The sequence below is a fragment of the Streptacidiphilus monticola genome, from assembly GCF_042658505.1.
GTDB classification, from domain to species: Bacteria; Actinomycetota; Actinomycetes; order Streptomycetales; family Streptomycetaceae; genus Streptacidiphilus; species Streptacidiphilus monticola.
This window is the reverse complement of sequence record NZ_JBHSQJ010000019.1, coordinates 1-57,671: the sequence shown is the minus strand read 5'-3', so window position 1 is coordinate 57,671 and position 57,671 is coordinate 1. Positions and strand designations below refer to the sequence as shown.

Annotated in this window: 46 protein-coding genes, 1 pseudogene and 1 riboswitch (1 of these 48 running past the window's edge); of the genes and pseudogenes, 12 read left to right on the top strand and 35 right to left on the bottom strand. The window is 71.5% G+C overall.

Features of this window, described 5'->3' with window-relative positions; translation table 11 throughout:
- From ACFP3V_RS06010 to ACFP3V_RS05985, 6 genes are all read left to right on the top strand, one after another.
- Positions 1 to 153, top strand: the final stretch of a protein-coding gene (locus ACFP3V_RS06010; protein ID WP_380580513.1) for a DUF742 domain-containing protein. 213 nt of this gene lie to the left of the window's left edge; 153 of the gene's 366 nt are visible here — the last part of the coding sequence; the start codon falls outside the window, past its left edge; its stop codon occupies positions 151 to 153.
- Positions 134 to 715 (top strand): GTP-binding protein, encoded by a 582-nt coding sequence (locus ACFP3V_RS06005; protein WP_380580511.1) that lies wholly within the window; start codon positions 134 to 136, stop codon positions 713 to 715. Before ACFP3V_RS06010 ends, ACFP3V_RS06005 begins: the two co-directional genes overlap by 20 nt.
- Before the next feature lie 241 nt (positions 716 to 956).
- The gene (locus ACFP3V_RS06000; RefSeq protein WP_380580509.1) at positions 957 to 4,262 is read left to right on the top strand and encodes a nitrate- and nitrite sensing domain-containing protein; all 3,306 of its coding nucleotides are present in this window, start codon (positions 957 to 959) and stop codon (positions 4,260 to 4,262) included.
- A 15-nt stretch (positions 4,263 to 4,277) separates the two neighbouring features.
- Positions 4,278 to 4,691: a roadblock/LC7 domain-containing protein gene (locus ACFP3V_RS05995; RefSeq protein WP_380580507.1), complete on the top strand. Its 414-nt coding sequence runs from the start codon at positions 4,278 to 4,280 to the stop codon at positions 4,689 to 4,691.
- A gap of 106 nt (positions 4,692 to 4,797) precedes the next feature.
- Positions 4,798 to 5,319, top strand: a complete 522-nt coding sequence (locus ACFP3V_RS05990; RefSeq protein ID WP_380580505.1) for a DUF742 domain-containing protein — start codon at positions 4,798 to 4,800, stop codon at positions 5,317 to 5,319.
- Positions 5,300 to 5,896 (top strand): GTP-binding protein, encoded by a 597-nt coding sequence (locus ACFP3V_RS05985; RefSeq protein WP_380580503.1) that lies wholly within the window; start codon positions 5,300 to 5,302, stop codon positions 5,894 to 5,896. Before ACFP3V_RS05990 ends, ACFP3V_RS05985 begins: the two co-directional genes overlap by 20 nt.
- Before the next feature lie 166 nt (positions 5,897 to 6,062).
- Here the strand turns inward: ACFP3V_RS05985 and cimA are convergent, their stop codons facing one another.
- The 20 genes and pseudogenes from cimA to ACFP3V_RS05885 all read right to left on the bottom strand — a co-directional run bounded on the left by cimA (position 6,063) and on the right by ACFP3V_RS05885 (position 34,671).
- Entirely contained in the window at positions 6,063 to 7,661 is a 1,599-nt protein-coding gene (gene cimA / locus ACFP3V_RS05980; RefSeq protein WP_380580501.1) for a citramalate synthase, read from the bottom strand.
- Positions 7,662 to 8,020: 359 nt separating this feature from the next.
- Positions 8,021 to 9,109, bottom strand: coding sequence for a branched-chain amino acid aminotransferase (locus ACFP3V_RS05975; RefSeq protein ID WP_380580499.1), 1,089 nt, complete (start codon positions 9,107 to 9,109; stop codon positions 8,021 to 8,023).
- Between the two features lie 224 nt (positions 9,110 to 9,333).
- Positions 9,334 to 10,377: a 3-isopropylmalate dehydrogenase gene (locus ACFP3V_RS05970; RefSeq protein ID WP_380580497.1), complete on the bottom strand. Its 1,044-nt coding sequence runs from the start codon at positions 10,375 to 10,377 to the stop codon at positions 9,334 to 9,336.
- A gap of 77 nt (positions 10,378 to 10,454) precedes the next feature.
- Entirely contained in the window at positions 10,455 to 10,583 is a 129-nt protein-coding gene (locus ACFP3V_RS05965; RefSeq protein WP_380580495.1) for a hypothetical protein, read from the bottom strand.
- A gap of 261 nt (positions 10,584 to 10,844) precedes the next feature.
- Positions 10,845 to 12,446, bottom strand: a complete 1,602-nt coding sequence (serA, locus tag ACFP3V_RS05960) for a phosphoglycerate dehydrogenase (protein WP_380580493.1) — start codon at positions 12,444 to 12,446, stop codon at positions 10,845 to 10,847.
- Between the two features lie 1,148 nt (positions 12,447 to 13,594).
- Complete coding sequence (gene ilvC / locus ACFP3V_RS05955) at positions 13,595 to 14,593, bottom strand: ketol-acid reductoisomerase (protein ID WP_380580491.1); 999 nt, start codon at positions 14,591 to 14,593, stop codon at positions 13,595 to 13,597.
- A gap of 119 nt (positions 14,594 to 14,712) precedes the next feature.
- Positions 14,713 to 15,240, bottom strand: a complete 528-nt coding sequence (gene ilvN, locus ACFP3V_RS05950) for an acetolactate synthase small subunit (RefSeq protein WP_380580489.1) — start codon at positions 15,238 to 15,240, stop codon at positions 14,713 to 14,715.
- A 35-nt stretch (positions 15,241 to 15,275) separates the two neighbouring features.
- Positions 15,276 to 17,177 (bottom strand): acetolactate synthase large subunit, encoded by a 1,902-nt coding sequence (locus tag ACFP3V_RS05945; protein ID WP_380580487.1) that lies wholly within the window; start codon positions 17,175 to 17,177, stop codon positions 15,276 to 15,278.
- Positions 17,178 to 17,333: 156 nt separating this feature from the next.
- Positions 17,334 to 20,204: a putative bifunctional diguanylate cyclase/phosphodiesterase gene (locus ACFP3V_RS05940; protein ID WP_380580485.1), complete on the bottom strand. Its 2,871-nt coding sequence runs from the start codon at positions 20,202 to 20,204 to the stop codon at positions 17,334 to 17,336.
- A 167-nt stretch (positions 20,205 to 20,371) separates the two neighbouring features.
- Positions 20,372 to 21,319: a 2-hydroxyacid dehydrogenase gene (locus ACFP3V_RS05935; protein ID WP_380580483.1), complete on the bottom strand. Its 948-nt coding sequence runs from the start codon at positions 21,317 to 21,319 to the stop codon at positions 20,372 to 20,374.
- A 194-nt stretch (positions 21,320 to 21,513) separates the two neighbouring features.
- Positions 21,514 to 24,549: a helix-turn-helix transcriptional regulator gene (locus ACFP3V_RS05930; protein ID WP_380580481.1), complete on the bottom strand. Its 3,036-nt coding sequence runs from the start codon at positions 24,547 to 24,549 to the stop codon at positions 21,514 to 21,516.
- Positions 24,550 to 24,580: 31 nt separating this feature from the next.
- The gene (locus ACFP3V_RS05925; protein WP_380580479.1) at positions 24,581 to 24,757 is read right to left on the bottom strand and encodes a hypothetical protein; all 177 of its coding nucleotides are present in this window, start codon (positions 24,755 to 24,757) and stop codon (positions 24,581 to 24,583) included.
- Between the two features lie 336 nt (positions 24,758 to 25,093).
- Positions 25,094 to 26,605 carry an Asp-tRNA(Asn)/Glu-tRNA(Gln) amidotransferase subunit GatB gene (gene gatB, locus ACFP3V_RS05920; RefSeq protein WP_380580477.1) on the bottom strand — a complete coding sequence of 504 codons (1,512 nt, stop codon included), beginning with the start codon at positions 26,603 to 26,605 and terminating at the stop codon, positions 25,094 to 25,096.
- A gap of 32 nt (positions 26,606 to 26,637) precedes the next feature.
- Positions 26,638 to 26,877, bottom strand: a complete 240-nt coding sequence (locus tag ACFP3V_RS05915) for a hypothetical protein (protein ID WP_380580475.1) — start codon at positions 26,875 to 26,877, stop codon at positions 26,638 to 26,640.
- Positions 26,874 to 28,367 (bottom strand): Asp-tRNA(Asn)/Glu-tRNA(Gln) amidotransferase subunit GatA, encoded by a 1,494-nt coding sequence (gene gatA / locus ACFP3V_RS05910; RefSeq protein ID WP_380580473.1) that lies wholly within the window; start codon positions 28,365 to 28,367, stop codon positions 26,874 to 26,876. The genes ACFP3V_RS05915 and gatA overlap by 4 nt, the downstream gene beginning before the upstream one ends.
- Before the next feature lie 5 nt (positions 28,368 to 28,372).
- A complete protein-coding gene (gene gatC / locus ACFP3V_RS05905; protein WP_380580471.1) occupies positions 28,373 to 28,669 on the bottom strand; it encodes an Asp-tRNA(Asn)/Glu-tRNA(Gln) amidotransferase subunit GatC in 297 nt (98 codons plus the stop codon).
- A 139-nt stretch (positions 28,670 to 28,808) separates the two neighbouring features.
- Positions 28,809 to 30,356: pseudogene (locus ACFP3V_RS05900) on the bottom strand (putative bifunctional diguanylate cyclase/phosphodiesterase); the annotation flags it as partial.
- 265 nt (positions 30,357 to 30,621) lie between these two features.
- Positions 30,622 to 32,793: an NAD-dependent DNA ligase LigA gene (gene ligA / locus ACFP3V_RS05895; RefSeq protein ID WP_380580469.1), complete on the bottom strand. Its 2,172-nt coding sequence runs from the start codon at positions 32,791 to 32,793 to the stop codon at positions 30,622 to 30,624.
- Between the two features lie 21 nt (positions 32,794 to 32,814).
- Positions 32,815 to 33,846: a methionine synthase gene (locus ACFP3V_RS05890; protein WP_380580467.1), complete on the bottom strand. Its 1,032-nt coding sequence runs from the start codon at positions 33,844 to 33,846 to the stop codon at positions 32,815 to 32,817.
- Between the two features lie 138 nt (positions 33,847 to 33,984).
- A complete protein-coding gene (locus ACFP3V_RS05885) occupies positions 33,985 to 34,671 on the bottom strand; it encodes an SDR family oxidoreductase (protein ID WP_380580465.1) in 687 nt (228 codons plus the stop codon).
- Between the two features lie 53 nt (positions 34,672 to 34,724).
- On the opposite strand from ACFP3V_RS05885, the gene ACFP3V_RS05880 reads away from it, so the two are divergent.
- On the top strand, positions 34,725 to 36,575 hold the full coding sequence (locus ACFP3V_RS05880) for an NAD-binding protein (RefSeq protein WP_380580463.1): 1,851 nt from the start codon (positions 34,725 to 34,727) through the stop codon (positions 36,573 to 36,575).
- Here ACFP3V_RS05880 and ACFP3V_RS05875 read toward each other — a convergent pair.
- From ACFP3V_RS05875 to ACFP3V_RS05865, 3 genes are all read right to left on the bottom strand, one after another.
- Positions 36,560 to 37,084: an LOG family protein gene (locus ACFP3V_RS05875; RefSeq protein WP_380580461.1), complete on the bottom strand. Its 525-nt coding sequence runs from the start codon at positions 37,082 to 37,084 to the stop codon at positions 36,560 to 36,562. The two genes, ACFP3V_RS05880 and ACFP3V_RS05875, sit on opposite strands and share 16 nt — an antisense overlap.
- A gap of 12 nt (positions 37,085 to 37,096) precedes the next feature.
- Entirely contained in the window at positions 37,097 to 38,185 is a 1,089-nt protein-coding gene (gene mnmA / locus ACFP3V_RS05870) for a tRNA 2-thiouridine(34) synthase MnmA (RefSeq protein WP_380580460.1), read from the bottom strand.
- A 263-nt stretch (positions 38,186 to 38,448) separates the two neighbouring features.
- Positions 38,449 to 39,627, bottom strand: coding sequence for a cysteine desulfurase family protein (locus ACFP3V_RS05865; RefSeq protein ID WP_380580458.1), 1,179 nt, complete (start codon positions 39,625 to 39,627; stop codon positions 38,449 to 38,451).
- Between the two features lie 139 nt (positions 39,628 to 39,766).
- On the opposite strand from ACFP3V_RS05865, the gene ACFP3V_RS05860 reads away from it, so the two are divergent.
- Positions 39,767 to 40,510 carry an IclR family transcriptional regulator gene (locus ACFP3V_RS05860; RefSeq protein WP_380580456.1) on the top strand — a complete coding sequence of 248 codons (744 nt, stop codon included), beginning with the start codon at positions 39,767 to 39,769 and terminating at the stop codon, positions 40,508 to 40,510.
- A gap of 23 nt (positions 40,511 to 40,533) precedes the next feature.
- On the opposite strand, the gene ACFP3V_RS05855 is transcribed toward ACFP3V_RS05860, so the two are convergent.
- From ACFP3V_RS05855 to ACFP3V_RS05820, 8 genes are all read right to left on the bottom strand, one after another.
- Positions 40,534 to 41,190 (bottom strand): trimeric intracellular cation channel family protein, encoded by a 657-nt coding sequence (locus ACFP3V_RS05855; protein WP_380580454.1) that lies wholly within the window; start codon positions 41,188 to 41,190, stop codon positions 40,534 to 40,536.
- Positions 41,191 to 41,253: 63 nt separating this feature from the next.
- Complete coding sequence (locus tag ACFP3V_RS05850) at positions 41,254 to 42,300, bottom strand: ABC transporter ATP-binding protein (protein ID WP_380580452.1); 1,047 nt, start codon at positions 42,298 to 42,300, stop codon at positions 41,254 to 41,256.
- A gap of 27 nt (positions 42,301 to 42,327) precedes the next feature.
- Positions 42,328 to 43,431 carry an ABC transporter ATP-binding protein gene (locus tag ACFP3V_RS05845; protein WP_380580450.1) on the bottom strand — a complete coding sequence of 368 codons (1,104 nt, stop codon included), beginning with the start codon at positions 43,429 to 43,431 and terminating at the stop codon, positions 42,328 to 42,330.
- The gene (locus ACFP3V_RS05840; protein ID WP_380580448.1) at positions 43,428 to 44,429 is read right to left on the bottom strand and encodes an ABC transporter permease; all 1,002 of its coding nucleotides are present in this window, start codon (positions 44,427 to 44,429) and stop codon (positions 43,428 to 43,430) included. Before ACFP3V_RS05840 ends, ACFP3V_RS05845 begins: the two co-directional genes overlap by 4 nt.
- A gap of 115 nt (positions 44,430 to 44,544) precedes the next feature.
- Complete coding sequence (locus ACFP3V_RS05835) at positions 44,545 to 46,275, bottom strand: ABC transporter substrate-binding protein (protein ID WP_380580446.1); 1,731 nt, start codon at positions 46,273 to 46,275, stop codon at positions 44,545 to 44,547.
- Positions 46,276 to 46,388: 113 nt separating this feature from the next.
- On the bottom strand, positions 46,389 to 47,390 hold the full coding sequence (locus ACFP3V_RS05830; RefSeq protein WP_380580444.1) for an ABC transporter permease: 1,002 nt from the start codon (positions 47,388 to 47,390) through the stop codon (positions 46,389 to 46,391).
- Positions 47,391 to 47,851: 461 nt separating this feature from the next.
- Positions 47,852 to 48,607 carry an enhanced serine sensitivity protein SseB C-terminal domain-containing protein gene (locus ACFP3V_RS05825; protein ID WP_380580442.1) on the bottom strand — a complete coding sequence of 252 codons (756 nt, stop codon included), beginning with the start codon at positions 48,605 to 48,607 and terminating at the stop codon, positions 47,852 to 47,854.
- Positions 48,608 to 48,657: 50 nt separating this feature from the next.
- Positions 48,658 to 49,371 (bottom strand): enhanced serine sensitivity protein SseB C-terminal domain-containing protein, encoded by a 714-nt coding sequence (locus ACFP3V_RS05820; RefSeq protein WP_380580440.1) that lies wholly within the window; start codon positions 49,369 to 49,371, stop codon positions 48,658 to 48,660.
- Positions 49,372 to 49,676: 305 nt separating this feature from the next.
- Positions 49,677 to 49,770, top strand: a riboswitch (glycine riboswitch).
- 138 nt (positions 49,771 to 49,908) lie between these two features.
- Here ACFP3V_RS05820 and gcvT point away from each other — a divergent pair.
- The 4 genes from gcvT (at position 49,909) to ACFP3V_RS05800 (ending at position 54,420) form a co-directional block, all read left to right on the top strand.
- Positions 49,909 to 51,027 (top strand): glycine cleavage system aminomethyltransferase GcvT, encoded by a 1,119-nt coding sequence (gcvT, locus tag ACFP3V_RS05815; RefSeq protein WP_380580438.1) that lies wholly within the window; start codon positions 49,909 to 49,911, stop codon positions 51,025 to 51,027.
- A 72-nt stretch (positions 51,028 to 51,099) separates the two neighbouring features.
- Positions 51,100 to 51,477 (top strand): glycine cleavage system protein GcvH, encoded by a 378-nt coding sequence (gene gcvH / locus ACFP3V_RS05810; protein ID WP_380580436.1) that lies wholly within the window; start codon positions 51,100 to 51,102, stop codon positions 51,475 to 51,477.
- Between the two features lie 23 nt (positions 51,478 to 51,500).
- On the top strand, positions 51,501 to 52,769 hold the full coding sequence (locus tag ACFP3V_RS05805) for a serine hydroxymethyltransferase (RefSeq protein WP_380580434.1): 1,269 nt from the start codon (positions 51,501 to 51,503) through the stop codon (positions 52,767 to 52,769).
- A 283-nt stretch (positions 52,770 to 53,052) separates the two neighbouring features.
- The gene (locus tag ACFP3V_RS05800) at positions 53,053 to 54,420 is read left to right on the top strand and encodes an L-serine ammonia-lyase (protein ID WP_380580432.1); all 1,368 of its coding nucleotides are present in this window, start codon (positions 53,053 to 53,055) and stop codon (positions 54,418 to 54,420) included.
- A 43-nt stretch (positions 54,421 to 54,463) separates the two neighbouring features.
- Here ACFP3V_RS05800 and ACFP3V_RS05795 read toward each other — a convergent pair whose 3' ends face one another.
- The 4 genes from ACFP3V_RS05795 to ACFP3V_RS05780 all read right to left on the bottom strand — a co-directional run bounded on the left by ACFP3V_RS05795 (position 54,464) and on the right by ACFP3V_RS05780 (position 57,615).
- Complete coding sequence (locus ACFP3V_RS05795) at positions 54,464 to 55,378, bottom strand: oxygenase MpaB family protein (protein WP_380580430.1); 915 nt, start codon at positions 55,376 to 55,378, stop codon at positions 54,464 to 54,466.
- A gap of 47 nt (positions 55,379 to 55,425) precedes the next feature.
- The gene (locus tag ACFP3V_RS05790; protein ID WP_380580428.1) at positions 55,426 to 55,977 is read right to left on the bottom strand and encodes a GNAT family N-acetyltransferase; all 552 of its coding nucleotides are present in this window, start codon (positions 55,975 to 55,977) and stop codon (positions 55,426 to 55,428) included.
- Between the two features lie 309 nt (positions 55,978 to 56,286).
- On the bottom strand, positions 56,287 to 56,706 hold the full coding sequence (locus tag ACFP3V_RS05785) for an ATP-binding protein (protein ID WP_380580426.1): 420 nt from the start codon (positions 56,704 to 56,706) through the stop codon (positions 56,287 to 56,289).
- A gap of 132 nt (positions 56,707 to 56,838) precedes the next feature.
- Positions 56,839 to 57,615 (bottom strand): enoyl-CoA hydratase/isomerase family protein, encoded by a 777-nt coding sequence (locus ACFP3V_RS05780; RefSeq protein WP_380580424.1) that lies wholly within the window; start codon positions 57,613 to 57,615, stop codon positions 56,839 to 56,841.
- Positions 57,616 to 57,671: the final 56 nt, after the last annotated feature.

Sequence of the window (57,671 nt, the reverse complement as noted above, 5' to 3'; positions counted from 1 at the left end):
CCCATGCCATTGGGCGTGGCCCGCATCCTCGTGGCGGACCTGGCCGAAGCCGGCCTGGTCGCCATCCACCAGCCCGCGGCGGCCTCCGAGACCGGAGGCTCCCCGGACGTGACTCTGCTCGAAAGGGTGCTCAGTGGACTTCGCAGGCTCTAGCACCGCAGGCGCCCGTGCCACCACCTCGGCGAAGATCGTCGTCGCGGGCGGCTTCGGCGTCGGCAAGACCACGCTCGTGGGAGCGGTCTCCGAGATCAACCCGCTGCGCACCGAGGCCGTGATGACCTCGGCCAGCGCGGGCATCGACGACCTCACCCATGTCGGCGGCAAGACGACCACCACGGTCGCCATGGACTTCGGCCGCATCACGCTGGACCAGGACCTGATCCTCTACCTGTTCGGCACGCCCGGCCAGGACCGCTTCTGGTTCATGTGGGACGACCTGGTCCGCGGCGCCATCGGCGCCGTCGTGCTCGTGGACACCCGCCGCCTGGCGGACTGCTTCCCCGCCATCGACTACTTCGAGAACAGCGGCCTGCCCTTCGTCGTCGCCATCAACGACTTCGACGGCCAGCACCTGCACGGGCCCGAAGAGGTGCGCGAGGCACTGCAGTTGGGCGCGGACACGCCGATCATCAGCACCGACGCGCGCCGCCGCGACAGCGCCAAGACCACGTTGATCACGCTGGTCGAGCACGCGCTGCTGGCTCGGCTCCGGTGAACGGAAGAGGTCATCCGTTGAAGTTTCCATAACGGTTCGGCACGTAATTCCCACGTCCGCGTCACGCGAGGTAGGCACCCGCAAGCGGAGCGTCCAAGCGGAGGTGGGAATTCGCCGACTCTGTGACCCCATGTCCGTTTTTTCGTCAGCAAGCGGCCCTTGACCGGGTGTTTGGCCCCCGCAACGGCCCCGTGCTGAAATGCCAGCCATCCGCCGGATGGGAGCCGAGAGGTTGTAGTCAGTGAGCCAGAACGAGGCAGATCCCGGACCTATGGACGCCGGCGGCTCCGCATGGCGTTTCCGCAACTGGCGCGTGCCCACGCGACTGACGGCGATTCTGCTCGTCCCGGTCGTCACCGGCCTCGGCTTCGCCGGACTGAGGGTCAAGGACCAGGTCGACACCTACCAGGCGGCCGGACAGAACGAGAAGGTCGCCAAGGTCGTCGAGCAGGCGCTCACAGTCGTCCACGACCTTGAGACGGAGCGGGACTCCTCCCTGGTTCCCCGGCTGACGGGCAGGCCCAGCACCGAGGTGCAGCAGGCCCAGCAGCGGACCAACCAGGACATCCTGACGCTGCAGGCGGCGGTCTCCGGGGTCACCGACAACGACGCGCTCTCGCAGCAGGTCGGCACCTTCCTCGCGGCCCAGAAGAGCTCCCTCGGCCAGCTGCGCACCCAGAAGCTGGACACTCCGCAGGACATCGTGGACGTGGTCCAGCAGGGCTACTCCAACCTGATCTTCCCGCTCATGGGCACCGCCAACGAGCTGGCCTTCAGCGACAACACCGTCAACAGCCGGGGCCGCGAGATCTACGCGCTCGCACTGGCCAAGGCGTCGGTCTCCACCGAGCGGTACCTGGTGCTGGTCGGACTGGTGAGCAAGGGCTTCCCGAACGACCTGGTCGTCGCGGTCAAGACGGCCAACAAGCTGACCTCCACCGCCCTCGGCCAGTTCCAGCTGTCCAACATCCCGGCGGACTGGGCCCTGTTCAAGAAGACGGTCCAGGGCAACCCGGACCTGCAGCAGCAGGAGACCAACCTCTTCGCGGTCCAGGCGAACCACGAGAAGCTCTCCAAGACCGGTATCACGCCGACCAGTTGGTACGCACACGCGAGCCAGATCGTCGACCAGGAGCGCACCACCGAGCAGGCCCTGATCAAGCAGGTGCTGGACGACACCGCCCAGGCCAAGAGCGACGCGCGGCAGAACGCCATCGTCACCTCGGCCGAGGCGCTGGCCGCGGTCCTGCTGGCCGGCCTGCTCACCTTCTTCATCTCCCGCTCGATGGTGCGCAGCATGCGCCGCCTGCGCGACACCGCGCAGGCCGTCGCCAGCGAGCGGCTGCCCGACATGGTCCGCCGGCTCTCGCGCACCGACCCCGAGCGGGTCGACACTAGCGTCGCGCCCATCCCGATCAACAGCACGGACGAGATCGGCGAGGTCGCCCGGGCCTTCGACGACGTCCACCGCGAGGCCGTGCGACTCGCCTCCGAGCAGGCCCTGCTCCGCGGCAACGTCAACGCGATCTTCACCAACCTGTCCCGCCGCAGCCACGGCCTGATCGAGCGTCAGCTGGCGCTGATCACGGACCTGGAGAACAACGAGGCGGACCCGGACCAGCTGGAGAACCTCTTCAAGCTGGACCACCTGGCCACCCGCATGCGCCGCAACGGCGAGAACCTCCTGGTCCTCGCGGGCGAGGACGCCGGCCGCAGCTGGGGCGAGCCCATCCCGCTGGTCGACGTGCTCCGCGCGGCCGCGTCCGAGGTGGAGCAGTACGAGCGCATCGAGCTGTCCGGCATCCCGGAGACCGACGTGGTCGGTCCCGCGGTCACCGACCTCGTGCACCTGCTGGCCGAGTTGCTGGAGAACGCGACCACCTTCAGCAGCCCGCAGACGCGGGTGCGGGTGAACGCGACCCGGCTGCCGGACCAGCGCGTGCTGGTGGAGATCCACGACAAGGGCATCGGCCTGACCGCCTCGGACTTCACCGAGATCAACGCCAAGCTCGCCGAGCCGCCGACGGTGGACGCCTCCGTCTCCCGGCAGATGGGCCTCTTCGTGGTCGGCCGCCTGGCCGAGCGCCACGGCATCCGGGTCCAGCTGCGCCCGTCCGGCGAGTCCGCGGGCACCACCTCGCTGGTCATGCTCCCCGAGCACCTGACCCAGCTGCCGCGCGTGGGCGAGCCGGAGGAGCAGTTCACGGTCTCCCGGATCTACCCCGAGGCCGAGGCCGCCGCCGCGGCCTTCGACCCGAACGGCGGACCGCTGCGCACCGCCGACGAGTTGGGCTTCGACGACAGCCGCTACGGCCGCCAGGCCGTCGCCGCGTCGGCCGAGCAGGCGCCGACCCTGGACAGCGTGCAGCGCTCGCTGCGGCTCGGCCAGCGCCGCGAGCAGGCGGCCCTGGCGGGCCCGGACGGCGTGGCTCCGGCTGCCGCCGCGCCGGCCGGCCCGGGCGACGCCACCGGCTCCGCGGACCCGCTCGCGGTGCGGGACTACGGACGGGACTTCGACGAGTACCGGCCCGGCTCCACGCAGACGTACCCCTCCTCGCTGGACCCGGCCTACGAGGCCGGCCGCTACACCGCGCAGGACTTCGAGGCCGCGGCGGGGACCGGCGCCGGTACGGGCTTCCCGCAGGACGCGTTCGGCGGCGGGTTCGCCGCCCCGGCCGCCAACGGCATGCCCCAGCAGCCGGCGGCCTACGGCGACGGCGGGTTCGGCGACCACGGCGGGTTCGGCAACGCCGGCGCGTTCCCGATGCCCGGCACCGAGGCCCCCGCGGGCGGCTTCGGCCACCCCGGCGACACCGGGGCCTTCCCGGCCGCCGGCTCCAACGGCCTGCCGCAGCGCCGTCCGGGCGGCTTCGGCGGCCCGGCCGCGCCCCAGGGGGCGGGCGACACGGCCGCGTTCCCCGCTGTGGGCGCCAACGGCCTGCCGCAGCGCCGTCCGGGCGGCTTCGGCGACACCCCCACGCCGCAGGGCCCGGGAGACACCACCGCCCTCCCCGCCGCCGGCTCCAACGGCCTGCCGCAGCGTCAACTGGGCGGCGCCCAGGCCGCGTTCGGTGGCAGCAGTGAGCTGAGCGCCCCGCCGGAGCAGGGGCAGGGCGGCCTGCCGACGCGCCGTCCCGGCGCCGCCCTCGGCGGCCGCGCCATCGGCGAGCGCGACGCGGGCGAGCGCCCCAACTGGTTCACCGGAGCCCGGGACTCCGGGCCCGTCGAGGCCCCCGAGCAGCCGGCCCTGCCCGCCCAGCCGAGCCCGCTGCACCGCGAGCCCGTCTCCGGCGGCACCACCCAGGCCGGCCTGCCTCGCCGGGTGCCCCGGCAGAACCTGCAGCCGGGGCAGGTCCCCGACCCCCACGGCAACGGCCAGGGCTCCACAGCGCCCGCCGCCGCGGCCGCGTCCCAGCTGTCCCGCTCGCCGGAGGAGGTGCGGGGCCGGCTGACGAACCTGCGCCGCGGCATCCAGCAGGGCCACAGCGCGGGCGACACCCCCTCCACGGGCTTCGGCTCGTACGGCACCAACCCCCAGGAGCGTTGATTTCAGATGAGCCAGATGAGCCAAGCGGCACAGAACCTCAACTGGTTGATCACCAACTTCGTGGACAACACCCCCGGGGTGTCTCACACCGTGGTGGTCTCCGCCGACGGTCTGCTGCTCGCCATGTCCGAGGGCTTCCCGCGTGACCGCGCCGACCAACTGGCCGCCGTTGCCTCCGGGTTGACCTCGCTCACGCAGGGCGCCTCGCGGATCTTCGAGGGCGGCAAGGTCACCCAGACCGTGGTCGAGATGGAGCGCGGCTTCCTCTTCATCATGGCCATCTCCGACGGCTCCAGCCTGGCCGTGCTGGCCTCGCCGGACAGCGACATCGGCCTCGTCGGCTACGAGATGGCCCTCCTGGTCGACCGGGCCGGTACCGTGCTGACCCCGGCCCTCCGCGCAGAGCTGCAGGGCAGTCTGCTTCACTGACGGGGTGTCAACTCGGCTTCCTTGCAACACCGCACGACCTCGTACGACCCGCACTACCTTGTAACGCGAGCCGCATCGCCCCGTCGTTCCACTGTGAGGAGGAACCGTGACACCGCCCGAGGACCAGAACGGCCACTACGGCGCTGCCTACCCGGGAACGGGCCATGACGCGTTCGGCGGTCCCGGCGGCGGTTACGCCCCGGGGTACCCCGGATATGACCAGTTCCCGCAGCAGACGTCCTACGCGGACGACTGGAACCAGCCTCCCGGCGTCGAGCCGGAGGACGAGGAACCGCTCATCCGTCCGTACGCCATGACCGGCGGCCGCACCCGTCCCCGGTACCAGCTCGCCATCGAGGCGCTGGTGTCGACGACGGCGGCCCCGGAGCGCATCGCCACGCTGCTGCCTGAGCACCAGCGCATCTGCGGGCTGTGCACGGAGATCAAGTCGGTCGCGGAGGTCTCCGCCCTGCTGTCCATGCCGCTCGGCGTGGCCCGCATCCTGGTCGCCGACCTGGCCGAGACCGGCCTGGTCGCCATCCACCAGCCCGCCGCCGGGGGCGAATCCGGCGGAACGCCAGACGTGACACTGCTCGAAAGGGTGCTCAGTGGACTTCGCAAGCTCTAGGCCGACCGCCACGGCCGCCGCAGGGGCTCGCACGACCACCTCCGCCAAGATCGTCGTCGCCGGTGGTTTCGGCGTCGGCAAGACGACGCTGGTCGGCGCGGTCTCCGAGATCAACCCGCTGCGCACCGAGGCCGTGATGACCTCGGCCTCCGCCGGTGTCGACGACCTCACGCACGTGGGCGGGAAGACGACGACCACGGTCGCCATGGACTTCGGTCGCATCACGCTGGACGAGGACCTGATCCTCTACCTGTTCGGCACCCCCGGCCAGGACCGCTTCTGGTTCATGTGGGACGACCTGGTCCGCGGCGCGATCGGGGCGGTCGTGCTGGTGGACACCCGCCGCCTGGCGGACTGCTTCCCCGCCATCGACTACTTCGAGAACAGCGGCCTGCCGTTCATCGTGGCGATCAACGCGTTCGACGGGAACCAGACGCACACGCCGGAGGAGGTCCGGGAGGCGCTGCAGCTGGGCCCGGACACGCCCATCATCACGACGGACGCGCGCCGGCGCGACAGCGCGAAGAGCACGCTCATCACCCTCGTCGAACACGCCCTCCTCGCCCGGCTCCGGTAGGCGCCTGCCGGGGGCCCGTCAGGGGCGCGTGGGGGCACCTCCCGCCCGAAGAGTGGGGGAGAACGGCGCGAGCAACACGCCACCCTGGGAGGTCCGACCGCTGAGTACGGGTCGGACCTCCCAGGGTGGTGTGTTGCTCGCGCCGTTCCTCGCCCCCTGAATGCGCCTACGGCGTCAGTCCGGCGCGGAGGAGGCCGACGGTGTAGGCGTCGTCGAGGGCCTGCCAGGACGCGCCGATGACGTTCTCGGCGACGCCGACCGTGGACCAGGACGTCACGCCGTCCGTCGTCTCGATGAGGACCCGCGTGAACGAGCCCGTGCCGTGCTCGCCCTCGAGGATCCGCACCTTGTAGTCCGCCAGCTCCAGCTTGGCCAGCTGCGGGTAGAACCGCTCCAGCGCCGTCCGCAGCGCCCGGTCCAGGGCGTTGACGGGGCCGTTGCCCTCGCCCGTGGCGACGATCCGCTGGCCCTTGGCCCAGAGCTTCACCGTGGCCTCGTTGGCCTGCGTGCCGTCGGCCCGCTGCTCGACGATGGCGCGCCACGACTCCAGCCGGAAGAACCGGGACTGACTGCCCGTCACCTCCGCCCGCAGCAGCAGCTCGAAGGAGGCGTCCGCGGCCTCGTAGGTGTAGCCGGCGAGTTCGCGCTCCTTGACCTTGTCGACGATGCGGCCGACCGCCTCGCGGTTGCCGGACAGGTCGTAGCCCAGCTCCTTGCCCTTGAGCTCGACGCTCGCGCGGCCCGCCATGTCCGAGACCAGCATCCGCATCGAGTTGCCCACCAGGCCCGGGTCCATGTGCTGGTACAGGTCCGGGTCCACCTTGATCGCGGAGGCGTGCAGGCCGGCCTTGTGGGCGAAGGCGGAGACGCCCACGTAGGGCTGGTGGGTGGACGGCGTCAGGTTGACGACCTCGGCGATCGCGTGCGAGATGCGGGTCATCTCGGCCAGCCGGCCCTCCGGCAGCACCCGGCGGTCGTGCTTCAGCTCCAACGCCCCGACGACGGGGAACAGGTTGGCGTTGCCGACCCGCTCCCCGTAGCCGTTCGCGGTGCACTGCACGTGGGTGGCCCCGGCCTCCACCGCCGCAAGGGTGTTGGCGACCGCGCAGCCGGTGTCGTCCTGGGCGTGGATGCCCAGCCGCGCCCCCGTCCGCGCCAGCACGTCCGCGACGATCTCGCGGACCCCGGAGGGCAGCATGCCGCCGTTGGTGTCGCAGAGCACGACGANNNNCGCGCCCGCCTCGTGGGCGGCGCGGACGACGTCGACGGCGTACTCCGGGTTCGCCTTGTAGCCGTCGAAGAAGTGCTCGCAGTCGATGAAGACCCGGCGTCCTTGTGAGCGCAGGAACTCCACACTGTCGCGGACCATCGCCAGGTTCTCCTCCAGCGTGGTCCGCAGCGCCAACTCCACATGCCGGTCATGGGACTTGGCGACGAGGGTGACCACCGGGGCGCCGCTGTCGACGAGGGCCCGCAGCTGGGGGTCCTCCTCGGCCTTCGCGCCCGCGCGGCGGGTGGCGCCGAACGCGACGAGCTGCGCGTGCTGCAGCTTCAGCTCGGTCGCGGCCCGCGCGAAGAACTCCGTGTCACGGGGGTTGGCCCCCGGCCAGCCGCCCTCGATGAAGCCCACGCCGAACTCGTCGAGCAGCCGCGCGATGGTGAGCTTGTCGGCCACGGTGAGGTTGATGCCCTCGCGCTGGGCGCCGTCGCGCAGGGTGGTGTCGAAGACGTGGAATTCGTCGCCGGGGCTGCCGGGGGTGGTCATGGCCGGGTCTCCTGTCCGAACACGGAGCAATGAAAAAGACCCCTCGCAGGATGCGAGAGGTCTGCGCGCGGGTCTGAGGACACAGGGTCCGCTCCGCGCTTCAAGTCGATCCTGCGGAACGGTCACTGCGGACCGGCGCGCTCGCTGGTAATCATCGTCACCACGAGAGCCACGAGGGCAGTCTGCCACACCCTCCGTCGCCGTCCGCCTACCGTCCCGCCATCCGAGACGTCGCGCCGGGTCCCGGTCCGTGACGGCCGTCCGGCCGGACAGCACGTCACCCGGGGACCGGTCGCCGGTCCCCGGGTGACGTTCGCGCGTGTGCGGGTGCGACGGACGCCCCCTGACGGGGCGTCCGGTCAGGCGACCGTGTGGCGCCAGCCGTGCGGGTCGACGGCGTTGCCGGTCTGGATGGCGAGCAGCTGCTCGCGCAGGCGCATGGTCACCGGGCCCGGGGCGCCGTCGCCCTGGGTCCAGGCGCCGTCCTTGGTCTTGACGGAGCCGACCGGGGTGATCACGGCGGCCGTGCCGCAGGCGAAGACCTCGGTCAGCGTGCCGTTGGCGGTGTCCTCGCGCCACTGGTCGATGGAGACGCGGGCCTCCTCGGCCTGGTAACCGAGGTCGCGGGCCACGGTCAGCAGCGAGTCACGGGTGACGCCCTCCAGCAGGGAGCCGGTGAGCGAGGGGGTGACGATCCGGTCGCCGTAGACGAAGTAGAGGTTCATGCCGCCCAGTTCCTCGACCCACTTGCGCTCCACCGCGTCGAGGTAGGCGACCTGGGCGCAGCCCTCGCGGGCGGCCTCGGCCTGGGCCAGCAGGGAGGCGGCGTAGTTGCCGCCGGTCTTGGCGTCGCCCATGCCGCCGGGGACGGCGCGCACGCGGTCCTGGGAGATCCAGATGGAGACCGGCTTCACGCCGCCCTCGAAGTAGGCGCCCGCCGGGGAGGCGATGATGACGAAGAGGTACTCGTTGGCGGGGCGGACGCCGAGCCCCACCTCCGCGGCGATCATGAAGGGGCGCAGGTAGAGCGAGGACTCGCCGCCGTGCGGCGGGACCCAGTCGATGTCCTGCGCGACCAGCGCGTCGCAGGCGGCGATGAAGGTCTCGACCGGCAGCTCCGGCATGGCCAGGGTCCGGGCGGAGTGCTGGAAACGCAGCGCGTTGCGCTCCGGACGGAAGAGCGCGACGGTGCCGTCGGGCTGCCGGTAGGCCTTGAGGCCCTCGAAGATCTCCTGCGCGTAGTGCAGGGTCATGTTGGCGGGGTCGAGCTCGAGCGGGCCGTAGGGGACGAGCTGGGCGTCGTGCCAGCCGCGGCCCTCGGTCCAGCGGATGGTCACCATGTTGTCGGTGAAGAAACGACCGAAGCCGGGGTTGGCCAGTCGGGCCTCGCGCTCGGCAGCGGGCAGGGGGTGGCTGTTGGGCTTGAGCTCAATGGCAAGCGTGGTCATCGACGTTTGTCCTTCACCGTGTCGTCTCGTCGGTCCGGGGCCAGAAGCCCGTTCCCAGGGTCGATGGTCGCATTGATCCGGGCGGGAGCGACAGCCGACGTCTGTGAACGACGAGGAGGCGGCCCGGATCGACGCGATCGGAGTGCACTCTCGGCTCGCGTGGTCCGGGCCGCCTCGTCCGCTGTTCGCGGGGTGGGCGCCCTTCGGCTACGTGGGCCGGCGGGTCAGCCGGCTACTCGGGCGGCGAGCGCGTCGCCGATCTCCGAGGTGGAACGGGCGGGGTTGCCCACGCGCTCGGCGAGGTCCGCGGCGACGGCGGACTCGATCTTGGCGGCCTCGGCGGTGAGGCCCAGGTGCTGGAGCATCAGCGCGACCGACAGCACGGTGGCGGTCGGGTCGGCCTTGCCCTGGCCGGCGATGTCCGGGGCCGAGCCGTGGACCGGCTCGAACATGGACGGGAACTCGCCGCTCGGGTTGATGTTGCCGGAGGCGGCCAGGCCGATGCCGCCGGTGACGGCCGCGGCGAGGTCGGTCAGGATGTCGCCGAACAGGTTGTCGGTGACGATCACGTCGAAGCGCTCCGGCTGCGTGACGAAGAAGATCGTCGCCGCGTCGACGTGCAGGTAGTCGGTGCTGACCTCGGGGTACTCGGCGGCGACCTGCTCGAAGATCCGCGTCCACAGCCGGCCGGCGTGCACCAGCACGTTGTTCTTGTGAACCAGCGTCAGCTTCTTGCGCGGGCGGGCCTGTGCGCGGGCGAAGGCGTCCCGGACCACGCGCTCGATGCCGAAGGCCGTGTTGAGGCTGACCTCGGTGGCCACCTCCTGCGGCGTGCCGGTGCGCAGCGTGCCGCCGTTGCCGACGTAGGGGCCCTCGGTGCCCTCGCGGACGACGACGAAGTCGATGTCCGGGCTGCCGGCGAGCGGCGACGCCACGCCCGGGAAGAGCTTGCCGGGGCGGAGGTTGACGTGGTGGTCGAAGGCGAAGCGCAGCTTCAGCAGCAGACCGCGCTCGAGGACGCCGGAGGGGACCGAGGGGTCGCCCACGGCGCCGAGCAGGATCGCGTCGGCGCCCTTCAGCTCCTCCAGCACGCTGTCCGGCAGCGTCTCGCCGGTGGCGTGGTAGCGGCGGGCCCCGAGGTCGTACTCGGTGGTCTCCACCTTGGTGTCGGCGGGGAGCACGGCGGTCAGGACCTTGAGGCCCTCGGCCACGACTTCCTGGCCGATGCCGTCACCGGGGATCACTGCGAGGCGGAGAGTGCGAGACATGCTGGGGAGGCTACTCCTTGGTCCACCGGTCGGGAATCGATGACCGGGATATGAGACGCCGTTCGGCTGACGGGGCGTCACTCGTGGCCGGTGACACCGCCGTTGTCGCGGCGGTCCAGCGCGCGCTGGAGCGCGGCGGCGGCGTTCACCGCTTCGGGGCGGCGGGGGACGCGACGGGTACGGCGGGCAGGCTGCTTCTGGTCCATGGCAAGACTCCTCAGGAATGAGCACACGGGAGTGTTGGGAGAGCTGGGCCAGACGGGGATCACCCGTACGGGGGCCGGGTCGGCACCGGCTGCGGATACAGCGGACCAGCCGACCGGTAACCAAGTTAACGCGGCTTCACGGTCACTGTCTGCAGAAGTAGTCGGACTTCCTACTATCTGAGACGGGGGCTCCTCCGGGCAGCGCGAGGGCCCCCCACCCCGAAGGGTGGAGGGCCCTCGTGACGCCCAGGGGGCGGGGATTCAGCTCAGGTTCACGCCGCGGGCGAACTTGGCGCCGATCTCGGAGGCGATCTCGGCGAGCAGGGCCTGCGGGATCTCGCTGTCGACGGTCAGCGAGACGAGCGCGTCGCCCGCCTCGTCGTCGCGGGAGACCTGCATCCCGGCGATGTTGACGCCGGCCGCGCCGAGCAGGTTGCCCAGCGTGCCGACGACGCCCGGGCGGTCGTCGTAGCGGAAGAAGCCCATGTGGTCGGTGAGCGCCACGTCCACGTCGAAGCCGTTGACGCCGACGATCTTCTGGATCCGCTTCGGGCCGGTCAGCGTGCCGGAGACGGAGACCTCACGGCCGTCCTGGAGCGTGCCGCGGACGGTGATGACGTTGCGGTACTCGGGGCTCTCGCTGGTGGTCGTCAGCCGGACCTCGAGGCCGCGCTCCTGCGCGAACAGGGGGGCGTTGACGTAGGAGACGGTCTCGTCCACCACGTCCTCGAACACGCCCTTCAGCGCCGAGAGTTCGAGCACCTTGACGTCGTGCTGGGTGATCTCGCCGCGCACCTCGACGTCGAGGCGGACGGCCACCTCGCCGGCCAGCGCGGTGAAGATCCGGCCCAGGCGCTCGGCCAGCGGCAGGCCCGGACGCACGTCCTCGGCGATGACGCCGCCCTGGACGTTGACCGCGTCCGGCACCAGCTCCCCGGCGAGGGCGAGACGGACGGAGCGGGCGACGGAGATGCCGGCCTTCTCCTGCGCCTCGTCGGTGGAGGCTCCCAGGTGCGGGGTGGCCACGACGTTGTCGAAGGCGAAGAGCGGGGAGTCGGTGCAGGGCTCCTTGACGAACACGTCCAGGCCCGCGCCGGCGACGCGACCCTCCTTGAGAGCGGCGGCGAGCGCCTCCTCGTCTACGATCCCGCCCCGGGCGGCGTTGACGATGCGGACGGTCGGCTTGACCTTGTGCAGCGCCTCGTCACCGATCAGGCCGACGGTCTCCGGGGTCTTGGGGAGGTGCACCGTGATGAAGTCGGCGACCTCGAGCAGCTCGTCCAGCGAGAGCAGCTTGACGCCCATCTGGGCCGCGCGGGCGGCCTGGATGTACGGGTCGTAGGCGACGACCTTCATGCCGAAGGCGGACATCCGCTGCGCGACCAGCACGCCGATCCGACCGAGGCCGACGACGCCCAGGGTCTTCTCGGCGAGCTCGACGCCGGTGTACTTGCTGCGCTTCCACTCGCCGTTCTTGAGCGCGGCGTTGGCGGCGGGGATGTGCCGGGCCGTGGAGATCAGCAGGCCGCAGGCGAGCTCGGCGGCGGTGACGATGTTGGAGGTGGGGGCGTTGACCACCATCACGCCGGCCTTGGTGGCGGCCGGTACGTCGACGTTGTCGAGACCGACGCCGGCGCGGGCGACGACCTTGAGCTTGTTCGCGGCGGCGATCGCCTCGGCGTCGACCTTGGTGGCGGAGCGGATCAGGATGGCGTCCACGTCCGCGATGGCGGAAAGGAGTTCGTCCCGGTTGGCCCCGTCGCAGTGACGGATCTCGAAGTCGGGACCGAGCGCGTCGACGGTGGCGGGCGAGAGCTCTTCCGCGATGAGGACGACGGGTTTGGCAGAAGTCACGTTGCTCACGACAGTTTCCCTTACTGTCCGGATCTCCCCGAGCCGTCTGGATGGGGTGGGCATCCAGGAAGGGGACGGCATGGTGGGGACGGTGGCATGCCGCGTTGGAGACGCACGACGCTGTGAGCCTGACGCGCAAGTCGGAGTCTAGCGAGGACGGGGTCCATCCCGAGCGCCCCTGCGTCGGAATCACTCGCAGGAGACCGTACAGTCCGTACAACGGTGCGCAGTCGCACCGAATTTGGGCCCCCCGAGCCCGCCCGGCGCCCACGACGAGCCGCTCCACGGCCGCCGGGCCCGCGGAGCGGGCGGAGACGGCACCCAACCCGCGCAAAGCACGGGCCCGGGCGCCAGCGGCGCAGCCCCGTTCCATGAGGGGCAGCCGCTGCTCGGCGCTCCGGAGGACGAGCCCCCACCACCGCTAAGCAGACGGTCCGACCAGGACCTCACCGCAGCGCGGGTGGCCCAACTGCGGGCCGGCCCGACCACCGCGAAGCCTCCGGCCCCCCACGGCCCCACCGCGAAGCGGCCGGTCCCGCTGGGACTGACCGCCGCGAAGCGGCCGGTCCCCCAGGGCCCCACCGCGAAGCGGAACGGCTACGGGATCGGGCTGACCGCCGCGAAGCGGGCAGTCCCCCGGCACCTCACCGCGGAGCGGGTGGCCCAACCACAGGCCAGGCCCGACCGCCGCGAAGCGGCCGGTCCCCCAGGGCCCCACCGCNCCACGGCCCCTCGCGAAGCGGCCGGTCCCGCTGGGACTGACCGCCGCGAAGCGGCCGGTCCCCCAGGGCCCCACCGCGAAGCGGAACGGCTACGGGCTCGGGCTGGCCGCCGCGAAGCCGGCGGCCCCCCGGGACCTCACCGCGGAGCGGGTGGCCCAACCACAGGCCAGGCCCGACCGCCGCGAAGCGGCCGGTCCCCCAGGGCCCCACCGCGAAGCGGAACGGCTACGGGCTCGGGCTGGCCGCCGCGAAGCGGTCCCCCGGGACCTCACCGCGGAGCGGGTAGCCCAACCACAGGCCAGGCCCGACCGCCGCGAAGCGGGGGGCGGTTCCGCTGCGCGGCGTTGCCGCGGAGCGGCCGTAGCGACGGCGGGGGTGGGGGTGACCGCCGCGGAGCGGCCGGTCACCCCCCGGGGGCTGGTGCCGGGCTGAGGCTTACGCCTCCTCGTCGACCCAGCTCATCAGCTTGCGCAGCTTCTTGCCGGTGGTCTCCAGCAGGTGCTCGCTGTCGGCCTTCTTGTACTCGTTGTACTTCGGCAGGCCCGCCTTGTACTCCGCCATCCACGTGTTGGCGAAGGTGCCGTCCTGGATCTCGCCGAGGACCTTCTTCATCTCGGCCTTCGTCGCGTCGGTCACGATGCGCGGGCCGGTGACGTAGTCGCCCCACTCCGCGGTCTCGGAGACGGACCAGCGCATCTTCTCCAGGCCGCCCTCGTACATCAGGTCCACGATGAGCTTCAGCTCGTGCAGGCACTCGAAGTACGCGATCTCCGGCTGGTAACCAGCCTCGACCAGGGTCTCGAAGCCCGCCTTGACCAGCGCCGAGGCGCCGCCGCAGAGCACGGCCTGCTCGCCGAAGAGGTCGGTCTCCGTCTCCTCGGTGAAGGTGGTCTTGATGACGCCGGCGCGGGTGCCGCCGATGCCCTTGGCGTAGGACAGCGCCAGGTCGAAGGCCTTGCCGGTGGCGTCCTGCTCCACGGCCACGATGCACGGGACGCCGCGGCCCTCCTCGTACTGGCGGCGGACCAGGTGGCCCGGGCCCTTCGGGGCGACCAGGGCGACGTCCACGTTCGCCGGGGGCTGGATGAAGTCGAAACGGATGTTGAAGCCGTGGCCGAAGAAGAGCGCGTCGCCGTCCTTCAGGTGCGGCTCCACCGACTCCTTGTAGACGTCCGCCTGGATCGGGTCCGGCACCAGGATCATGATGACGTCGGCCTCTTCGGCGGCCTGGGCCGGGGTCACCACGCGCAGGCCCTGCTCCTCGGCCTTGGCACGGGACTTGGAGGTCTCCGGCAGGCCGACGCGGACGTCCACGCCGGAGTCGCGCAGCGAGAGGGCGTGGGCGTGGCCCTGGCTGCCGTAGCCGAGGACCGCGACCTTGCGGCCCTGGATGATGGACAGATCGGCGTCGTCGTCGTAGAACAGCTCGGCCATCGCTGGCTTCTCCTTGCGGGGTGGAATTCTTGGGTCATACCGTACGCCGGTCTGTCCGGAATACGGATCAGGGGGTCAAGGGGTGAGACACCCGTTCGAGGTTCGGGCACCCGGCCCGCTCACGCGGAGCGCTGCTCCACGGAGCGCAGCGAGCGGTCGGTGATGGAGCGGGCGCCGCGGCCGATGGCGACCATGCCGGACTGCACCAACTCCTTGATGCCGTAAGGCTCCAGCATCTTCAGCATGGCCTCCAGCTTGTCGGAGCTGCCGGTGGCCTCGATGGTCACCGCGTCCGGGGAGACGTCCACGGTCTTGGCGCGGAACAGCTGGACGATCTCGGTGATCTGCGAGCGGGTCTCGGCGTCCGCGCGGACCTTGACCAGGACCAGCTCGCGGCGGACCGCCGCGGACGGGTCGAGCTCGACGATCTTTATCACGTTGACCAGCTTGTTGAGCTGCTTGGTGACCTGCTCCAGCGGGAGGTCCTCGACGTTGACCACGATGGTCATCCGGGAGACGTCCGGGTGCTCGGTGGGTCCGACGGCGAGCGAGTCGATGTTGAACCCGCGCCGCGAGAACAGCGCGGCGATCCGGGCGAGGACACCCGGCTTGTTCTCCACCAGGACGGAGAGGGTGTGCTTGGACATGGTGAGTTGATTTCCCCTCAGTCGTCTCTGTCGTCTCAGTCGTCGCTGTCGCCGAAGTCGGGACGCAGGTCCCGCGCGGCCAGGATCTCGTCGTTGCTGGTGCCGGCGGCGACCATGGGCCAGACCATCGCGTCCTGGTGGACGATGAAGTCGATCACGACCGGCGCGTCGTTGATGGCCATGGCCTGCTCGATCACCGCGTCCAGGTCCTCCGGGCGCTCGCAGCGCAGCGCCACGCAGCCCATCGCCTCGGACAGCTTGACGAAGTCCGGCACCCGCGTGCCGGCCGCCGGCTCGGTGCCCTTGGCCTCCGGGCCGGAGTGCAGCACGGTGTTGGAGTAGCGCTGGTTGTAGAAGAGGGTCTGCCACTGGCGGACCATGCCCAGCGAGCCGTTGTTGATGATGGCGACCTTGATCGGGATGCCGTTCAGCGCACAGGTCGTCAGTTCCTGGTTGGTCATCTGGAAGCAGCCGTCGCCGTCGATGGCCCAGACCGGGACGTCGGGGCGGCCGGCCTTGGCACCCATGGCGGCCGGGACGGCGTAGCCCATCGTGCCCGCGCCACCGGAGTTGAGCCAGGTGCCCGGCTTCTCGAAGCCGATGAACTGCGAGGCCCACATCTGGTGCTGGCCCACGCCAGCCGCGTAGATGGCGTCGGGTCCGACCTTCTGGCCGATCCGCTCGATGACCTGCTGCGGGTTCAGCATGCCGTCGGGGGCCGGGTCGTAGCCCAGCGGGTAGGTCTTGCGCCAGGTGTTCAGCTGCTCCCACCAGGCGGCGTAGTCGAACTTGGCGTCGCCGTCCTCGGTGGCCTTCTCCTGCTGCACGGCCTGGATCAGGTCGGCGATGATCTCGCGGGCGTCGCCGACGATCGGCACGTCCGCCGCGCGGTTCTTGCCGATCTCGGCGGGGTCGATGTCCGCGTGGACGACCTTCGCGTAGGGGGCGAAGGAGTCCAGCTTGCCGGTGACCCGGTCGTCGAAGCGGGTGCCGAGCGCGAACAGCAGGTCGGCCTTCTGCAGCGAGGTGACCGCGGCGACCGAGCCGTGCATGCCGGGCATGCCCAGGTGCTGGTCGTGGCTGTCGGGGAAGGCGCCCAGCGCCATCAGCGTGGTGACCACGGGGGCGCCGGTCAGCTCGGCCAGGATGCGCAGTTCGGCCGTGGCGTTGGCCTTGAGCACGCCTCCGCCGACGTAGAGCACCGGGCGCTTGGCCGCGGCCAGCAGCCGGGCGGCCTCGCGGATCTGCTTGGCGTGCGGCTTGGTCACCGGGCGGTAGCCGGGCAGCTGCATCTCGACCGGCCAGCGGAAGGTGGTCCGGCCCTGCAGCGCGTCCTTGGCGATGTCCACCAGGACCGGGCCGGGCCGGCCGGTGGCCGCGATGTGGAACGCCTCGGCGATCACGCGGGGGATCTCGTCCGGGTCGGTGACCAGGAAGTTGTGCTTGGTGATCGGCATGGTGATGCCGCAGATGTCCGCCTCCTGGAAGGCGTCCGTGCCGATCGCGCTGGAGGCGACCTGCCCGGTGATGGCGACGATCGGCACCGAGTCCATGTAGGCGTCGGCGATCGGGGTCACCAGGTTCGTCGCGCCCGGCCCCGAGGTCGCCATGCAGACGCCGACCCTGCCGGTGGCCTGCGCGTAGCCGGTGGCGGCGTGGCCCGCGCCCTGCTCGTGGCGGACCAGGATGTGGCGGACCTTGGTGGAGTCCATCAGCGGGTCGTAGGCCGGGAGGATCGCGCCACCGGGGATGCCGAAGACCGTCTCGGCGCCGACCGCCTCGAGGGAGCGGATGAGCGACTGGGCGCCGGTCATGGGTTCGGCGACGGGGGCGGCTGCCTGCTCAGTCATCAGCTGTGTCCTTCGTCCTTCTGAGGGGTGGTACTGGCGGGAGTTGAGGATTTTCTGCAACAAAAAACCCCTCGAGCCACAGGGCATGCGAGGGGTAGCGCGTCGGCGTGGTGCCACGGAGCCGAGCTCCGGTCAGCCGACGCGCCCGCCAAGTACGAGAATCCGGGTGCGCATGATGACGACCCTCCTCTCACGCCCCATCAGGTGTCAAGCTGCCGAGAGTCGAGTCTCATCATCCGGACCTCAGCCCGACCCGGACGGAGCACCCGAGGGAGTCGGGACCCGGGCGCCGGTCCGGGGCTCGAAAGCCGGTCCGAGCAGCAGGTCCGTCAGCTCCCTCTCGCCGCGTGGACCTCCGTACAGCCGGCCCTGCCCCTCGGCGCAGCCCAGCTGCAGCAGCAGCGCGGCCTGCCCGGGAGTGTCCACGCCGTCCGCGTGCACGGCCAGGCCGAGCTGCCGCCCGAGGGTGAGCACCGAGCCCGCCAAGGTGCGCTGGAAGGCCGACTCGGGCAGGTCGTCGACCAGGCCGCGCTCCAGGCAGAGCCGGGTGACCGGCAGCTGCCGCAGGCCGGCCAGCGGGGCGCTGCCCCCGGCCAGGCCGTCCAGCGCCAGGCCGATGCCGAGATTGCGCAACTGCTCGGCCCGGCGCACCAGTTCGTCGAAGCGGTGGGCCCGGCCCTCTTCGCTGCCGCCGTCGGTGATCTGCAGCACCAGCCGCTCCGGCGGCAGCCCCGCCCGGTGCAGCGCACCGGCGACGGCCTCGGTCAGCCCGGGGGCGACGACCGACCGGGCGGGCAGCCGGACCACGACCGGGATCCGGCCCGCCGCGCCCAGCCGCCGACCGCGGCCGACCGCCTGCCGGACCGCCTGCTCCACCAGCCAGCGGGCGAAGCGCAGGCTGCGGTCGCCGGCCGCGGCCTGGAGCAGCTCGGCGGGCTCGGCCGCCGCGAGCGCGCCGCCGCGGGCGGTGCGCCAGCGCGGCAGCGCCTCCACCGCGACGACACGGCCGCCGGCCAGGTCCACGATCGGCTCGTGGACCAGCTCCAGTCGGCCCTCCCGGACCGCCTCGGCCAGCTGTCGGTCCAACTCGGTGCGGCGGCGCTGCTCCTGACGCAGCGTCGGGGTGAACAGCGCCACCCGGTCCTTGCCGCGCCGCTTGGCCTGGTACATCGCCAGATCGGCATTGCGCAGCAGCTCGGCCGCGGCGGGCGCGGTGCCGGGGTCGGGAAGCGCGATCCCGACGCTGGCGGCGACGGTGTGCTCCTCGCCCCCCACCCGGTAGGGCACCGACAGCAGGCCGCGCAGCCGCTCGGCCACGTCCACGGCGCGCGCCTGGTCCAGCTCGCCCGGGTGCTCGCCGACCAGCAGCACCGCGAACTCGTCGCCGCCGAGCCGCGCCACGGTGTCGCCCGAGCGGACCGCGTCGCGCAGCCTGCGGGCGGCCTGTACCAGCAGTTCGTCGCCGACCTGGTGGCCGGCCGTGTCGTTGACCGCCTTGAAGCCGTCCAGATCCAGGAAGAGCACGGCCACCGCGGCCCCCGGGCGGGCCAGCGCGGCCCGGCCTCGTTCCAGGAACAGGGCCCGGTTGGGCAGGTCGGTGAGCGCGTCGTGGAACGCGTTGTGGTGCAACTGCGCCTGCAGCCTGACCCGTTCCGACACGTCGCGGGAGTTGAAGATCAGCCCGTGCGGGTGGTGGTTGACGGTGGACTCGACGTCCAGCCACTCCCCCGCGCCCGAGCGGACCCGGCACTCGATCCGGGCGGTGGTCTCCCCGTCCGGCCCCTGGTCGAGATAGCGCTGGACCTCGCCGAGCACCTGGTGCACGTCGTCGGGGTGGACCAGCTCCCGCAGCCGGCGGCCGACCAGGTCCTCGGCGGGCCGTCCGTAGACCCCGGCGGCGGCAGGGCTGACGTAACGCAGCGTGCCGCCCCGATCGGCGATCATGATGACGTCGCTGGAGCCCTGGACCAGCGTGCGGAAGTGGTTCTCCTGGTGCGACAGGCGCTGGGCCAGCGACAGGTTGTCCAGCAGCATGACGCCCTGACGCAGGATCAGCGCGAGCACCACGGTGCAGCTGGTGATCAGCACGACCTTGTCCAGCCGGTGGGCGGAGAGCGCGTCGTAGAGCATGCCGACGGTGCAGACGGCCGCGGCGGCGTAGGGGGTGAGCGCACTGAAGGTCGAGGCGACGTGGTGTCGGCCGGCGCCCCCGCCGCCGCCGCGCAGCGGCGAGGTCCCGGCCCAGGGCGCCCAGGCGAGCAGCATCGAGCCGGAGAACCAGCCAGCGTCCAGCAGTTCGCCCGAGTGGTAGCCGGCCCGGAAGGTCTCGCTGGTGAACAGCGCGTCGCAGAGGACGGTGAGCGCGAGGGCCACTATGGCGGTGTGCACCGCCGCCCGGTTGCCGTCGCGGGAGCGGTAGCGCAGGCCCAGGACCATGCTGATCAGCAGGATGTCCAGCAGCGGGTAGGCGAGCTGGACGGTGAGCCGCAGCGGGCTGTGGGCGTCGCCCTGCGCGGTGCGGGCGAGGGCGAGCGACCAGCTGAGCGTCAGCAGGGAGCCCGCGATCAGCCAGCCGTCCAGCGCCAGGCAGAGCCAACCGGCCGCGTTGCGGGGGCGGTTGGCGAGCAGCAGCAGCCCGAGGATGGCGGGCGGGGCGTAGAAGAGGAAGACGTAGTCGGCGAGGGAGGGGCTGGGCAGGTCCTGGTGGACCACGCACTCGTACCAGCCCCAGATGCCGTTGCCCGTCGCGACCATGAACGAGCTGACACCGAAGCAGGCCCAGGCCGAGCGGTGCCGCCCCCGGGCGCGGACGGCGTAGGCGAGGCAGGAGGCCGAGGCGGTGAGCGCGGCGCCGGACAGCCCGAAGTCGCCCATCACGTCCGCGAGCGTCTGCCCGCCCCAACCGTAGGCGGCCCCGGCCAGGTAACCGAGGCAGACGACCAGCAGCAGTATCCGCGGCAGCCGCGCCGCCTCGGGGCTGAGCACCGGCCGCTGCCCGGACTCCTCCTCGGCCTCGGCCGCGTCACCGAGCCGCCCCGACAGCAGCGCCGCGGACGCGGCGGCGGACGCGGAAGCGGAAAGCGGCCCCGAGGATGTCGACTCAGTGCTCAGCATGGGCAAACCCCCTCCGGCGCCGGATGCGTGCGGACCAGCGACCGGGAACCTACACCACAGCCGTCACTCAGAGACATGCACACTCAACTCAGAGTAATGGCGAATATGCCCGCCGCTGCGCACGATTCAGGCGAAGGGAGGCGTGGCGCGCCCCTTTTGACAGGGTTTCAGATGGATTCTCCAGGCGCGACGACGTTGTCCAGCGGCTCACCAGCGCAGAGGCGCACAAGCTGGGCGCGCAGTGTACGAAGTGCGCGGGGGCGGAACGCCGAGCTGGGCCCGCCCACGTGCGGGGTGATCAGCACGCCCGGCGCGTCCCACAGCGGGTGCCCGGCCGGCAGCGGCTCGGGGTCGGTGACGTCCAGCGCGGCCCGGAGCCTACCCGACTGCACCTCGCTGAGCAGGGCTTCCGTGTCGACGACGCCCCCGCGCGCGATGTTCACGAGCAGCGCGCCGTCGCGCATCGCCTGGAGGAACTCCTTGTCCACAAGGTGCCGGGTCTGCTCGGTGAGGGGCGTGAGCAGCGCGACGACGTCCGCCTGCGGGATGAGCGAAGGGAGCGCCCCGAGGGCGCGCACCGGCCCGTAAGCGCTCTCGCGCGCCCGGCGCGCGACCCGCGTAACGGTGCACTCGAATGCACGGAGCCGGGCCTCCAGCGCGGCTCCGATGGAGCCGTAACCGATGATCAGGACCTGGCGGTCGGCGAGCGAGTCGTGGAACTCCTGGTTCCAGCGGTGCTGGTCCTGCAGCCTGACGAACCGTGGGATGCCGCGCAGCGCGGCGAGGATGAGGGTGACCCCGAGTTCGGCGGTGCTCGTGTCGTGCAGCCCGCGCGCGTTGCAGGCCTGCACCCCGGGCGGCACATGCGGCAGCACGTCGTCCATGCCCGCGGTGAGCGTCTGCACGGTCCGCAGCTTCGGCATCCGGGAGAGCAGCGGGACGGCCTGCGCGTGGCGCATGTAGGGGAGGCAGAAGAACGTCACCTCGTCCAGCACCTCCTGCGACGGCGGCTCCCCGTCCCCGTCCCACACGGTCACGGTCACCCCGCCCGGCAACCCACCCAGTTCCTCCGGCCCGAACGGCAGCAGCAAGTTCTCAGTCACGACAGCAACCATGCACCATCCGGCAGGGGCGCTGGGGGCACCCCCGCCCGAAGGGTGGGGGAGGAACCGCGCGGGCGACACACCACCCGGGGAGGTCCGTCCCGCAGATGGGGTCGGACCTCCCCGGGTGGTGTGTTGCCCGCGCCCACGCGGCGGAGCCGTACATGTCCGCAGCCTCGCGCCCCTGAGGGAAGTGCAACCGACTGTCAGCCCGCAAGGCGGAGGCGATGGGCCAGCGCGGCGGCCTCCCCCCGCGTCGGGACGTCCAGCTTCGCGAGGATGTTGGAGACGTGCACGCTTGCCGTCTTCGGCGAGATGAACAGCTGCTCCGCGATCTGCCGGTTCGACCGGCCCGCCGCGAGCAGCCGCAGGACGTCCCGCTCACGCGGCGTCAGGTTGAAGTCGAACGCCGGGGACGCCGTCGGCACCACCCGCACCACGGGCGTCTCGGTCAGCGCCAGCCGCGCGCGATCCGCCAACTGCTCGATCTCCCGGACCAGTCGGGCGTCCCCGTGCTCGCGCGCCAGCGCCAGCGCCGCGCGGGCCGAGGCGGTGGCAGCCTCCCGGTCGCCCGCCAGGGCCTGCGCCTCGGCGGCCCGGTACAGGGCGGTGTCGCGCGGCGACGGCAGGCCGGAGGCCTCGAAGGCCGCGGCCGTCGCCAGCCACAGCTCCGGCGTGTCGGTGCCCTCCGCGCGGGCGAGTTCGGCCTCCACCAGCCCCCGCCAGGCGGCGAACCACGGCCGGAGGGCCTTGGGCCCGGCCGTGGCCGCGCGGATGCGCGCGAGCGCCTCCGCGCGGCCCGCCGCCATCGTCGGGAGGTGCCGCGCGTCCGCCTCCGCGGCCGCGCCGTGTGCCAGCAGGACCCACGCCTCCCGCTCGTGACCCGGCAGCAGGCCCTGCTCGATCGCGGCCTGCACCTCCGCCCGCGCGTCCGCGTAGCGCCCCCCGGCGCTCGCGATCCGCACGGCCAGCGTGGCCGCCGGGATCAGCTTCTGCGGCTGCCAGGTCATGCCGCTCTCGCGGCAGGCGGTCAGCTGTGCCGCCGCTTCCGCCAAGTCCCCTCGCAGCAGCGCGACTTCGCCGCGCAGCCGCTCCAGGAAGTCCGAGTGCTTCGGTTCGCCGGGCCAGGCCGGCGCCTCGGCCAGCAGCCGGGCGGCCTCGTCCAGTCGTCCCATCGAGATCAGCGGCTCGCAGGCGTTGCCCAGCAGCAGCGTGCCGTTGTACGCCGTCATGCCGTGCGCCCGGGTCATCTCCAGGCCCTTGCGGGCGACCTCGTAGGACTCGGCGGAGCGGCCGACGCTCTCCAGGTGGTGCGACTCGTTGACGTAGAGCCGGGCCAGCAGGTCCACGTCCCCGCTCGCGCCGATCTCGTCGCCGATCTCGGCGAAGACCCGGTCCGCCTCGTCGTGCTCCTCGAAGTGCGCGTGCATCAGCGCCAGCGTCAGCTGCGCGTGCAGCTCGACCCGGCGCGCGCCGGAGGCGCGGGCCACCTCGACCGCCCGGAACACCATCTCCCGCTCCCCACCGAGGGCCCGGGACAGCAGGGCGTCGATGGCCCGGCGGCTGAGCAGCTCGGCCAGCACCGGCGAACTGTCCCGGCCGTGCAGCAGCTCCATGGCCCGGTCGAGATCGGCCTCGCCCGCGTTGTCGGACTTCCAGCGCACAGCACGGGCACGGGCCAGCAGGAACCAGGCCGCCCGCTCCGGGTCGGTGGTCTCGTCGACCAGCCGCAGCGCCTTCTTGGCGAAGCGCAGGCCGCGGTCGGCCTCCCCGCTGAGCCGGGCGGCGACCGTGGCCTCGGCCAGCAGGTCCACCAACTGCATGGCGCGGCAGTCGCGTTCGCCGTGGCAGGCGTCGGCGATCTCGCAGTCGCAGAAGGGGTAGCTGTCGTCGGCCCAGTCGTAGGAGCGGACGTTCGCCAGCACCTCGGCCGGGGCGTCGTCCCACAGCTCCAGGGCCCGCTCCAGCATCTTGAGCTGCTCGGCGAAGGCGTTGCGCCGGCGCGCCTGGCGACCCGCCTCCAGCACGGCGGGCAGTGCGCGCGCGGCGTCGTGGGCGCAGTACCAGTACCCGGCCAGCCGAGCGGCCCGCTGGTCGGCGGAGACCAGCCCGGGCCGGGCGTCCAGCGCCTCGGCGTAGCGGCGGTTGATCCGGACCGACTCCCCCGGCATCAGGTCGTCCGAGACCGCCTCGCGGACCAGCGCGTGGCGGAAGCGGTAGCCGTCGCCGTCCGCGCTCGGGCCGATGATGTTGGCGCCGACGGCGGAGCGCAGACTCTCCGTCAACTCCTCCTCCGGCCAGTCGAGTACGCCCGCCAGCAGCTCGTGCTCGACGGTGGAGCCGCCCTCGGCGAGCACCCGCAGCAGCGTCTGCGTCCTCTCGGGCAGACCCTCGACGCGGACCAGCAGCAGGTCGCGCAGCGAGTCGGTGAGGCCGGTGCCGCAGCCCTGGCGGACCGAGACGGCCAGCTCCTCGACGAAGAAGGGGTTGCCCTCGGAACGCCGCCAGATCCGGCCGACCAGCTCGGGCGAGGGCTCGTCCGGCGCCAGGATGCCGGCCAGCTGCGAGGCGACCTGCAGCCGGTCCAGCCGCGGCAGTTCGAGACGCTGGACGGTGCGCAGCCGCTCCAGCTCCGCGAGGTACGGACGCACCGGATGACGCCGGTGCAGGTCGTCGCTGCGGTAGGTGGCGACCAGGACCAGCCGGGACTGCTGCAGCGTACGGATCAGGTAGGCCAGCAGCTCCCGGGTGGACCGGTCGGACCAGTGCAGGTCCTCGATGGCCAGGACCAGGGTCCGGTCCGCCGTCAGCTTCTCGAAGAGCCGGGCGGTGTGCTCGAACAGCCGGGCCCGGGCGAACTCGTCGTTCGCCTCGGGCACGGCCTCCCCGAAGTCCGGCAGCAGCCGGGCCAGACTGCTCTCCCGCCCCTCGGCGGCGAGCTCCAACTCCCGCCCCAGCTCCCGGTGGAGCCGGCGCAGGATGGTGGCGAAGGGGGCGTAGGGAAGGCCCTCCGCGCCTACTTCCAGGCAGCCGCCGAGCACGACGCAGGCGCCGGCCTTCGTCGCGGTGCACTGGAACTCCTCCAGCAGGCGGGTCTTGCCGACGCCCGCCTCTCCCCCGATGAGCAGGGCCTGCGGCTGCCCTGCGGCAGCCCGGTCCAAGGCCTCGGTGAGGACCCCCATCTCCTCACCGCGGCCGATGAACACGGGACTTACCGATATCCGCTCCACGCTCTGCAGCATCGCACAGACCACTGACGCCGGGCGGCGATTTTCAGTGCGCGGCGGCGCGCCGCCACCGGCGCTGACCTGCGGCAAGAGGCTTCGCCTCACCGTCCTTCCGGGCCCGTGCGGCCCGATTCGCCTCGACGGCGCTGCGGACCAGCCGCTGGTGCTCCGCCTGGGCGTGCAGGTCGCGGACGCGGTACTGGATGGCCTCGTACTCGAACATCTTCGTTCTCCCCTGTGGGTGGGTCGCTCATCTCTGACGACCACTAACCTCCTCTCCAAGGAGGGGACCCCACATGAGGCGTCCGCCTGATCTTGGCGTCCTAGGACGCCTTAGACGGGAGCGCGGCCTGCTTAGGGCGCCGGGGGCGCCCCGCCAGGGGCGCGAGGATCCCCCGCCCTCCCCCACCCTTCGACCGGGGGTGCCCCCACCGGGAGCAACAGACCACCCGAGGAGGTCGACCCCATCGAGCGGGCCGGACCTCCCCGGGTGGTGTGTTGCTCGCGCCGGGGGCACCTCCCGCCCGAAGGGTGGGGGATCCTCGCGCCCCTGGAGGGGCTAAGGCTGGACGCCCAGCTTTTCGAAGATGAGCTCCTTGACCCGGGCCGCGTCCGCCTGGCCGCGGGTGGCCTTCATGACGGCGCCGACCAGCGCGCCGGCCGCGGCCAGCTTGCCGTCGCGGATCTTGTCGGCGATGTCCGGGTTGGCGGCCAGGGCCTCGTCCACCGCCGTGCCCAGCGCGCTGTCGTCGGAGACGACGGCGAGGCCGCGCTTCTCCACGACCGTGTCGGGCTCGCCCTCACCCGCGAGGACGCCCTCGATGACCTGGCGGGCCAGCTTGTCGTTCAGCTTGCCCTCGGCCACCAGCGCGGTCACCCGGGCGACCTGCGCGGGGGTGATCGGCAGCGAGGTCAGCTCGACGCCGTCCTCGTTGGCGCGGCGGGCCAGCTCGCCCATCCACCACTTGCGGGCCTGGTCCGCCGGCGCGCCCGCGGCGACGGTCTCCAGGATCGGGTCGATCGCGCCCGCGTTGAGCACGGACTGCATCTCCAGGTCGGAGATGCCCCACTCGGCCTGCAGCCGCTGCCGGCGCACCCGCGGCAGCTCCGGCAGGCCGGCGCGCAGCTCCTCGACCCACTCGCGCGAGGGGGCGACCGGGACCAGGTCGGGCTCGGGGAAGTAGCGGTAGTCCTCCGCCTCCTCCTTCACCCGGCCGGCCGTGGTGGTGCCGTTGTCCTCGTGGAAGTGGCGGGTCTCCTGGACCACGCTGCCACCGGAGTTGAGCACCGCGGCATGCCGCTGGATCTCGAACCGCGCCGCCCGCTCCACGCTGCGAAGGGAGTTGACGTTCTTTGTCTCCGACCGGGTGCCGAACTTCTCCGAACCCCTGGGCATCAGCGACAGGTTGACATCGCAGCGCATCTGGCCCATCTCCATGCGGGCCTCGGAGACGCCCAGCGCACGGATCAGCTCGCGCAGCTCCGCGACGTAGGCGCGCGCCACCTCGGGGGCGCGGTCGCCCGCGCCGACGATCGGCTTGGTGACGATCTCGATGAGCGGGATGCCCGCGCGGTTGTAGTCGAGCAGCGAGTGCGAGGCGCCGTGGATGCGGCCGGTCGCGCCACCGACGTGGGTGGACTTGCCGGTGTCCTCCTCCATGTGGGCGCGCTCGATCTCCACGCGGAAGACCTCGCCGTCCTCCAACTGCACGTCGAGGTAGCCGTTGTAGGCGATCGGCTCGTCGTACTGGGAGGTCTGGAAGTTCTTCGGCATGTCCGGATAGAAGTAGTTCTTCCGGGCGAAGCGGCACCACTCGGCGATCTCGCAGTTCAGCGCGAGGCCGATCTTGATGGCGGACTCGACGCCGGTGGCGTTCACCACCGGCAGCGAACCGGGCAGGCCCAGGCAGGTCGGGCAGACCTGGGTGTTGGGCTCGGCTCCGAGTGCGGTCGAGCACCCGCAGAACATCTTGGTCTTCGTCCCCAGCTCGACGTGGACCTCGAGGCCCATCACCGGGTCGTACGAGGCGAGAGCCTCCTCGTACGGGACCAGGTCCTCAATGACGCTCACAGGGCGTCCCCTTCGTTACTACTGATGGTCGGTCAGTCGGCCAGGATGTCGTCGCTGCCGAGCTGGCGGAGCTCGCGGACCAGCAGCAGCGTGCCGGTCACCAGGGCGAGCGCGCCCACGGCGGCGTTGATCAGACGGAGCGTGTCGCCCTCGGACTTGGCCTTCCGGATGTCCTTGACGATCCCGAAGGCGCCGAAGGCGCTGCTGCCGATGCCGAGGTAGATCCCCGGCTTCGAGTGCTTGAAGCCTGCGAGCTGCTTGGCCTTGCTCATAGCGCCGGTGCCTCCTCCAGCAGGGGGTGTCCCCACTTGTCGTTGAGTGCCGCCTCCACGGCCGCACCGACCAGGTACAGCCGCTCGTCGGCCAGGGCGGGGGCGATGATCTGCAGGCCGACCGGGAGATTGTCCTCCGGGGCCAGTCCCACCGGGACCGACATGGCCGAGTTGCCCGCCAGGTTCGACGGAATGGTGCACAGGTCCGCCAGGTACATCGCCATCGGGTCGTCGGCACGCTCGCCGATCGGGAAGGCGGTGGTCGGCGTGGTGGGCGAGACCAGTACGTCCACGTCGCCGAAGGCGCGCTCGAAGTCGCGGGTGATCAGGGTGCGCACCTTCTGGGCCGAGCCGTAGTAGGCGTCGTAGTAGCCCGAGGAGAGCGCGTAGGTGCCCAGCATGATCCGGCGCTTGACCTCGGCGCCGAAGCCGGCCTCGCGGGTCAGCGCGGTGACCTCCTCCGCCGAGCGGGAGCCGTCGTCGCCGACCCGCAGGCCGTAGCGCATGGCGTCGAAGCGGGCCAGGTTGGAGCTGGCCTCGGAGGGGGCGATCAGGTAGTACGCCGGCAGCGCGTAGCTGAAGGAGGGGCAGGAGACCTCGACCACCTCGGCGCCGAGCGAGCGCAGCAGCTCCACCGACTCGTGGAAGCGCTGCATCACGCCGGCCTGGTAGCCCTCGCCGCCGAACTCCTTGACCACGCCGACCCGCAGGCCCTTGACGTCGGCCCGGCGGGCGGCCTCGACCATCGGGCGCACGGGCGCGTCGATGGAGGTCGAGTCCAGCGGGTCGTGGCCGGCGATGGCCTCGTGCAGCAGGGCGGCGTCGAGGACGGTCCGGGCGCAGGGGCCGCCCTGGTCCAGGGAGGAGGAGAAGGCGATCAGGCCGTAGCGGGAGACCGTGCCGTAGGTCGGCTTCACGCCGACCGTGCCGGTCACCGCGCCCGGCTGGCGGATCGAGCCGCCGGTGTCGGTGCCGATGGCCAGCGGCGCCTCGTACGCGGCGAGCGCGGCGGCGGAACCGCCACCGGAGCCGCCCGGGATGCGGGTCAGGTCCCACGGGTTGCCGGTGGGGCCGTAGGCCGAGTTCTCGGTGGAGGACCCCATGGCGAACTCGTCCATGTTGGTCTTGCCGAGGATGACGATGCCGGCGTCCTTCAGACGGCGCGTCAGAGTCGCGTCGTAGGGCGGGATCCAGCCTTCGAGGATCTTCGAGCCGGCGGTCGTCGGCACGCCCCGCGTGGTGAACACGTCCTTGAGCGCGAGCGGGACGCCGGCCAGCGGGCCGAGCTCCTCGCCAGCGGCGCGCTTGGCGTCCACCGCGCGGGCGGCGGCGAGCGCACCCTCGGTGTCGACGTGCAGGAAGGCGTTGACCTTCTCGTCCACGGCGGCGATCCGGTCCAGGTGCGCCTGGGCGACCTCGACGGCGGAGACCTCGCCGGCGGCGACGGCTGCGGCCGTCTCGGCCGCGGTCTTCTTGATCAGCTCGGACATGCGGTTCAGTCCTCCCCGAGGATCTGCGGTACCCGGAAGCGCTGCTCCTCGGCGGCGGGCGCGCCCGCGAGCACCTGATCCGGCGTCAGGGACGGACGCACCTCGTCGGCGCGCATGACGTTCGTCAGCGGCAGCGGGTGCGAGGTCGGCGGGACGTCCTCGGCGGCGATCTCGCTGACGCGGGCGACCGCCTCCACGATGTCGTTCAGCTGCTCGGCGAAGTGGTCCAGCTCTTCGCTCTTGAGCTCCAGCCGCGACAGCCGGGCGAGGTGGGCGACCTCCTCGCGCGTAATGCCAGGCATGCGGGAATCCTCGGGGGCTAGTTCTGTCTCGTCCCGCCCAGTCTATGGGCAGTCCCCAAGCCGTTTTCGCCCCGCCGAGCACGGCCGGGGGCGCGAGGAACCGCGCGAGCAACCGTGCACGGCCCGAGCATCGCGGCAATCAGAGTTCGACGCTCTTCGTCGCGCACGGCTCCTCGCGCAGTTCCTCCCCCGCGCTCCCCCAGCCTTCGGCCGGGGGTGCCGCCACGACAGGAGGCACCCCCAACGCCTGCTGAGGGGCTGCCAGCCTGGTGTGCGAGCGCAGCCAGTCCGTCGCCTGACTCGCCGGCAGCGCCGCGGACACCAGCCAGCCCTGGACCGCGTCGCAGCCGAGGCCCCGCAGGACCTCCCACGTCTCGTCGTCCTCGACGCCTTCCGCGACGACGGTCAGCCCGAGCGAGTGCGCCAACTGCACGCTGCACCGCACCACCGCCGCGTCGTGGTCGTCCGCGACCATCCTGCTGACGAAGGACCTGTCGATCTTCAACTCCCCGACCGGCAGCCTGCGGAGCCGCACCAGGGACGAGTAGCCGGTGCCGAAGTCGTCGAGCGACATGCCGACCCCGTGCCCGCGCAGTTCCTCCAGCGTCTCCGCGGCCAGCTGTCCGTCCTCCAGCAGCAGCCGCTCGGTGATCTCCAACTGCAGCGCTCCGGGCGGTACCTGATGGCGCGCCAGCCGGTCCGCCACCCCCGCCGCGAAACCCGGACGGAGGACGTCCCGAGGCGAGACGTTGACGGCGACCTGGACCTCGATGCCCTCCGCGCGCCACTCCGCGATCTGCGCGATCGCCGCCTCCAGGACGTAGTCCGTCAGATGCGGCATGAGCCCGCTCGACTCGGCGAGCCCCACGAACTCCTCCGGGCTGACCGGTCCGCGACCCGCGCGGTCCCAGCGCACCAGCGCCTCCAGCCCGACCACGTGCCCGTCGAAGGCCACCTTCGGCTGGTAGTGCAGCTGCACCTCGCCCAGGTCCAGGGCGCGCCGCAGATCGCCGAGGAGACCCAGCCGCAGCGGCGTGTCCTCCTCCTGCCCGGCCCGGTAGACCTCCACCCCGCTCCGGTTGCGCTGCGCGTGCGCCATCGCAACGTCCGCGCGGCGCAGCAGGGCCTCCGCGTCCTCGGCGTGCTCCGGGTGGAGCGCTACACCCGCGCTCGACTCGATGACCAGTTGCAGTCCGTCCAGGTGGAACGGCATGGCCAGGTCCGCGCTCAGCGCCCGCGCGACGCGGGCGACGTCCCGGGGCGGGCCGGGCAGCAGCACCGCGAACTCGTCGCCGCCCATCCGGGCCACCACGGCGCCCGGGGCGCTGACGGTCCGTTGCAGCCGGACGCCCACCTGGGCCAGCAGCCGGTCTCCGGCGTCATGGCCCAGCGTGTCGTTGAGGGAGCGGAAGCGGTCGAGGTCCAGCAGGATCAGCGCCACCCCGCCCGGCCGGCCGATCGCGTCGGCGGCGGCCTGGCGCAGCGCGTCCCGGTTCGGCAGCCCGGTCAACAGGTCGGTCACCTGGTCCCGGCGCCAGCCCCGGGACATCCGCCAGGCGGTGAACAGCACGGCCATCGGCGCCAGGAACAGCGGCAGCAGCCAAGGCTGCTGACTGGCCGTGAGCAGGGCGAGCGGCACCAACGCCGCGGCGCCGGCCACCAGCACTCCGCTCAACACAGCGGCCCTGGGCGTGCGCTCCATGGGTGTTCCCAATCAGTCCCCGCTCACCCGGCGGACACCGAGCGTGATGCCCAGCGTAGGCCGGGGTCTCCCGGCTGGGGAGGAACTTGGGACTGGTTGTAACCGAGAGGTGTCCTTTCTCACGGCGAACCATCCGCATTGTTCCGACTATGCCGGAATTGCCCATGGCGTTAAGTGAGATAACGACCCGTCAGTTGTGGAGCGGCTGTCCCCTGCCCCGTTCCAACGGCCCGGGCCCCGAGTCCCGTGCTCAGGCCCCGATCTCCGCCACCTCCCGCGCCGCGTCCGGGCCCTGCTCCAACAGCACGGCGAAGCCGTCGTCGTCCAGGACCGGGACCTTGAGCTGGATGGCCTTGTCGTACTTGGAACCGGGGTTGTCGCCCACGACGACGAAGTCGGTCTTCTTCGACACCGAGCCGGTCACCTTGGCGCCGCGCTCGGTCAGCGCCTCCTTCGCGCCGTCGCGGGTGTACCCGCTGAGCGTGCCGGTGACGACCACGGTCAGGCCCTCAAGCGGTCGCGGCCCGGTGGCCTCCCCCGCCGACTCCTCCACGAACCGCACGCCGGCGGCCCGCCACTTCTCGACGATCTCGCGGTGCCAGTCCTCGGCGAACCAGTCGATGATGGCCTTCGCGATGGTCGGGCCGACGCCCTCCGTGGCCGCCAGCTCCTCCTCCGAGGCCGCGGCGATCCGGTCCAGGTCGCGGAACTCCTGGGCCAGGGCACGGGCCGCGACCGGGCCGACATGGCGGATCGACAGCCCGTTGATGATCCGCCAGAGCGGCCGCTCCTTGGCCGCCTGGATGTTGTCGAGCATCAGCAGCGTGTTCTTCTTCGCCTCGCCCTTCTGGTTGGCGAAGAAGGTGACCACCTTCTCCTCGCCGGTCTTCGGATCGTGCTTGGGCAGGCCGGTGTCCTGGTCCCGCACCACCGAGCGGATCGGCAGCAGCTCCGCCAACCGCAGGTCGAACAGACCGCCCTCGTTGACCAGCGGCGGGTCGGCCGGCTCCAGCGGCTGGGTGAGCGCGGTGGCGGCGACATAGCCGAAACCCTCGATGTCCAGCGCCTCGCGGCCCGCCAGGTAGTAGACCCGCTCGCGGATCTGCGCCGGGCAGGAGCGGGCGTTGGGGCAGCGCAGGTCGATGTCCCCCTCCGCCATCGGCCGCAACTCGCTGCCGCACTCCGGGCAGTGACTGGGCATCACGAACTCGCGCTCGCTGCCGTCGCGCAGGTCCACCACCGGGCCGAGGATCTCCGGGATCACGTCACCGGCCTTGCGCAGCACCACGGTGTCGCCGATCAGCACGCCCTTGGCCTTGACCACGTCCTGGTTGTGCAGGGTGGCGTACTCGACCTCGGATCCGGCCACCTTGACCGGCTCCATCACCGCGTACGGCGTGCACCGGCCGGTGCGGCCGACGTTGACCCGGATGTCCAGCAGCTTGGTGTTGACCTCCTCCGGCGGGTACTTCCACGCGATGGCCCAGCGCGGCGCCCGCGACGTGGCCCCGAGGCGCCCCTGCAGGGCGATCTCGTCCACCTTGACGACCACGCCGTCGATCTCGTGCTCGACGCTGTGCCGCTGCTCCCCGAAGCGCTTGATGAACGCCTTGACCTCGGCCAGCGTGGAGACCACGGCGTTGTGCCGGGCGGTGGGCAGACCCCAGGCGTGCAGCAGCTCGTAGGCCTGCGACTGGAGCTGGATGTCGAAGCCCTGCCGGGCGCCGATACCGTGGACGATCATGTGCAGCGGCCGCTGGGCGGTGATCCTCGGGTCCTTCTGCCGCAGCGAACCGGCCGCCGAGTTCCGCGGGTTGGCATAGGGGTCCTCTCCCGCGGCGACACGGGCGGCGTTCAGCTCCTCGAAGGCCTCGATGGGGAAGTAGACCTCGCCGCGCACCTCGACCAGCTCGGGCACCGGGTGCCCCTGGTCGCCGCGCAGCTCGCGCGGGATCTCCCCGATGGTGCGCACGTTTGCGGTCACGTCCTCGCCGACGCGGCCGTCACCGCGGGTGGCGGCGCGAACCAGGCGGCCGTTCTGGTAGACCAGGTCGACGGCCAGGCCGTCGATCTTGAGCTCGCACAGGTAGTGGAAGCCGGTGCCGGCCAGCTCCTTCTCGACCCGCTCGGCCCAGGCGTCCAACTCCTCGTCGTTGAAGGCGTTGTCCAGGCTGAGCATCCGCTCCAGGTGGGTGACCGCGGCGAACTCGTTGGAGTAGCTGCCGCCCACCTTCTGCGTCGGCGAGTCGGGCGTGCGCAGCTCCGGGTTGGCCTCCTCGATCGCCTCCAACTCCCGCATCAGGCGGTCGAATTCGGCGTCGCTGACGGTGGGCGCGTCCTTCACGTAGTAGCGGAAGCGGTGCTCCTCGATCTCCTGAGCCAGCTTCGCGTGGCGCACACGCACGTCGTCGTGGTCCGTCACCGTAAGACCCCCTACTCAGGACTACTCGGGATTGTCGGAAAGGCTCTTCGCCGCGGTGACGCTGTGTAGCAGGGCACGCCGCGCGTACGCCGGGGAGGCCCCGGCCAGCCCGCAGCTCGGAGTCACCACGACGTGCCGGGCGAGCAGGGCCGGATCGAGCCCCAGCCTGCGCCACAACGTCCTGACACCGGTGACACTACCGGCAGGGTCCGACAAGCCCGGCTCAAGCGGCGGGACGACACCGGCGAACAGCACCAGCCCGGACTCCACCCCCTCGCCGACGGCGTCGTCGCTACGCTCCGTCAGGAGCGAGAAGTCGAGGGAGACCGCGGCCGCCCCGGCTCGGCGCAGCAGGTCGATCGGCACGTCCGGCGCGCAGCAGTGGACGACGACGGGCGCGTCCACGGCGCCGATCACGGCGGCCAGGTTCTCGCGGGCGACCCCGGGATCGACCGCCCGCAGCCGCTGCCAGCCGCTGGCGGTCCGCACCTGCCCGGCAAGGACGGCGGGAAGTGACGGCTCGTCAAGCTGGACGACGATCCCGGAGGCGCCCGGCACCCGCTTGCGCACGTCCGCGAGGTGCAGGCGCAGCCCCTCGGCGAGGGAGGCGGAGAAGTCGCGCACCGCGCCGGGATCCGCCAGCGCCTTCTCGCCGCGCGGCAGTTCGACGCTCGCGGCGAGCGTCCACGGCCCGACGGCCTGGACCTTCAGCGGGCCGGTCCACTCCTGGGCGAACTCCTCCAGGGTGTCCAGGTCCTCGCGGAGGTAGGCGTGGGCCCGCCGGGTGTCCCGCCCCGGATGGTCGCCGATGCGCCAGCCGGAGGGCTCCACCCGCGCGAAGAGCTCGACGAGCAGGCCCATGCCCCGCCCGATCATGTCCGCCCCCGGCCCCCGTGCGGGGAGCTCCGGCAGGAACCCGAGCGAACCCTCCATCGCGCCGAGGGCGGTCTTCACCGCTTCCCGGACATCCGTCCCGGGCATCGACCCGACCCCGCTGGCCGGTGGCCCCTCAGGCTGTGGGAACTGCGAAAACGTCGTCACGTCCTGAAGCATAGGAGCAACCCGGCAACACCTTGGGGGCGCGGGGAACTGCGCGGGCAACACACCACTCGGGGAGGTCCGTCCCGCACATGGAGCCGGACCTCCCCGAGTGGTGGGCTGGTCGCGCAGTTCCCCGCGCCCCTGACGGGGCTAACTGGGGCGCACGGTCAGGTCGGTGATCTCGGCGTCGCGGGGGAGGTCGATCGCCGTCAGCACCGCCGTGGCGACCGATCCGGGGTCGATCCAGGCCGAGGCGTCGTACTCCTTGCCCTCCTGGGCGTGCACCTTCGCCTGCATGGGCGTCGCCGTCCGCCCCGGGTACACGCTCGTCACGCGGACGCCATGCGTCCGTTCCTCTCCCCGCAGCGAGTCCGCCAGCGCCCGCAGGCCGAACTTCGACGCCGCGTACACACCCCACTCGGGATGGGCGTTCAGGCCCGCCCCCGAGTTCACGAAGACCACATGCCCCTTGCTCACCCGCAGCGTGGGCAGCAGCAGCCGGGTCAGCTCCGCGGGGGCCAGCAGGTTCACGTTCAGCGTGTCCTGCCAGACCTTGACGCCCATGTCCGCCACCGGGCCCAGCTCCACCACCCCGGCCACGTGCAGCAGGGAGTCGAGCCGCTCGGGCTGCGGCTGGTGGCTGAACGCCCAGGACAGCTTGCCGGGCTCCGCCAGGTCGCCCACGAGCGTCCGCGCGCCGGGGAACCGTTCGCGCAGTTCCGCCGCCCGGCGGGCGTCACGGGCCAGCAGCCACAGTTCCTCGCCGCGCTCGGCGAGGCGCTCCGCGACCGCCGCGCCGATGCCCGATCCTGCCCCGGTGATGAGATGAGTGCCCATGACTTCATGAGTATCACGATCAACACCCGTCCCCCTGCGGCAGCATGGCTGACGTGACCACTGCACCGGCGACGCCGCCTCACTCCGGCCACATGATCGTCTGCGGCAACGACCCGCTGACGCACCGTCTGGCCCTGGAGCTGATCCACCTCTACGGCGAGCGGATCACCCTCATCGTCCCGGAGCCCGGCTCCGGCCACGGCCCCCAACTCGTCGCGCTGGCAACGGAGGACGACACCGTCCGGGTCATCGCGGGCCGTGCGCCCGACGAGACCACGCTGCAGGCCGCCGGGATCGCCGAGGCCACCGCCTTCGCCGTGGTCATGGACGACGACGCCGCGGTCGTGAAGACCGCCCTGCTCGCTCGCGGCCTGAACGCCCAACTCCGGCTCGTACTGCGTGTGTTCAACCAGCGGCTGGGCAAGCGCCTGGGCCGGCTGCTGGAGTTGGGCGGCGGCGGTTCCACCGCCGTCCTGTCCGCGTCCGACATGGCCGCGCCCGCCCTCGTCTCCGCCGCGCTGCCCCAGCGCCGCCAGGTCATCCCCGCCGACGGGGGCACCCTCTCCGTCTTCCAGGTGGACGAGCCCGACGACCGCGAGCGCAACGGCGTCCGCCTCGCGCTGCTCACCGAGCAGGACAGCAACCTGCTGCCCGTCGACACACCGCCCGCGTCCCGCGCGGACGTGACGGTGATCAGGCTGCGCCACGATCCCGGCGCTCCGCCGCCCGCCCGCGGGCGGCGGGCGATCGCCGTGCTGCGCACGGTCTTCTCACGCCGGCTCCAGCTCGCGGCGCTCAGCCTGCTCGGCCTGGTGATCGCGCTGACCCTGGCCACCTGGGAGGCCACCGGCACGCCGCCGCTCCGGTCGCTGCTGCTGGTGCTGCTCGACCTGGGCGCGGCGGGCAACCCGGCGGAGGACGGCTCCGCCGCCCGGCAGGTGCTGCAGCTGCTGACCATCTTCACCGGCGTCGTCGTCCTCGGCGTGGTGGTCGCGCTGGTGCTGGAGAACCTGGGCACCCTGCGCTACGGCCCCCGCCTGCGCCGGGTGCCGCGCACCTTCTCCGGGCACGTCGTCATCGTCGGCCTGGGCAAGGTCGGCACCCGCGTGATGACCCGCCTGGACGACCTGCGCGTCCCGGTCGTCGTGGTCGAGCGCGACCCGCAGGCCGACGGACTGAGCCGGGCGCGGGAGCGCAACATCCCGGTCGTCATCGGGGAGTTCGCCCGCTTCAGCGCCTACCGCGCCGCACGGGTCGCCCGCTGCTCCGCGCTGATGGCGCTGACCAGCGACGACAGCGCCAACCTGGAAGCGGTGCTGTACGCCCGCGAGCACCGCCCCGACCTGCGCGCGGTCCTGCGGCTGTTCGACGACGACTACTCGCGCACCGTCTACGACGCGCTGCGCCGTGCCCACCCCGAGGCCCGGACCCGCAGCCGCAGCGTCTCGTACCTCGCCGCGCCCTCCTTCGCCGCGGCCATGATGGGCCGTCAGGTGCTGGCCGCCATCCCGGTCAAGCGGGAGATGCTGCTGGTGGCGGACATCGAGGTGCGGCCGCTGCCGGACGGGACGCTGCCGGCACGGCACCGCGAGGGCGCCTGGCGCTTCCTCGCCGTCCGTGACAAGGGCGGCTGGAACACCCATCTCGTCGGTGACGGCGCGGAGTTGGCGGAGGGTCGACGGGCACTGGTGGCCGCCACCCGCGAGGGCCTGGGTCTGCTGCTGCAGCGCCAGCCGGGCGAGCCGGTCAGCGCTCCGATCCCGGCACAGCTCCCGCACGCCCCGCGCGCGGAGCCGGACGCGCCCTATCCCACGCCGGAGGAGCTGGAGTCGGAGTCACGCCGTCTGGCCCGGCAACGGCGGCAGTCACCGCAGGCGTCCCAGCCGCCTCAGCCGCCGAGGTAGGCCAGGGCCTGCTCGGCCTCGTCCGTGAAGAAGACCAACTCGTCCAGCGGTCGCGGCAGGAAGCCCTCGGCGTCCATGCGGCGCAGCTGGCTGCGCAGGCCGTCGTAGAAGCCGTCGGTGTCCAGCACGACGACGGGCTTCTCGTGGTGGCCGTGCTTCTTGAGCTCGAGCACCTCGGTGATCTCGTCCAGCGTGCCCAGGCCGCCGACCAGGACGACGAGCGCGTCCCCGCGCTCCAGCAGCTCGGCCTTGCGGCGCGGCAGGTCGACCGCGGTCACCAACTCGTCGGCGCCCTGGTACGACTTGTGCGCGAGGAACGCCACGGACACCCCCACCAGTCGCCCGCCCGCCGCCTTCACCTCGTCCGCGAGCAGGCCCATCAGCCCCGCGTCGGAGCCGCCCCACACGAGGGTGTGCCCGCGCTCCCCGACCAGCCGCGCGAACTTGCGCGCGGGCTCGGTGTAGCGCTCGTCGAGACTGTAGGCGGAGCAGAAGACGGTGATGTTCACCCGGTCATGCAATCACACCCCGACGGAGGCCCGCTCCGTCGTGGCGATGGTCGCGGAGCCGACGACCCGGGTGCCGTCGTAGAGGACGACGGCCTGGCCGGGGGCGATCCCGCGCTGCGGCTCGTCGAAACGGACGCTGAGCCCGCCGTCGGCGGTGATCTCCGCGGTGACCGGGACGTCCTCGCCGTGCGCGCGCAGCTGCGCGGTGTACCGGGCGGTCCCGATCGGCGGAGTGCCGCCGCACCAACGGGAGTTGATGCCGGTCAGCCCGGTGACGTCGAGCGCCTCGACCGGGCCGACGGTGACCGTGTTGTTCACCGGCGAGATGTCCAGCACGTAGCGCGGCTTGCCGTCGGGGGCCGGGCGGCCGATCCGCAGGCCCTTGCGCTGGCCGATGGTGAAGCCGTAGGCGCCGGTGTGCTCACCGAGCACCGTGCCGTCCACGTCCACGATCTCGCCGGGGGTCTTCCCGAGCCGCCGCTCAAGGAAGCCCTGGGTGTCCCCGTCGGCGATGAAGCAGATGTCGTGCGAGTCGGGCTTTCGCGCGACGGCGAGGCCGCGGCGCTCGGCCTCGGCGCGGATGCCGTCCTTGGTGGTGTCGCCGAGGGGGAAGTAGGAGTGCGCGAGCTGCTCGGCGTCGAGGACGCCGAGCACGTAGGACTGGTCCTTGGCGGGATCGACGGCCCGGTGCAGCTCGCCGTCGATGATCCGGGCGTAGTGGCCGGTGCAGACGGCGTCGAAGCCGAGGGCGATCGCCTTGTCGAGCAGCGCGGCGAACTTGATCTTCTCGTTGCAGCGCAGGCAGGGATTGGGCGTGCGCCCGGCGGCGTACTCGGCGACGAAGTCGTCGATGACGTCCTCGCGGAAGCGGTCGGCGAGGTCCCAGACGTAGAACGGGATGCCGATGACGTCGGCGGCGCGGCGGGCGTCGCGGGAGTCCTCCAGCGTGCAGCAGCCGCGGGCGCCGGTGCGGAAGGACTGCGGGTTGCTGGACAGGGCGAGGTGAACGCCCGTCACATCGTGCCCGGCCTCAGCGGCCCGCGCGGCGGCGACGGCGGAATCGACACCGCCGGACATGGCGGCAAGGATGCGGAGAGACATAGTGCCTACCAGCCTACGCGAGCCCCCACCGACTCAGGGCGCGGGATTCGGCACGCGACCGACCCGGGCAACCCCCTCAGGGGCGCGAGGACTCCGCACGCGAGCAACCCGGCAGTCCCCCCAGGGGCGCGGGGAACTGCGCGAGCAACGCACCACCCGCGGAGGTTCGTCCCGCAGATGGAGTCGGACCTCCGCGGGTGGTGGGTTGCCCGCGCCCACGCGGCGGAGCCCCACACGTCCCCAGCCCCGCGCCCCTGCGGGGGTCATCGCCGTGAGGAGAGCCCGGCGAGCTTCGCGCGGTCGACGACGGGGGCGATGGCGTCGGCCAGGGCCTGGACGTCCGCCGCGGAACTGGTGTGCCCCAGGGAGAACCGCAGCGACGCCCGGGCCAGGTCGGGCTCGACGCCCATGGCCAGCAGGACGTGGCTCGGCTGCGGCACACCCGCCGAGCAGGCCGAGCCCGTCGAGCACTCGATGCCCCGGGCGTCGAGCAGCATCAGCAGCGCGTCCCCCTCGCACCCCGGGAAGGAGAAGTGCGCGTTGGCCGGCAGCCGCCCCGCCGGGTCGGGGTCACCGTTGAGGATGGCGTCCGGGACCGCCTCCCGCACGGCCGCGACCAGACGGTCCCTCAACTCCCCGACCTCCCTGGCGAACCGGGGCTGCCGCTCCGCCGCGAGCTGCGCCGCCGCCGCGAAACCCGCCGCGGCCGGGACGTCCAGCGTGCCGCTGCGCACGTCGCGTTCCTGGCCGCCGCCGTGCAGCAGCGGGGTGGGGGCGGCGCTGCGCGCGAGCACCAGGGCGCCGATGCCGTAGGGGCCGCCGACCTTGTGGCCGGTGACCGACAGCGCGTCCAGGCCGGAGTCGGCGAAGGAGAGCGGCAGCTGCCCGAAGGCCTGGACCGCGTCCGCATGCATCGGGACGCCGAACTCCTGTGCCACCGCCGCCAGTTCGCGAATCGGCTGGACGGTGCCCACTTCGTTGTTGGCCCACATCACGGAGACCAGCGCCGCCGAGTCCGGGTCGGCCGCCAGCGCCTCCCGCAGTGCCTCGGGGTGGACCCGGCCGACGGAGTCGACGGGCAGCCAGTCCACCTGCGCACCCTCGTGGTCGGCCAGCCAGTGCACGGCGTCGAGCACGGCGTGGTGCTCCACCGGGCTGCACAGGATCCGGCGCCGTGCCGGGTCGGCGTCGCGGCGCGCCCAGTAGAGGCCCTTGACCGCCAGGTTGTCCGACTCGGTGCCGCCGCCGGTCAGCACGATCTCGCTGGGCCGGGCGCCGAGCGCGGCGGCGACGGCCTCACGCGACTCCTCCACCACGCGCCGCGCCCGCCGTCCCGAGCCGTGCAGGGCTGAGGCGTTGCCGGTGCTGCCGAGTTGCTCGGTCATCGCCCGGACCGCCTCCGGCAGCATCGGAGTGGTCGCCGCGTGGTCAAGGTAGGTCATGGCGGCCCCAGTCTATTGGCATCGATTCGGCAACTCTGCCGCGCACCGGGTGCGTCCCCCATTGCACAGGGCGCAACGGCGTCCCTAGGATCCGGCCACGCTCAGTCAGTTGACTGGATTCGCCAAGGGGGGCGGGCCGGTGTCGCAATCGGTGGATCGGGCACTCACGGTGCTGTCCGCGCTCGCGGACGGTCCGACCACGCTCGACCAGGCGGCCTCCCGGCTGGGCGTGCACAAGTCCACGGCCCTGCGGCTGCTGCGGACGCTGGAGCAGCACGGCTTCGTCCACCGCCAGCGCGACTACCGCTACCGGCTCGGCGGACGGCTGTTCACGCTGGCCCAGCTGGCCCTGGAGAGCATCGACGTCCGCGAGGTGGCGGCCCCTCACCTGGCCGCGCTCAACGAGCGCTGCGGGCACACGGTGCACCTGGCCGTCTACGAGGACGGCGAAGTGACGTACGTGGACAAGCTGGAGAGCCGCTACCCCGTGCGGATGTACTCGCGCATCGGCAAGCGCGCCCCGCTGACCGCCTCCGCGGTCGGCAAGGTCCTGCTGGCGGGACTGCCGGACGCGCACCGGCGCGAGGTCGCGGAGTCGCTGGAGTACCCCGCCTACACCCCGAGGTCGCTGCGCACTCCGGAGGCGCTGCTGGCGGAACTGGAGACGGTCCGCGACCAGGGGTGGGCGATGGACAGGGGCGAGTACGAGGAGACCATCAGCTGCGTGGCCGCGCCGATCCGGTCGACGGACGGAACGGTGATCGCCGCGTGCAGCCTCTCGGCGCCGACGGTGGTCGCCCCGCTGACCGCGCTGCGCCGCCTCGTCCCCGACCTCCTCGCCACCGCCGACGCCGTGTCCCTGGAGTACGGCGGGAACCCCTGACGGGGTGCTGTTCACTCCTCGGCTCACTCCTCGGCGCGGGAGCTGCTGCGCTGCCAGGCGCGGGGCGCGCGCCAGTCGTAGCGGAGCGCCAGCATGCGGATCGCGAACGCGGCCATGGCCGCGAGCGTGCCCGTGGTGGCGTTGAGCCTGCCGCCGGCAATCAGTCCCGCGACGATCGCCGAGCCGACCAGCGCCGGGACGGCGTACAGCGCCCGGTCCCAACGCAGCAGCGAGGGAAGCTCGTTGGCGAGCACGTCGCGGATCACGCCACCGCCCGCAGCGGTGATCATGCCGAGGGCGATGGAGGCCACGGACCCCAGTCCGTAGTCATGGGCCTTGGCGGTGCCGGTGACGCAGAACAGTCCCAGACCGGCCGCGTCCAGCGTCTGCACCGACCAGTTGATCCGGGCGACCTCGGGGTGCAGGAAGAAGACGACCACGGCCGCCGCCAGCGGCGTCAGGAAGTAGATCTGGTCGGCGAAGGCTGCCGGCGGCACGGCGCCGATCAGGACGTCGCGGATGACACCGCCGCCGAGCGCCGTGGCCTCGGCGAGCACCGCGATGCCGAAGATGTCCAGGTTCTTCCGGACGGCCAGCAGTCCGCCCGAGAGGGCGAAGATGAAGATGCCGACCAGGTCCAGCACCTCCTGGAGGTGCGGGTCGAAAAGCTGCGAGGTCACGCCGACCTTTCTATCCGAAAAGTCGACGTGACCCCGCACCGGACCGGAACGTGGCCCTCCGGCCTACTCCGCCGCTTCCTCAGGGAAGTGGCAGGCCGCCAGGTGCCCGGCCTTCTGGGCGACCAGTTTGGGCTCCTCCGTCGCGCAGACGTCCTGCGCCTTCCAGCAGCGGGTGCGGAAGCGGCAGCCCGTGGGCGGGTTGATCGGTGACGGCACGTCACCGGTGAGCAGGATGCGCTCGCGCTGCTGCTTGCGCGCCGTGTCGGGCACCGGGACGGCCGACATCAGGGCCTTGGTGTACGGGTGGCGGGGCGACTTGTAGAGCGAGTCGCGGTCCGCCAGCTCGACGATCTTGCCCAGGTACATCACCGCGACGCGGTCCGAGACGTGCCGGACGACCGAGAGGTCGTGCGCGATGACGACGTAGGTCAGGCCGAGCTCGGACTGCAGGTCGTCCAGCAGGTTGACGACCTGCGCCTGGATCGACACGTCGAGCGCGGACACCGGCTCGTCGGCGACGATCATCTTCGGCCGCAGGGCGAGCGCCCGGGCGATGCCGATGCGCTGGCGCTGTCCGCCGGAGAACTCGTGCGGGTAGCGGTTGTAGTGCTCCGGGTTGAGGCCGCACAGCTCCAGCAGATCCTGTACGGCGGCCTTGATGCCGTTCTCCGTCTTGATGCCCTGCAGCCGGAACGGGGCGCCGACGATGGTGCCGACCGTGTGCCGCGGGTTGAGGGAGGAGTACGGGTCCTGGAAGATCATCTGGATGTCACGGCGCAGCGGCCGCATCTGAGCGGTGTTCAGATGCGTGATGTCCGTGCCCTCGAAGGTGATCTTCCCGCCGGTCGGCTCCAGCAGGCGGGTGATCAGCCGGCCCATGGTGGACTTGCCGCAGCCGGACTCGCCGACCACGCCCAGCGTCTCGCCGGCCTTGACGTCGAAGGTCAGCCCGTCGACGGCCTGCACCGCGCCGACCTGGCGCTGCAGCAGACCCTTCTTGATCGGGAAGTGCTTGACCAGCCCCTCGACCTGGAGCAGGGGCTCCCGCTCGTCCGCGGGCGCCGCCGCGGGCTCCGGGATCTTCTTCTCGGTCTTCGTGACGTCAGCCATGGTTGTTCTCTCCTCGACTCGTGCCGGCTAGAGCCGGGGAGCGATCTCCTCGGTGAAGATCTCGGTGCGCAGTTCCTTGCTCATGTGGCAGGCCGCCAGGTGCTGCGGGCCCACCTCGGTGAGCTGCGGCACCTCGCTCTGCGACCGGCCCTCGGTGCGGTCCGCGAACGGGCAGCGCGGGTGGAAGGCGCAGCCGTTCGGCAGGTTGATCAGGGAGGGCGGGTTGCCCTGGACCGGGATCAGCCGCTCCTGCAGCTCGCGGTCGATGCGCGGCATCGAGCCGAGCAGGCCCCAGGTGTAGGGGTGCTGCGGGGCGGAGAAGATCTCGTCGGCCGGGCCCTTCTCGACGCACTTGCCGCCGTACATGACCAGGATGTCGTCGGCCAACTCGGCCACCACGCCCAGGTCGTGGGTGATGATGATCACCGAGGAGCCGAACTCCTGCTGCAGGTCCCGGATCAGGTCCAGGATCTGCGCCTGGACGGTGACGTCGAGCGCGGTGGTCGGCTCGTCGGCGATCAGCAGTGAGGGGTCGTTGGCCAGCGCCATCGCGATCATGGCGCGCTGGCGCATACCGCCGGAGAACTCGTGCGGGTGCATGTCCACCCGCTTGTCCGGCTGCGGGATGCCCACGCGGTCCAGCAGCTGGATCGCGTGGCTGCGGGCCTGCTGCTTGGAGGCGCCCGGGTGGTGCTGCTTGTAGCCCTCGATGATCTGCTGGCCGACCGTGTAGAAGGGGTGCATCGCGGTCAGCGGGTCCTGGAAGATCATCGCCATCTTCTGGCCCCGGAGCTTGCGCACCTCGTCCGGCTTGGCACTGACGAGCTCCTGGCCGTCCAGCCAGATCTCGCCGCTGATGCGCGGCCCGCGCTTCTTGCCGGCGTTTCGGTGCAGGCCCATGATCGACAGCGAGGTCACCGACTTGCCCGAGCCGGACTCGCCCACGATGCCCAGGGTCTTGCCCTTGGCCAGGGTGAAGCTCAGCCCGTCCACGGACTTGACCAGACCGTCGTCGGTCGGGAAGTGCACCTTGAGGTCACGGACCGTCAGGAAGTCCTCGGGGGCGCCCGGTCCGACCGTGACGGCGGAGGCCGAAGGCTCCGTGGTCTTGGAAGTCTCAGGGGTGGTCATGCAAGCCTCACTCGGGGGTCGATGGCCGCGTAGAGCAGGTCCACGATCAAGTTGGCCAGCACGATGAAGAACGCGGCGAACAGGGTGACACCCATGATCATCGGCAGGTCGTTGCGCTGGATGCCGAGCAGGGCCTGGAAGCCGAGTCCCTTCAGGTTGAACACGTTCTCGGTGAGCACGGCGCCGCCGAGCAGGCCGCCCAGGTCCATACCGAAGACGGTGAGGATCGGGGTCAGCGTGGACCGCAGCGCGTGCTTGCCGACCACGGTCCCCTCGCTCAGTCCCTTGGCCCGAGCGGTACGGATGTAGTCCTCACCCATGACGTCCAGCATGGTGGCGCGGGTGAGTCGGGCGTAGGTGGCGGCGAAGAGGAACGCCAGGGTGATCCACGGCAGCAGCATGTTCTGGAACCAGGCCACCGGATCGTCGCCGAAGCTGACGTCCGAGGACTCGGGCAGCCAGCCGAGGTTGTAGATGAAGATCGCCGAGGTCACCAGGCCGGTGAAGTACACCGGGAGGGAGACGCCCGCCAGGGCGGTGACCATGGTGACGCGGTCCAGCACGGAGCGCTTGCGCAGCGCGGACAGGATGCCGGTGCCGACCCCCAGGACGAGCCAGATGACGGCCGCGCCGCCGGCGAGCGACAGGGTCACCGGGAAGGCGCCGGTGAGGATGTTCCACACCGGGGAGTCGTTCTGGGTGGACAGGCCGAGGCAGGGCGCAGGGCAGTGCGTCACACTACGGCCGTTGGGGTAGTCGCGGCCGACCACCAGACCCTTGAGGTAGTCCCAGAACTGCACGTAGACGGGGTGGTTGAACCCCAGCTTGATGCGCAGGCCCTCGATGGCCGCCGGGTTGGCGTTCTTGCCCACGTAGAGCATCACTGGGTCCTGGCCGGTGAGCACGGGAACCAGGAAGAAGATGCCGTAGGTGATCGCGGCGATCACCACGAGCATGACGACCATGTTGAGGAGTCGTCGGACGATGTACAGGAGCACTGCGCTCGGCTGGCGGGGGTCCGCCCGCCGCCCCCTGTGGGGAGCGGCGGGCGGACCCTGCCCGCCTTCACCTGCCCTTCGGTCTAGCTGTGTTTACAGGTGAGACGGCTGGGAATCACTTGCCGTCGGAGACGCCGAGCGCCTTGAAGTCGATCATGCCCAGGGCCTGCGAGAAGGTGACGTTGGTCAGTCGCGGGTTGTAGTAGTTCAGCGACTGGTCGACGACGACCGGCAGGTACAGGGCCAGGTCCATGACCTTGTGGTTGATCTTGGTGTAGTCGGCCGCCACCACGTTCGGGTCGGTGGCCTTCTTCGCGTCGGCGATCCAGGACTGGATCTCCGGGTCGTTGACCTCGGTGTAGTTGTTGTTGCCGGCCGGCAGGATCTGGTTGCCGTCGACCAGCACACCCAGGAAGCCCGGAGCGGTCGGGTAGTCGGCACCCCAGCCGAAGACGTTCAGACCCAGCTGCTTCTGGTGCATGACAGCCGGCGCACCGACGGTGGACGCGGACTGGGCGCCGTCGTACTGGTACAGGTTCAGCTTGATGCCGACCTTGGCCAGGGCGGCCTGCAGCTGCTCGGCCTCCTTGACCTCCTTCTGACGGTTGTTGCGGACCGCGATGTTGGTGGAGAAGCCGTTCGGCTTGCCGCACGCGGCCAGCTCCTGCTTCGCCTTGTCGATCTGCGACTGGCCGGCAGCGAGGTTGTACGGGTCGTAGTTGTCGGCACCCAGCACGCCCGGGGGCAGCATGTTGGTGGCGAGCTTGCCGGCCCACTGGCCGCCACGGGCGGTCTGCAGGTCCGTGCCGTTGGCCGCGTAGATCACGGCCTTGCGGCAGTGGATGTTGTCGAACGGCGCGACCTTGGTCTGGATGGAGATGTAGCGGATCGTCATCGACGGGACGTCGTCCGCGTACGCCTTCAGCTTCGGGTCGGTCAGGATCTTCGCCTGAGCGGCCGTCTGCACACCGGCCTGGCCGATGTCGAGGTCCGCGGTGCCGGCCAGCAGTCGGCTGTCCAGGTCGTCGGCGTTGGTGGTGATGGTGACGTTGACCGCGTCCGGCAGCGCCTTGCGCAGGGTGTCGGTCGACTGGTCCCAGTAGGGGTTGCGCACGAACTTGATGGACTTGTTCGGCACGTAGGAGGCGACCTTGTACGGACCGCTGGAGACGGGGGCCTTGTTGTAGGCGTCGGCACCGGTGTCGCGGGACTGCTCGACCGGCGAGGCGGAACCCATCGCCAGGTGGTACAGGAAGTCCGAGTTGGGCTGCTTCAGCGTGAAGACGATCGTGCTGTCGTCCGGGGTCTGGACGGACTTGAGGCCCTCAGGGGACTTGTCCTTGTACGGGCCGGGGTACTTCTGGCCCTCGTCCAGGTCGTCGATCAGGTAGGTCGGGCCGCCGGGCAGGAGGTCCTGCGCGAAGACGCGCTCGATGCCGTACTTGATGTCCTTCGACGTGATCGGCTTGCCGTCGTCGAACTTCAGGCCGCTCTTCAGCTTGAAGGTGTAGGTGAGGCCGTCGGCGCTGACCGTCGGCATGGAGGCAGCCAGGTCGGGCTGCAGCTGCAGGCCGTCCTTGCCCGGCTTGCTCGGGTAGGCGACCAGCGTGCGGGCGTAGAGGCCCTGCAGGTCCCAGGCGAAGGCGTAGTAGGCCCGCGCGGTGTCGAGGAAGTCGACGTCCTGAGAGCCCCAGAGGTTGAGCGTGCCACCCTTCTTGTCCGAAGGGTTCACGATCGAGGTGGCCACAGCGTTGAAGCTGGAACCGCCCTTGCTGTCGCTGCTGGTGCCGTGGTTCTTGGAACCGCCGCAGGCCGCCGTCAGGGCCATGACCCCGACGAGGCTCACGGCCGCAAGTGCCTTCTTGCGCGTATTCACTGAGTGTCAACCTCCGAGAGAGCCCAGCCCCGGGCGGGTGCTGGCAGTCTTTGTTGCGTTCGCGCCGGGGCGCGAGGGATGAGCTAGTTGCCCTTGGGATCGAGTGCGTCCCGGAGTCCGTCACCGAAGAGGTTGAAGGACAGCACCGTAATGAAGATCGCGAGACCCGGGATGACCATGTAGGTCGGGTCGATCGTGTAGTACTGCACCGAGTCGGAGAGCATCTGCCCCCACGACGGGGTCGGCGGCTTCACACCCACACCGAGGAAGCTCAGTGCCGCCTCGTTGAGGATGTTGGTGGGGATCATCAGCGTCGTGTAGACGAGGATCGGCGCCACCAGGTTCGGCAGCAGCTCCTTCAGCAGGATGGTCACCCGGCCCGCCCCGAGGCTGCGAGCGGCCTCGATGAACTCGCGCTCACGCAGCGAGAGGGTCTGGCCGCGGACGATGCGGCCGATGTAGGGCCAGCCGAAGAAGCCGATGACGAAGATCAGGACCATGATGCGCGGGGCCGAGCCGCTCAGGCCGAACAGCTTGTCCGGGAGCACCGAGACCAGCGCGATGGAGAAGAGCAACTGCGGGAAGGCCAGCAGGATGTCCATGGTGCGACTGATCGCCGAGTCCACCCAGCCGCCGAAGAAGCCGGCAGCCATGCCGAGCAGGACCCCGATGATGACCGCGAGCAGCGCCGCGCCGAAGGCCACCAGCAGGGAGACCTGGGCGCCGTAGACGATGCGGGCGAAGATGTCGTGGCCGAAGACCGGGTCGACGCCGAAGATGTGCGAGCTGCTCACACCGCCGAAGGAACCGGCCGGGGTTCCGATACCCAGGCTCTTGTCCAGCAGGTCGGTGTGGGTGTCGTTCGGCGTGACCCCGAGGATGCCCGTCAGCACCGGGGCCAGCACACCCACCAGGATCAGCAGCACGACGACGACACCGCCGGCGAGCGCGACTTTGTCCTTCTTCAGGCGCTCCCAGGCGATGCGTCCCGGCGAACGGCCGATGATCTTCGCCGGCGCGGCGGCGGCCTGGTCGGCAGGGACCTCCAGTGTCGCGGTACCGGAGTCGTGGAGTGGAGCTGTCATGTGGTCAAGACCCCCAAGCCGGTGGTGACCGGCACACGGTGCCCGGCCGACCGGCCAAAGGTCCGGTCGCAGTTCACTGATGGTGCCAAGTGCTGTGGAACGAGAGAGCGGTCACGCACCGTCACCTGACGGTGCGTGAGAAGTGGTGCTGGGTGGAGCAGATGGTGCGGGCGGTGCGTGGTGTCGCAACTGTGCCGAGGAGGCCGCGCCTGGTGCGGCGCCGGCGTCTCCGGTGCGCCACTCTTCAATAAGCTCAGGCCCGTTCGGAAGACCCGGCCGGTAATCGTTTCCGCACCGTGATCTGTCCTGATGCACGCCCGTGACCAGCGAATACGCCGTTTCACATGCCTGTTACGCAAACACGGAGCGTGGCGATCAACGCGGGTAGAGTGCATCCCCGCTGGTCAGCGGCATGAGTGACACCACTGAGGACAGTGACACCCCGGGGGGCAAAGCGGACATCAGCCCTGAATCGGGTGCGGATACCCGTAGCCGGAGACGCCTCCGGAAACACCCCTGTCGAAGAAGGGGACGGTCCGCGCCTGAAGCCAGAGCGCCACCGAGTCGTAGGGGTCGGCCATCGCGACGGTGGACACGGCGACGCCCTCCGGGGCGGCCGGGAGCGCGTGCTCCATCATCCGGCGCACCGCTTCGACCGCGGCCGGGGACGAGTCGAACAGATCCAGACCGATCGTCAGATACGGCTCACCGAAGGCCGGTTGTACCCAGGCCCGACGAAGTGCCTGAATCACGGGTGTAGCATGCGCAGCCTGGGCAAGTCGGGCGTAGAAGGCATCCGCCACGATCCCGGCAGCCTCCGGTTCGGTGATGGTCAGCGGCCCGGCCGGGAGCCGGTCCAGTCCGCCCGCGATCCGGCGCAGGTCCGCCCACGGCACCCCGAGCCCGCCGCCGGGCTGGTGCGGATTGAGCCACAGCCCCCACCGCTCCCGGTACAGCGCCGCCGCGATCTCCCGTCCCTGGCCCACGACATGGGCCCGCGGCCAGCCCGACGCCTGCAACTGGGCCTCGGAGGTGACGCAGGGGGCGTAGCCGTGGCCGCCGACGTCCATGGAGCCGTACTGGGCGTCCGGACTGCCGGGGGTGCCGTGCCACAGCAGCATCCAGACCTGGCCCTCGGCGAGCGCGTGCAGCAGCGCCTCGTACCGCTCCGGCTGCCCCGGAGCGACGTGCGCCAGCGCCTGCTCGATCGCGCTCACTCTCTCCCCCACCGGATCTGTCGGATCGTTCCGCTGCTGCTGACGAACGGTCAGCCTAGCCGTTCACTGCGGTCGTAGAAGGGGGTCACGCTCGCCAGCATCCACGCCGCGAGCGTGTCCTGCGCCACGTCCAGCAGCACGACGGAGACCGGCCACGGCACGGGGGCGGCGTGCAGCGCCCGTCCGAGCGCGAGGTGCACGGCCTCCTGGTCGGCCTGCTGCAGGCTGGACAGCTGGACGCCCACGAACAGCTTCTCCGGGTCCCCCTCGACCTGGACGAGCGCCCGACGGGCCGTCAGAACGTGCGGCAGTAGGGACAGTTCGCCTGCGGCCTGTCCGAGGAACTCCCCCGGCTCCGCCTCCGGCTCGGGCTCGCGCAGCCCGACCTGGGCGGGCTCGCCCACGCAGAGGTCGGGCACGCCCTCGGCGGGGACGGGGATGCCGACGGTCCCCTCCGGGTTGACCGCTATCCCCACCCCCGGGGGCAGGCCGCGGGCCAACTCGCGGACCGGGGCGATGGCGTAGGACATGGCCGCCCCGGCGACGGCGTGCAGTTGCTCCTCCGAGCTGAAGACGGGGACGTAGGGCTTGCCCGCGAGCTCGGTCGTGGGCAGATCGAGGGTGATGCCGTCCTGGGTCGGCCCGCCGGGCAGCGGCAGCCAGACGTGGCTCCGCGCCAGCACCTCCATGACCCGGGGCGTGGCGCCCGGCTCCCCCACGGATGCCTGCAGCACCTGCTCCAACTCGTTCCCCGGCCACGTCATGCACTCAGGTTAGTGGCACCCCCAGGGGCGCGGGGCTGTGGACATGTGCGGCTCGGTCGCGTGGGCGCGACCAGCCCCATCGTCCGGGAGGTCCGACCCCGTGTGGGGGCGAACGTTCCCGGGTCCCGGGTGGTGGGCTGCTCGCGCTGGGGGCACCTCCCGCCGAAGGCTGGGGAGGGTGGGCGATTCCTCGGACCCCCGGCGGGGCGCCCGCGCGGCCGAGCCGCACATGTCCACAGCCTCGCGCCCCTGCGGGGCGGACCGTGTGCCATGATGTGCCGCAACGAGAACAGAAGACAGGCCGTTGAACCCGTGCGGGAGAGTCGGTGGAGCACACGCCGGCGCCGAAGGAGCAAGCCCTCCCCGGAATCTCTCAGGCACAGATACCGCAAGGGTGAGGCATCTCTGGAAAGCGACCGCTCCGCGGTCCACCCACGGTGCAAGACGCCGGGCTCTCTCCCGCGCGTCGAAGCTCTCAGGTCAAGCGACAGAGGGGAGACTCTGCCGCAGCATGCCTAGAGCAAGGGAAGTAACCCCATGACGCTCCGTCATACCGCCCTGGACGCCGTCCACCGCGCGCTCGGCGCGACCATGACCGACTTCGCGGGCTGGGACATGCCGCTGCGCTACGGCAGCGAGCGCGAGGAGCACAACGCCGTCCGCACCCGGGCCGGGCTCTTCGACCTCTCCCACATGGGCGAGATCACCGTCACCGGCCCCCAGGCCGGCGAGCTGCTCGACCGCGCCCTGGTCGGTTTCGTCTCCGCCCTCGGCCCGCTCCGCGCCCGCTACACCATGATCTGCGCGGCGGACGGCGGCATCCTCGACGACCTCATCGTCTACCGCACCGGCGAGACCGAGTTCCTCGTCGTGGCCAACGCCTCCAACGCGCAGGTCGTCCTCGACGCCCTGCGCGACCGCGCCGCCGGCTTCGACGCCGAGGTGCGCGACGACCGGGACAACTACGCGCTGGTCGCGGTCCAGGGCCCGGACGCCACCGCGATCATGCGCAAGGTGACCGACGCCGACCTGGACAACCTCAAGTACTACGCCGTCCTCCCGGCCACCGTCGCCGGCCGGGACGCGCTGCTGGCCCGCACCGGCTACACCGGCGAGGACGGCTTCGAGCTGTTCGTCGCCCCCGCGGACGCCGTCGAGCTGTGGCAGGCGCTGACCGAGGCCGGCGCGGAGTTCGGGCTGATCCCCTGTGGCCTCTCCTGCCGCGACACCCTGCGCCTCGAGGCCGGGATGCCGCTCTACGGGCACGAGTTGAACACCTCGCTCACCCCCTTCGACGCCGGGCTGGGCCGGGTCGTCCGCTTCGACAAGACCACCAACGGCGGCGAGTTCGTCGGCCGCGCCGCGCTGGAGAAGGCCGCCGAGGAGGCTCGCACCAACCCGCCGCGCGTGCTGGTCGGCCTGGTCTCCCCCGGCCGCCGGGTCCCCCGCGCCGAGATGACCGTGGTGGACGCCGACGGCCGGGCCATCGGCGCCGTCACCTCCGGCGCTCCCTCCCCGACCCTGGGCAAGCCGATCGCCATGGCCTACGTCGACGCCGCCCACGCGGTGCCCGGCACCCAGGTGGCCGTGGACGTCCGCGGCACCCACGAGCCGGTCGAGGTCGTCGCGCTCCCCTTCTACAAGCGCGCCCGCTGACCCGGCGTCAGCTCCCGTCTCACCTGCTGTCCCGTTTCGCCCCGACCTCCCCTGATCCTGGAGAATCCCCTCATGAGCAACCCCCAGAACCTGCAGTACAGCAAGGAGCACGAGTGGGTCACCGCCGCCGAGGACGGCGTGGTGACCGTGGGCGTCACCGCCTTCGCGGCGGACGCCCTGGGTGACGTGGTGTACGTGCAGCTGCCCGAGGTCGGCGACACCGTCACCGCCGGCGACACCTGTGGCGAGCTGGAGTCCACCAAGTCCGTCAGCGACCTCTACTCCCCCGTGAGCGGCGAGGTCGTCGAGGCCAACCAGGCCGTGGTGGACGACCCGGCGCTGGTCAACTCCTCGGCGTTCGAGGACGGTTGGCTGTTCAAGGTGCGCATCTCGGGCGCCCCGGAGGGTCTGCTCAACGCCGACGAGTACACCGCCCACACCGGCGGCTGATTCCTGCGAGGGGTTCCCCGATCATGTCTGTCCTCAACCAGTCCCTGCACGCGCTCGACCCCGAGGTCGCCGCTGCGGTGGACGCCGAGCTGCACCGCCAGCAGTCCACCCTCGAGATGATCGCCTCCGAGAACTTCGCGCCGGTCGCGGTGCTGGAGGCCCAGGGCTCGGTGCTCACCAACAAGTACGCCGAGGGCTACCCGGGCCGCCGCTACTACGGCGGCTGCGAGAACGTCGACGTCATCGAGCAGCTGGCGATCGACCGGGTCAAGGCGCTGTTCGGCGCCGAGCACGCCAACGTCCAGCCGCACTCGGGTGCCCAGGCCAACGCCGCCGCGATGTTCGCCCTGCTGCAGCCGGGCGACACCATCCTCGGCCTGGACCTGGCCCACGGCGGTCACCTGACCCACGGCATGAAGATCAACTTCAGCGGCAAGCTCTACAACGTCGTCGCCTACCACGTGGACCCGGCGACCGGCCGCGTGGACATGGCCGAGGTGGAGCGCCTGGCCAAGGAGGCCCAGCCGAAGCTGATCGTGGCCGGCTGGTCCGCCTACCCGCGGCAGCTGGACTTCGCCGAGTTCCGCCGGATCGCGGACGAGGTCGGCGCGTACCTGATGGTCGACATGGCCCACTTCGCGGGCCTGGTCGCCGCCGGGCTGCACCCGTCCCCGGTGCCCTTCGCGGACGTCGTCACCACCACCACGCACAAGACCCTGGGCGGTCCGCGCGGTGGCGTGATCCTGTCCAAGGCCGAGCTGGCCAAGAAGATCAACTCCGCGGTCTTCCCGGGCCAGCAGGGCGGCCCGCTCGAGCACGTGATCGCCGCCAAGGCAGTGGCCTTCAAGGTGGCCGCGGGCGAGGAGTTCAAGGACCGTCAGAAGCGCACGCTGGAGGGCGCGGCCATCCTGGCCGAGCGCCTGACCCAGCCGGACGCGGTCGAGGCCGGCGTCGCCGTGCTGTCCGGCGGCACCGACGTGCACCTCGTCCTGGTGGACCTGCGCAACTCCGAGCTGGACGGCCAGCAGGCCGAGGACCGCCTGCACGAGGTCGGCATCACGGTCAACCGCAACGCGGTGCCGAACGACCCGCGTCCGCCGATGGTGACCTCCGGTCTGCGGATCGGCGCCCCGGCACTGGCCACCCGGGGCTTCCAGGCCGAGGACTTCCGCGAGGTCGCGGACGTCATCGCGGAGGCGCTCAAGCCCGGCTTCGACGAGGCCAAGGCCGAGTCGCTGAAGGCCCGCGTCACCGCCCTGGCCGAGAAGCACCCGCTCTACCCCGAGCTGTGAGCCTCAGGTAGTCAGCTCTTTTCCGGGGGCACCTGCCCACGTGTCCCTCCGGCGGGGGTCTCCCGTCGAGCCGCGACGTCCGGCGCGTGCAGACGCAAGGCGGCGGCCCCCCTCGTACGGGATGTGCGTGGGGGTTCGCCAACGCAGCAGGTGCGCGTGCCCGACGTCGCGGCAGGGCAATCCCCGCCGGGAGGGACACTGGGAGGGGCGCGGCGATCCCGCGTCCTCCCCGTGGCCGGTGCCCCGGCCTCTGTACCGAACCCTCACCCTCAAGGGCGTCCCCGTGGCCATCAGCGTCTTCGATCTCTTCTCCATCGGCATCGGCCCCTCCTCCTCGCACACCGTGGGCCCGATGCGCGCGGCCCGGATGTTCGCCCGGCGGCTGCGGTCGGAAGGCCTGCTGCCGCGGACCGCGACCGTCAAGGCGGAGCTGTTCGGCTCCCTCGGCGCGACCGGCCACGGCCACGGCACCCCGAAGGCGGTGCTGCTCGGACTTGAGGGGGCGTCACCCCGGACCGTCGACATCGCCGAGTCCAACCGCATCGAGGAGCGGGTCCGCGCGAAGAAGCAGCTGAGCCTGCTCGGCGACCACGAGATCGCCTTCGACCCGGACACCCAGCTCGTCCTGCACCGGCGTCGCTCCCTGCCCTACCACGCCAACGGAATGACCCTGGCGGCCTTCGACGCCTCGGGCGGCGTCGTCCTGGAGAAGACCTACTACTCGGTGGGCGGCGGCTTCGTCGTGGACGAGGACGCCATCGGCGCCGACCGCGTCAAGCTCGACGACACCGTCCTCAAGTACCCCTTCCGCACCGGCGCGGAGATGCTGCGGTTGACGCAGGAGACCGGCCTCTCGATCTCCTCGCTGATGCTCGAGAACGAGAAGGCCTGGCGGACCGAGGAGGAGATCCGGGCCGGGCTGCTGGACATCTGGCGGGTCATGCAGGAGTGCGTCCGCAACGGCATGGCCAACGAGGGCATCCTGCCCGGCGGCCTGAAGGTCCGCCGCCGGGCGGCCTCGGCCGCGCGGGCGCTGCGCGTCGAGGGCATCGGCCCGGCGAACGCGATGGAGTGGGTCACCCTCTACGCCATGGCCGTGAACGAGGAGAACGCGGCGGGCGGTCGCGTGGTCACCGCTCCGACCAACGGCGCGGCCGGGATCATCCCCGCGGTGCTGCACTACTACCTCAACTTCATCCCCGGCGCGGACGAGGACGGCATCGTCCGCTTCCTGCTGGCGGCGGGCGCGATCGGCATGCTCTTCAAGGAGAACGCCTCCATCTCCGGCGCCGAGGTCGGCTGCCAGGGCGAGGTCGGCTCCGCCTGCTCGATGGCCGCGGGCGGCTTGGCGGAGGTGCTCGGCGGCACCCCGGAGCAGGTGGAGAACGCGGCCGAGATCGGCATCGAGCACAACCTCGGCCTCACCTGCGACCCGGTCGGCGGGCTGGTCCAGATCCCGTGCATCGAGCGCAACGGCATGGCCGCGGTCAAGGCGGTCACGGCCGCGCGGATGGCACTGCGCGGGGACGGACGGCACCACGTCTCCCTCGACAAGGCCATCAAGACCATGAAGGAGACGGGCGCCGACATGAAGATCAAATACAAGGAGACCTCGCGCGGCGGCCTTGCGGTCAACGTCATCGAGTGCTGATCGCCGGCCCCGGCGTGGGTGACCGCGAGGGTGCCGCCGTCGGCTACCGCCTCGCGGACACCCGGCCCCGACCTTCGGTGCCGCCGGGGTCCGTTCCGGCGAGGCAGCGGCCGTGCGCCGCGGCGAGGATCGGCGAGGGCTGGACCGCTGCCCGCAGCGCACCGCCGAGCAGGCGGGCCGGGGGCCGCGCGAGCAGGTGCTGACGCAGGCCCAACTCCCGTGCTGCCCACGGCGGAAGCAGAGTGACCGCACCCGCGAAGAGCAGGCGGGCGCCGACGCGTTCGGCGGGCGTGCGCCCGAAGTCGCGCAGGAAGCGGGCCGCGTCCCGGGCGGCGGGGGTGAGCCGCAGCGAGGGCCGGGTTGCCTGGAGGTACGCCCCGGCCTGACGGGCCGTCACCGGAACCCGGGCGGCACCCAGTTTGCGGGCGATCAGCGCGGACTCGGTGAAGTACCGGTCCCGGTCCGCCGCTGACAGCGCTCCGCGCCCCGGGCCGAAGACCTCGTAGCCGCGCAGGAAGCAGACCATCTCGGCGACGTGGACCCAGGTCAGCAGGTCGGGATCGTCGGCCCGGTAGGGACGCCCGTCGGGGGCGGTTCCGTGCACCGCCCGGTGGACGGTGCGGACGCGCTCGATCATCGCCTCCGCCGCCCGCGTGGACCCGTACGTGGTCGTGGCGACGAACGCGGCCGTCGTGTTGAGGCGGCCCACCGGGCGCTCGCGGTAGTCCGAGAACTGGTCCACGCCGGCCATCGCCAGTGGATGCAGCGACTGGAGCAGCAGCGCCGCGATGCCGCCGCAGAGCATTCCGGGCAGGTCGCCGTTGACCCGCCAGGCCACGCTGTCCGGCCCGAACAGGCCGGGGTCCCCGGCGGGTTCGGCATAACGCTCGAGGTGCAGGTCGCCGCCGTGCACCAGGGAGTCGAGGTGCCGTTTGAGCAGTGCCGCCGCCAGTGCCATGGGCTGCGCCCCCTTCCCAGCCGTCCCCTACCCAGCCGGCACCCCTCTCAGCGCCGGTGCTCCCAGACCCGGAGCACGACCTCGGCGCCGTCCGGGTCGGTGACGACGACGGGCGGCTCGTCGGCGAGGTGGTAGCCGGTCGAGCGGGCGACGGCGGCGCTGGCGGCGTTGTCGGGCTCGATGCGCAGGACGACCTGCCGGGCGTCGAGCTCCGTGTAGGCGTACTCCGTCAGCAGGCGCACGCCCGCCGAGGCCAGGCCCTGACCGCGGTGGGCGGCGCCGATCGCGTAGCCGATCTCCACGACGCCCGTCGCGGCTCCGGTCTGGTCCACCCTGCGCATCGCCAGCACCTCGCCGAGCGGCTGCCCGCCGTCGCGGGTGACCGCGAACTGGAGCCGGAGCCGCGCCTCGCGCGCCTGGCGCGCCCGCTGCAGGTAGGCGGCCGCGGCCGCCTCGTCGAAGGGCGACGCCAGCGGCGTCCACCGGGCGACCTCGGGGTCGTCGAAGAGCGCGGACATGGCGGGCAGGTCCTCGTCCCGCCACTCGCGCAGGTGCAGGCCGTGGCCGTGGAGCTGGACGGGCTCGATGGGAAAGCTCATGGAGCGATCCTGCCACGAAAACGATCAAAGGCAGCAGAGGGAAGAAGTAGATGAATCACAAGCAAAGGAGCGGGAAAACCTTGTGATCCACGGCTCATGGCGGAGGAATGTCCGCAATTGTCCGAAGCGCGGTTTTGACCACATAGCGAGACGTCTGCGATAGTCGATCCCGGAACGCCTCCGACCCGAGCGCTTCCCGCATGCCCGTTCCGGCACCACCCCCTCGGCCGGCGGCAACTCTGTGCAGGGGCCCCGGATCCACCACGATCCCCGGGGCCCCGCATTGCGTTTCCGGCCGCCGCGAGGGCGTCAGAGCGGACGGACCCGCAGTTCGAACCAGACGGACTTGCCGCGCGCCAGCAGGTCGACGCCCCACCGGTCGGCGAGCTTGTCGACGATGCGCAGCCCGCGGCCGTTGTCGTCCTCGACATCGCCCATGATCAGGCAGGGCAGCACCCGGGACAGGTCCCGCACCTCCACCCGGACCCGGCCTTGGCCGCGCAGCGCGCGCAGACCGATGTCGTCACCCCCGGCGTGCCGGACCGCGTTGGCCACCAGCTCACCGACGAGCAGCTCCACGACCTCGCCCTGGCCGCCCAGTCCCCAGGACTCCAGGGCGGATCTGACGAGCCGTCGGGAGCGCTGCGCCGAGGACGTCTCCGCAGGTAACCGGATCTCCTCGGCGGGCTGCAGCACAGGAGTAACATCCGTCACTCTCTGCTGCGGCATCACTTCACCCCGTACTGCCATGCGCCCATCATGGCGGTTCCGGAGGGCCACCGCGAGCACAACGACAAAAAATCATCGCTTGCTTTGGGCATATGCCGATCGGAAGCTGACCCTCCGTCACATAACCGCAGCTCAGCGGAACTTGGCCTTCCCCGGCCCCTCCTCGACGAAACTCCGCATACCGATCTCCCGGTCCTCCGTTGCGAACAGGCCCGCGAACAGCTGCCGTTCGAGCGACAGCCCGGTCTCCAGATCGGTCTCCAGACCCCGGTCCACCGCCTCCTTGGCAGCCCGCAACGCATAGGCCGGACCGGCCGCGAGCCTGGACGCCCAGGCATATGCGGTCGGGTAGACCTCGTCGGCGGGGACGACCTGGTCGACCAGACCGATGCGCAGCGCCTCGTCGGCGCGGACCTGGCGGCCGGTGAAGATGAGGTCCTTCGCCTTGGCCGGACCGACCAGCCGCGACAGCCGCTGGGTGCCTCCGGCGCCCGGGATCAGCCCGAGCAGGATCTCCGGCTGCCCGAGCTTGGCGTTGTCGGCGGCGATGCGGATGTCCGCGCAGAGGGTCAACTCGCAGCCCCCGCCCAGCGCGTAGCCGGTGACCGCGGCGACGACCGGCTTCGGGATGCGCGCCACCGCGTCGAAGGACCCCTGCAGGGCGCCGGCGCGCTCGACCATGTCCGTATAGGACATGCGCTGCATCTCCTTGATGTCGGCCCCTGCGGCGAAGAGCTTCTCACCGCCCCACAGGATCACCGCGCGCACGTCCTTGGGGGCGCCCGCCTCCTCGGCGACCTCCTTGAGCTGGTCCTGCATGGCGATGTCCAGGGCGTTCATCGGCGGGCGATCCAGACGGATCGTGCCCACGGCGTCCTTGACCTCGAGCGAGACGAAGCGCGACGACACTGCGTGCCTCCAAGCGATTGCGACTGAGGGGTTAGCAGATGTTAACCGGCCCCCGG

What these genes read in the sequence shown, in the direction of transcription:
- ACFP3V_RS05965 (WP_380580495.1), bottom strand. Translation starts at nt 10,583, where the DNA reads ATGGACCAGAAGCAGCCTGCCCGCCGTACCCGTCGCGTCCCCCGCCGC.
- ACFP3V_RS05945 (WP_380580487.1), bottom strand. Translation starts at nt 17,177, where the DNA reads ATGCCCTGTGGCTCGAGGGGTTTTTTGTTGCAGAAAATCCTCAACTCC.
- ACFP3V_RS05915 (WP_380580475.1), bottom strand. Translation starts at nt 26,877, where the DNA reads ATGAGCAAGGCCAAGCAGCTCGCAGGCTTCAAGCACTCGAAGCCGGGG.
- ACFP3V_RS05805 (WP_380580434.1), top strand. Translation starts at nt 51,501, where the DNA reads ATGTCTGTCCTCAACCAGTCCCTGCACGCGCTCGACCCCGAGGTCGCC.
- ACFP3V_RS05935 (WP_380580483.1), bottom strand. Translation starts at nt 21,319, where the DNA reads ATGGTTGCTGTCGTGACTGAGAACTTGCTGCTGCCGTTCGGGCCGGAG.
- gcvT (WP_380580438.1), top strand. Translation starts at nt 49,909, where the DNA reads ATGACGCTCCGTCATACCGCCCTGGACGCCGTCCACCGCGCGCTCGGC.
- ACFP3V_RS05930 (WP_380580481.1), bottom strand. Translation starts at nt 24,549, where the DNA reads ATGCTGCAGAGCGTGGAGCGGATATCGGTAAGTCCCGTGTTCATCGGC.
- ACFP3V_RS05970 (WP_380580497.1), bottom strand. Translation starts at nt 10,377, where the DNA reads ATGTCTCGCACTCTCCGCCTCGCAGTGATCCCCGGTGACGGCATCGGC.
- ACFP3V_RS05845 (WP_380580450.1), bottom strand. Translation starts at nt 43,431, where the DNA reads ATGACCACCCCTGAGACTTCCAAGACCACGGAGCCTTCGGCCTCCGCC.
- ACFP3V_RS05865 (WP_380580458.1), bottom strand. Translation starts at nt 39,627, where the DNA reads ATGACCTACCTTGACCACGCGGCGACCACTCCGATGCTGCCGGAGGCG.
- ACFP3V_RS05940 (WP_380580485.1), bottom strand. Translation starts at nt 20,204, where the DNA reads ATGCTGAGCACTGAGTCGACATCCTCGGGGCCGCTTTCCGCTTCCGCG.
- ACFP3V_RS05890 (WP_380580467.1), bottom strand. Translation starts at nt 33,846, where the DNA reads ATGCTTCAGGACGTGACGACGTTTTCGCAGTTCCCACAGCCTGAGGGG.
- gcvH (WP_380580436.1), top strand. Translation starts at nt 51,100, where the DNA reads ATGAGCAACCCCCAGAACCTGCAGTACAGCAAGGAGCACGAGTGGGTC.
- ilvN (WP_380580489.1), bottom strand. Translation starts at nt 15,240, where the DNA reads ATGTCCAAGCACACCCTCTCCGTCCTGGTGGAGAACAAGCCGGGTGTC.
- ACFP3V_RS05885 (WP_380580465.1), bottom strand. Translation starts at nt 34,671, where the DNA reads ATGGGCACTCATCTCATCACCGGGGCAGGATCGGGCATCGGCGCGGCG.
- ACFP3V_RS05830 (WP_380580444.1), bottom strand. Translation starts at nt 47,390, where the DNA reads ATGACAGCTCCACTCCACGACTCCGGTACCGCGACACTGGAGGTCCCT.
- ACFP3V_RS05925 (WP_380580479.1), bottom strand. Translation starts at nt 24,757, where the DNA reads ATGTTCGAGTACGAGGCCATCCAGTACCGCGTCCGCGACCTGCACGCC.
- ACFP3V_RS05975 (WP_380580499.1), bottom strand. Translation starts at nt 9,109, where the DNA reads ATGACCACGCTTGCCATTGAGCTCAAGCCCAACAGCCACCCCCTGCCC.
- ACFP3V_RS05785 (WP_380580426.1), bottom strand. Translation starts at nt 56,706, where the DNA reads ATGCCGCAGCAGAGAGTGACGGATGTTACTCCTGTGCTGCAGCCCGCC.
- gatC (WP_380580471.1), bottom strand. Translation starts at nt 28,669, where the DNA reads ATGCCTGGCATTACGCGCGAGGAGGTCGCCCACCTCGCCCGGCTGTCG.
- ACFP3V_RS05850 (WP_380580452.1), bottom strand. Translation starts at nt 42,300, where the DNA reads ATGGCTGACGTCACGAAGACCGAGAAGAAGATCCCGGAGCCCGCGGCG.
- ACFP3V_RS05820 (WP_380580440.1), bottom strand. Translation starts at nt 49,371, where the DNA reads ATGACGTGGCCGGGGAACGAGTTGGAGCAGGTGCTGCAGGCATCCGTG.
- ACFP3V_RS05995 (WP_380580507.1), top strand. Translation starts at nt 4,278, where the DNA reads ATGAGCCAAGCGGCACAGAACCTCAACTGGTTGATCACCAACTTCGTG.
- ilvC (WP_380580491.1), bottom strand. Translation starts at nt 14,593, where the DNA reads ATGGCCGAGCTGTTCTACGACGACGACGCCGATCTGTCCATCATCCAG.
- ACFP3V_RS05790 (WP_380580428.1), bottom strand. Translation starts at nt 55,977, where the DNA reads ATGAGCTTTCCCATCGAGCCCGTCCAGCTCCACGGCCACGGCCTGCAC.
- mnmA (WP_380580460.1), bottom strand. Translation starts at nt 38,185, where the DNA reads ATGTCTCTCCGCATCCTTGCCGCCATGTCCGGCGGTGTCGATTCCGCC.
- gatA (WP_380580473.1), bottom strand. Translation starts at nt 28,367, where the DNA reads ATGTCCGAGCTGATCAAGAAGACCGCGGCCGAGACGGCCGCAGCCGTC.
- ACFP3V_RS05795 (WP_380580430.1), bottom strand. Translation starts at nt 55,378, where the DNA reads ATGGCACTGGCGGCGGCACTGCTCAAACGGCACCTCGACTCCCTGGTG.